The following is a 57,671-nucleotide window of genomic DNA, read 5'->3' as shown; positions in this document are numbered from 1 at the left end:
AGCGTGCAGAGATGGCCTCGATCGAGCTCGTCCACGGCGACATCACCGCGCAACGCGTCGACGCCATCGTGAATGCGGCGAACTCGTCGCTACTCGGTGGCGGTGGAGTCGATGGCGCGATCCACCGTCGAGGTGGCCCGGCGATCCTCGCCGAATGCCGGGAACTGCGAGAGAGCCGATACCCGCAAGGACTGCCCACCGGCGCAGCTGTGGCGACCACCGCGGGCGACCTCGACGCGCGATGGGTGATACACACCGTCGGACCGGTGTACTCGGCCTCAGCCGACCGCTCGGGACTCCTCGCGTCCTGTTACCGCGAATCCCTGTGTGTCGCAGCCGGGCTGGGCGCGCGGACCGTGGCTTTTCCCGCAATCTCGACAGGCATCTACGGCTGGCCAATGGACGACGGCGCCCGTATCGCGGTGACAACGGTCCGCGCCACGGACACCACCGTCAGTGCCGTGCGTTTCGTGCTGTTCGACGCTGCCGCGATGGCCGCCTTCGAGACGGCCATCGCGAACTGATCGAGGACTTACTCGCGAATCATCATGCGCGACAGTTTATCTCCGCTGACAGTGTAGGTAAACGTGGACGGCCCGTTGAAGCCGTCGCCGCCGACCGTTGCAATGACGACCGTGTCGGCGCCGGTCGTCGTCACCTCGGTGACCTCGAGAGTCACATTCTTACCGATGAACTCGTTGTCACTCCAGCCGGCAATCTCCGTCGGTCCCGTGAAGACGCGGCCCCAGTCGTCGACGGCACCGTCGGGCGTGAAGGCATCGAGAAAAGCCTGCAGGTCACCGGCATTCGTCGCGTCGATGGCGGTTGCGACAGGATCGGGCAGTGCAGTGGTCATGTGAACTCCTCAAGTCATTCGTGCCGGAAATCTGACCGTTGTACGACAGATCAGCGTGTGGTGTACCCGCCGTTGGCGAAGATGGTCTGACCGGTGATCCAATGTCCATCTGTCGCAAGGAAAGTCACGATGGGCGCGATGTCGTTGATGTCGGTCAGCCGGTTTCCCATCGCCTGCGACTTGTGGAACTCGACGCGCTCCGGGGTCTCCTGCGGGTAGAAGAACGGGGTGTCCATCGGCCCCGGCCCGATGGAGTTCACCGAGATACCACGATCGGCGAACTCCTTGGACGCCGCCCGCGTGAAGTGCTCGACCGGCGCTTTCCCGCCCGCGTACGTCGAGTAGCCGTCGGTGTACGCCGCGAGCAGTGAGGTCACGATGCTGATGACCGTGCCGTTGTCGTTCACCCGCTTGCCGGCCTCCTGCAAGAAGAAGTAGGCGGCTTTCGCGTTGATGTCGAACATCGAATCGTATTCGGCTTCGGTGGTTTCCGCGATCGGCTTGCGCAGCACCTTCCCCACGGTGTTGACCGCGATGTCGACACCGCCGAAGGCGCCGACCGCGGCGTCGAACAACGCGGTCACCGTCGCCGGTACCGTGAGGTCGCCCTGTACGACGACGGCCTTACCACCCTGTTCCTCCACGGCGGCCGCGGTCTTCTCGGCATCGGTCCGGCTCGAGTCGCTGTTGTAGTGGACCGCAACATTCGCACCGAGAGCGGCGAGTTGGCGCGAGACGAGACCACCGAGGTTCTTTGCCCCGGCCGCGACAACGGCGGTCTTCCCCTCGAGCTTGCGTGTGGTCGCTGACAGATCCTGTGTCTGAGTCATGTATTCGTCGTGTCCTTTTCGTATCGCTGCCTGCGTGTGTTGCCCGAGGCCCCAACGGTTTTCATTCACCGCCCCGTCTCGGAGGAACATCATCAACGCTAGAAAGCTCGACAATCAAGTTCAATCGAATCAATATGAACCTTTCTCAAGTAGGATTTGTATATGAAGGAAGCCGGTGACTCCCCCGCACTCGACACCCGCCGTCTGGAGCAGTTTGTCGCGGTCGCCCAGGCTGGCACGCTGGCGGCGGCCGCAGAGCAGATGTTCCTCACGCAGCAGGCGCTATCGACCGCGCTGCGGCAACTAGAACGCGAGGTCGGCGTGCCGCTCTTCGACCGCTCGGGCCGACGACTGGTGCTGACCAGCGCGGGCGAAGCACTCCTCGAAGGAGCGCTTCCACTCCTCGCAGGCGCGCGCGAACTCGCGCGTTCGGTTCAACGCCGGGCAGCGGGCACCGCCGACGCATTCACGATCGGGCACTCACCTGCGCTCTCGAATGACGAGGCGTTCACGCTCGTCGAACCGGCGCTGCGCAGGCACCCCGACGTCTCGGTGACGTTCGTCCAGACGTTTCCCCGACTCTTCGCCGAACGCCTGCTCTCCGGTGAACTCGACCTCGTACTCCGGCGCGGTGTGGAACCACCACCGCAACTGACGTCGTCGGTCGTCACCTATCACCCGTTACGGCTGGCCATCCCCGCCGGTCATCGCCTCGCCGAGCGTGATCCCATCCGGGTTCGCGACCTCGCCGACGTGCCGATCGTCGTCTGGGCACCCGAACGACGCTCGTTCTACACGGACTTCCTGGTCGCCCACCTGCGACGCGGCGGCGTGGAGCCGCGCCTGCGGGTGTGCCGTATCCAGGGCGCACCACCAGCCACCGCGGTACTCGTCGACGACGATGCCGTCGCTTTCGTCACCGACCCGGCAGGGACGACGCATGGCGGTCGGATCGTCGTGCGAGACTTCGACAATCCGCCGCTGACCCCGGTGCAAGCGCTCTGGTTGCCGCACACGGTCTCCGAGTTCCGCGACGCCCTGCTGAGCTCGATCCCGCAGCACGCTGCGGACGCTATTCCGCAGCCGCCTGAGGTGGCTCCCCCGTTTCCAACAGACGCTTGAACTCGTCCTCGTCAAGCACGGGCACACCGAGTTGCTCGGCCTTCGCGGCCTTGGATCCGGGCGAGTCGCCGACCACCACATAGTCGGTCTTCTTCGATACCGAACCAGACGCCTTGCCACCGCGCTCCAGGATCGCTTCTTTGGCCCCGTCGCGCGAGAAGTCCTGCAGCGAACCGGTCACGACGACGGTCTTGCCCTCGAGGGTGCGAACGATCGATTCGTCGCGCTCGTCCTCCATGGACACCCCTGCGGCACGCCACTTCTCGATGATCTCGCGATGCCAGTCGACGGTGAACCAGTCGTGAATGCTCTGTGCCAGCGTTCCGCCGACCCCCTCGACGTCGGCGAGCTGCTCCGGGGTTGCATCCTCGATCGCCTGTAGTGAGCCGAATTCGGTTGCGAGAGAACGAGCGGTTGGTGGACCGACATGTCGGATCGACAACCCGACCAGAACCCGCCACAGCGGTGCGTGCTTCGCGTTCTCGAGATTGGCGAGCAAGGCCCTCCCGTTCTGCGACAGCTGGCCGTCCTGGGTGGTGAACAGATCCGTCTTGCGAAGGTCGTCCTCGTCGAGAGAGAACAGGTCGCCCTCATTGGTGATGACTCCGGCGGCCAGCAGGGAGGACGCACCCTTGTAACCGAGAGCCTCGATGTCCAGTGCGCTGCGCCCCGCCAGGTGGAACAGCCGCTCGCGCAGCTGCGCCGGGCAGCTTTCGGCGTTGGGACAGCGGATGTCGGCATCACTGTCCTTCTCCGGACGCAGCGGTGTGCCGCACTCCGGACAGCGATCGGGCATGACGAATGCACGTTCGCTGCCGTCGCGCATCTCGACCACGGGGCCGAGCACCTCGGGAATGACGTCTCCCGCCTTACGAATCGTGACTGTGTCGCCGATCAGCACGCCTTTACGCCGTACCTCCGACTCGTTGTGCAGCGTTGCGCGCGACACCGTCGAACCAGCGACAAGTACCGGCTCCATGAACGCGAACGGTGTGACACGCCCGGTCCTGCCGACGCCGACCTTGATGTCGAGCAACTTTGTGGTCGCTTCTTCCGGAGGGTACTTGTAGGCGATAGCCCAGCGCGGCGCCCTCGAGGTGGAACCCAGGCGGCGTTGCTTGGCGAAATCGTCGACTTTGACGACGATCCCGTCGATTTCGTGCTCGACGTCGTGGCGGTGTTCTCCCCAGTAGGCGATGCGGTCGAGAATGGCGTCGGCACCAGTCACCTTGGTGGTGTGGGTGGATACCGGCAGACCCCATGCCCCGATCGCGAGATAGGCGTCGTGTAGCGACGCGGGCTTCCATCCCTCGGTGTAGCCGAGTCCATGGCAGATCATCCGCAGGCGGCGCTGTTTGGTGATCTGCGGATTCTTCTGCCGCAACGACCCGGCCGCCGAGTTGCGCGGGTTGGCGAACGGGGCCTTGCCGTCCTCGACGAGCGCGGCGTTGAGGGCCTCGAAATCCTCGACCCGGAAGAACACCTCGCCGCGGACCTCGAGCACGCGCGGGATCGGATAGTCGTCGGTGGACGTCAGGCGCCCCGGCACGTCTTCGATGGTGCGCGCGTTGAGAGTGACATCCTCACCGGTCCGCCCGTCACCGCGCGTCACCGCATGGTCGAGGAGTCCGTCGATGTAGACGAGCGCGAGCGCCACACCATCGATCTTGAGTTCGCACAGGTACTCGGTGCCCACCCCGACCTCTTCCTCGACGCGCGACACCCATGTCCGCATCTCGTCGGCGTCGAAGACGTTGTCGAGCGAGAGCATTCGTTCGAGGTGGTCGACGGGGGTGAAGGCTGTCGAGAAGCCGCCGCCGACGAGTTTCGTCGGCGAATCGGGCGTGGCGAGTTCGGGGTGGTCGTCCTCGAGTTCTTGCAACTGACGCAGCAGGCGGTCGAACTCTCCGTCGGAGATGATCGGCGCGTCTTTGACGTAGTAGCGGAACTGGTGGTCGCGGATCTCCTCGGCGAGCTTCGACCACTGCTCACGCACGTCAGCGCTGGGATCGGTGGTGGGGTCCGCAGTGCTGGGATCCGTGCTGGGATCGGCAGTGCTGGGGTCCGTGGATCCGACGTCTTGTGCCACTCTCAAAGCCTAGCGAAGCCCACCGACACGCCCGCCCGGTCGGTGCCGGTGCCCTATCGTCACCCATATGCCGCACCCGATCGTTTTCGACGACGCCGACCCGGTCCTCATCCGGGTACGTTCGATCGCGCTCGCACTCCCCGACACCAGCGAGGTCGTCGCCCACGGGCGTCCGACATTCCGCTGCGGAAAGATGTTCGGTAACTACGGGGGCAGCGTCAAGGGCGGTGAGCGCCACGATCAGTCACTGTTGTTCATCCCCGACGCGTCCGAGCGGGAGGCTCTGCTCGACGATCCCCGCTTCTTCCTCCCCGCCTATCTCGGCCCCTACGGCTGGGTCGGCATACTTCTCCACGACTGGTCCGACTGGGACGAGGTGACCGAACTCCTCGACGCCAGTTACCGCCAGGTGGCGCCGAAACGGTCGCTCGCGAAGCTGCGGTCGATCGGCGACGCCCCCGCCGACGGCTGAGCGCGACCGCTGATCCGGAACTCTCGGACAAACTGGACTTCCGTTGGGTAGCACTCCTTTTCGCATGGCGAAAGGTCTAGCGTGAGGTCATGCGCGCACCGTCGACCGCTCGTCGCGAACCGCTGACCGCCGATCAACGCAACTCCTTCGCGGCCGCCTATCTCGGCTGGGCGATGGACGCCTTCGACTACTTCCTCGTCGTGCTGATCTACGCCGACATCGCCAAGGATTTCGACGTACCGCTGACGCGGATGGCGCTGATCACCACGATGACCCTGATCATGCGTCCGGTCGGCGCCTTCCTGTTCGGGTATTGGGCAGACAAACGCGGTCGGCGCATACCGCTGATGACCAATGTCGCGTTCTACAGCCTCATCGGATTCCTGTGCGCATTCGCGCCCAACTTCTGGGTGCTCATGGTGCTGCGCATGCTCTACGGGATCGGGATGGGCGGCGAGTGGGGCCTCGGCGCAGCACTGGCCATGGAGAAGATCCCCGAATCGCGCCGCGGATTCTTCTCCGGTTTCCTGCAGAGCGGTTACTCGATGGGATACCTCTGCGCTGCTCTGGCATTCCTTCTGTTGAACACCTGGTGGGGGCTGAACTGGCGCTGGATGTTCGCGCTCTCCATCATCCCGGCACTCATCACCCTGCTCATCAGGGCACGGGTCAAGGAGTCGGCGGCGTGGGAGGCATCGCGCGAGCGGATCAAGCTCACGCAGACCACCGCGCGGCAGATCTGGTCGAATCCGGCGATCTGGCGTCGCTTCATCTACCTGATCGCCCTGATGACGGCCTTCAACTGGATGAGCCACGGCACTCAGGACGTCTACCCGACCTTCCTCAAGGCGACCGACGACGACGGCGCCGGACTTGCGGCGAGTGAGGCAACCTGGATCGCGGTGATCTACAACGTCGGGGCGATCATCGGAGGATTGATCGCCGGCGCGCTGTCGGAGCGGTACGGCCGCAAGGTCATCATCATCGCGTGCGCGCTCCTGGCGTTGCCGATCGTGCCGCTGTTCGCGTATTCGACGACGGCGGGCAGCCTGGCTCTCGGGTCTTTCCTCATGCAGATGATGGTGCAGGGCGCGTGGGGTGTCATCCCCGCACATCTGACCGAACTCTCACCCGACGAGATACGTGGTTTCTATCCGGGGGTGACCTATCAGCTCGGGAACTGTCTTGCCGCGTTCAATCTCCCGATCCAGGAGACGCTCGCCGCATCGCACGGCTATCCCTTCGCACTGACCGTCACCATCGTCCCGGTGCTGATCGTGGTGATCGTGTTGACCGCGCTCGGTTCCGAACGGAAAGGCGTCACCTTCGGCAGCGGTCAGGCGAGCGCGGTTGCGCAGCGCCCGGCCTGATCGCCGTCAGAGCGCTTCGGGATCCTCGGCGAGCAGTTCGCCCGCGCGTGCACACACGCCGAGCGCTGTGCGCGCCCACGTCGGCGTCGCACCGGCAAGTGCGCACGTCGGCGTGACGATCACGTTCTCGGACAATACTTTTCGAGCCAACCCGATCCGATCCGTCAGCGCGGCCAATGCGGTGGCGACCGTCTCCGCCCGGGCTCGCCGATCCTCCCGTTGCGCCGAGACCACTCCTGCGACGAGGACATCGCCGCGCTCGATCAGATCGCCGATCCCGTCGAGCGCCGCGGTGTCGAGTGCATCCGGACCATCCGCGACCGCTCGGTCGAGCACGACCGAATGGGCTACTCCGCGCAACCTTGCGATGAGATCCCAGCGCGGCGCTCCGCAGTTGTGCACGATGGCAGGCCTACCGACCTGCTCGACGATGCTCCCCAGCGCGTTCGCGACCTCGGGCAGGGGGATCGCACGGATCGGGTCGAGCCGCGTCAGCGGGGTCACGGTGCCGTCGAGGACGGCACCGATCAGCGGTTCGTCGAGTTGCACGGTCACGTCCGCACCAAGACGTCGGCTCACCTCGGAAACGTGCTGGCTGAGGCCTTCGGCGGTCGACGCGACGACATCGCGCCACGCCCCGGTGTCGCGTAACACCTTGTGCCCGTTCGGTAGCTCTACCGATGCCGAGAAGGTGAACGGCCCGCACACCGCGACCTTGACCGGACGTCCGGTGCCGATGAAACCTGCTGCGTCCCAGAGTTCCTCGATGGCATCGAGGTCGAATCTCAGGTAGTCCGACGCCGCACGCGTGACTCCGGACGGGCGCGCCGACAGCCGGTAACCCCACGGCCCGGCGTCGATGGGCAGGTCGACGAGAAGTGTGCCCATCCGCCCGACCATGTCGGCACCGATACCGCGGGCGGGCAACTCCGCGAGGTGCGTGAAATCGAGCTCTCCGTTCACGACGGCGGCGGCTTCACGGGCGTCGGTTCCCGGCATGGAGCCGACGCCGGTACCGGTGCCGGTCGGCAGCGAGGTCATCGTCTCACCGGCGATCAGTGTGAGCCGGACGGTGCGCCCGCCGCGACCTCATCGCCACGGCGCACATGCGAGGTTCCCACGATGCGTCCCGAGCCGACGACGAGGTCACCCCGCTCGGCATCGGGTAGATAGAGCACCGCAGCCTGCCCACGGGCGACGCCGGTCAGCGGTTCGCGTAGTTCGATGTCGATACCGGGCTGACCGTCGCGCGTCGTCGGGGTCGCAACCGCCTGCGCGAGTCCCCCGTGTGCGCGCACCTGCACGACACACTCGAGCGGACCGCTCGGCTGCTGCCCGGACGTCCACACCGCCTTGGTGGCGCTGATCGAGGAGACCTGCAGATTCTCCGCAGAGCCGACGGTCACGGTGCCCGACTCGGGGTCGATGTCTGTGACGTAGCGAGGGCGACCGTCGGCCGCGGGTGCGTCGATGCCGAGTCCCTTGCGCTGTCCGATGGTGAAGCCGTGGACGCCCTCGTGGTCGGCGAGGCGCTCCCCCGAGTCGGCGTCGACCACTGCTCCGGGACGCACCCCGATACGCGCGCCGAGGAAGGCTCGGGTATCGCCGGTGGGGATGAAGCAGATGTCGTGCGAGTCGGGTTTCGCGGCGACGGACAGGCCGCGACGCGCGGCCTCCTCGCGGATCTGGGGCTTGGAGGTGTCACCGACCGGGAACATCGCACGCGACAGTTGCTCGCGGGTGAGCACCGCAAGCACATACGACTGATCCTTGTCGTCATCGACGGCGCGGCGCAGTTCGCCGTCGGCGAGACGCGCATAGTGGCCCGTGGCGAGCGCGTCGAATCCCAGCGCAAGTGCCTTCTCTGCAAGCGCCGAGAACTTGATCTTCTCGTTACAGGTCAGGCACGGGTTCGGCGTCTGTCCGGCCGCGTACGCCTCGACGAACTCGTCGATGACGTCGTCCTTGAACTTGTCCGCGAAATCCCAGATGTAGAACGGTATACCGAGCACGTCGGCGGCGCGTCGCGCGTCGTCGGCGTCCTCCCGTGAGCAACACCCACGCGATCCGGTGCGCAAAGCCCCCGGAGCCGTCGAGAGTGCAAGATGCACCCCGACCACCTCATGGCCTGCATCGACGGCGCGCGCCGCTGCGACCGCGGAATCGACACCGCCACTCATGGCTGCCAGTACGCGCATCAGTTCCCCCTCCCTGCAGGAGCGGAGACCAGACCGGCGACGCGAGCACGATCGACGACCTCGCCGATGATCTCCGCGACCGCATCGATGTCGGCCTCGGTGGTGGAATGGGCGAGCGAGAAGCGCAGCGATCCCCGAGCGTCGGCCATACTCACCCCCATCGCCAGCAACACGTGGCTGGCCTGCGCGACTCCGGCGGTACACGCCGAGCCCGTCGAACACTCCACACCGTTGGCGTCGAGCAACATCAGGAGCGAATCGCCTTCGCAGCCTGCGAAGGAAACGTGCACGTTGCCGGGTAGCCGGCGATGATCGCGCGGCCCGTTGGCGCCGGCACCGTCGATGGACAGCAAGACGTCGAACAGTCGATCGCGCATCGCCGCGACGTGCGGCATGGTCACGTCGAGTGTGTCGACCGAGGCGCGCAGCGCGGCGGCCATCCCGACGATCCCGGGCACGTCCTGGGTCCCCGAGCGCAGATCCCGCTCGTGACCGCCGCCGTGAAGGAGCGGGACACAGTCGACGTCACGTCCGAGAAGCAGCGCACCGCACCCGTACGGTCCGCCGAACTTGTGTCCCGCGATACTCATCGCGGAGAGCCCGCTGCCGGTGAAGTCGACCGGTACGTGACCGGCGGCCTGCACCGCGTCAGAGTGGACCGGAACATCGAACTCGGCGCCGAGTGCCGCGATCTCGTCGATCGGCTGGATCGTTCCGACTTCGTTGTTGGCCCACATGACCGAGATCAGCGCGGTCTGCGCGGCGTGCTGCTCGAGTTCTGCGCGAATGTGCGCCACGGAGACCGTCCCGTCGGCGTCGACCGGGATCACCACGAGTTCCGCACCGTCGTGGTCGGCGAGCCACTGCGCGGCATCGAGCACCGCGTGATGCTCCACAGCCGACACCAGGACTCGTCGACGCTCGGCGTCGTCTCGTCGCCGCGCTCGGTAAATGCCCTTGACGGCCAGGTTGTCGGCCTCGGTTCCGCCGCTGGTGAAGATCACCTCCGACGGACGCGCTCCGAGTGCCGCGGCGACGGTCTCGCGGGCTTCCTCGAGGTGGCGCCGGGCGCGGCGACCCGAGCCGTGTAGCGACGACGCATTACCCGGCTGCAGATAGCAGGCGGTCATCGCCTCGAGAGCCTCCGGCAGCAGAGCTGTCGTCGCGGCGTTGTCGAGGTAGATCGGGGCGCGGGATGACATGGACATACGCACCCCAGGATAAACGCGTGAGCACCCGCGACCAATTCCGTGACGAAGCAATTCGACGCTCAACCGAGCTGCGCTCGCTCCCGGGCCGGTGTCAGCGGACCACCTGACCGACCGCGAGCGCCCCGCAGGGGTCGTGCTGGCGGGCCAGCGCTGCCAGCCAGGCCGTCGTCTCCTCGTCGTAGCAGGAGCGAACGATCTGCGGATCGGCGCTGGCGGTGAAGTTGGGTAACCGCCCGCCCGTTGCCCACGCCGACATCTCGCCGACGAGCCGCGTCGCATGCTCGGGCACGATGTCGGCGATCGGGTCGACCAGGGCACCGACGATGTGCAGGTTGACGGCGGCATCGCGGTGACAGACCGCGCTGTCGGGTCCGCGCTGCTCGGCGAACGCACCTCCGAGTAGCCGGAGTTCGACGACGAGCAGCGGCGAGGCGGCGTCGGGCCCCACGTGGCGGAGCAATGTGGTCACCGCCTCGTCGGTCAGGTCCGACAGCAAGATGCCGTCCTCGTGCGTCGGCAGCGGGTCGGTCGGGTCGGCGTGGATCATGCCGACGGCGGTGTACGGCATCGTGTCCACCATGTCCAGGATGGGCGTCGCGACAGCGCGCATCGGCGCGAACGTGGTCGCTGCGGTGTCGACGTCGGCGACGCTGGCATAGCGCACGGCCACGGTCAGTTTTCCGGCAAGCATCGGCGGGATCCCCGGCATGTCGGGCAGTCGGAGGAAAGCGACCGACGTCGACGCCTCACGCGGGAGCTCCTGGCACCAGCGCTTCCATTGCGCAAGAACAGCCGGTGCGTCCGCACCGTCGAAATAGACTGCACCACCGTAGAACTGGGCGATCGGCAGCAACTCCACCTCCACCTCGGTGATGATGCCCAGCGTCGCTTTTCCTCCGCGCAGACCCCAGAACAGGTCTGGGTCCACGTCCGCGGTGACCCGTCGGAGGTGTCCGTCTCCGGTGACCACCTCGACAGCACGCACATAATCCGACGACACCCCGACCGTGCGGACGAGGGGTCCGATACCACCGCCGGAAAGAAATCCGGCAACCCCTACACCAGGTGCAGAACCACACAGTGGCGCAAGCCCGAACGGGGCGGCGGCGTCGATGACCCGCTGCCACCGGATGCCCGCGCCGATCCGTGCAGTGTGGGTGTCGGGATCGATATCACAGGTGTCGAGGCCCGCGGTTCGAACCAGCAGCGACGTGCCGTCGACCGGCGTCGCCCCGTGCCCGGTCGCGTGAACCGCGACGGTCATGGCGTTCTCTGCCGCGAAGGACACCGCAGCGGCCACGTCGTGAGCGTCGGCGGCGTCGACGACCGCCCACGGGCGCCTCGACACCGCGGGATTGAAACCAACGGTCGCGTATCCCTCCTCGCTCGGGCGGAGAACGTCTCCGCGGATTCTGGCGCGCAGATCGGCGATGTCGGCCTGGTCGATGGGGGTCTGGGTCATCACGAAGCTCCTCGAGGTGTGCGAACTGGTGGCGGCTCGGGCCGGTTTTGCGTCCGGTCTGTGTCGTGCCGTCGGGCCGTGTTCTCACCTTGTCCGCACACCCTTGTGATGATCTTGCTGTCTTCTTGGAGCCGACGCCACTGCGGTGTCAGTCGATCGACTGGTGCTGGTCGGGGGTCAGCGGGTGCGCGCCGCGGTGGCAGCCGACGCCAGTGCCGTCATGTTCGCCACGGTGGCCAAGGCCGCGATGTCGGCGAGTTCACGGTCGCGTCGCGGTCCCGCGGGCGCGCGCGACGCCGCGGCCATCCGGCACCGCAACACCCCCGGAAGACTCCGCGCCGACTCCGACAGCTCGCGCGCGCGATCGAGGGCTTCGATGGCCGCATCATCTTGGCCGAGAAGGAAATACAGTTCGGCCAGTGCGAGATCGACCGGTCCGATGCAGCCGACCTGACCTACGGTCGCTATGCAGTGCTCGAACGGTTCGAGGTAGTCGATGAACTGTTGTGCGCGATCGGTCAATTCGAGTTCGGTGACGACCCCCGCGAGGATGACCGCCTGCGCGAGAGACGTCCACATCATCGGCTCGCGATCGGCCAGCCACGCGTCGACCATCGTGACGGAGAGTTCGACGTCACCGTGAACGCCTGCGACGGTCGCGACGCCCGAAGCCAACAGCGTCGCAACCGAACTACCGGATGCACCGGATGCCATCGCGCGCACCCACTGCAGCCTGTCGTCACGGTCGATGCCGAGGACGTCGTCGACGAAGTCGTCGAACATCCCTTCCTGTGTGGCCATCGCCATCATCGCGAGCGCACCACTGCCCGCGACGTAGAGTTGCGTCTGCTGATGGACGGCGAATGCAGTCTCGAAATGTTCTCGCGCCCGGTCGAATTCACCGTGCCACACGGCGACAGCGGCCTCCATCCAGCGTAGCTGTGCGCGTAGGATCGGCAGACGCATCCGCTCACTGCCCACGATGCCGCGACGGAGGTGACGATGCGTCGCGTCGAGGTCGCCGAGCGTCATCGTCGCCATCGTCAGCACCGAGTCGACGATCACCTCGTCGAAAGCCGATGACGTGTGCGCGATGTCGCGGATGGCGTTGCCCAGAGCGACGGATTCGGCTGCCCGCTCGGCAACACCGGAGTAGGTGATCAGTCGTGCGAGCATGACGTCGGCGAGCACCTCTGGGTCTCCGAGTCGCTGCGCGCACGCCTCCGCGCGGGCGAGCAGCATCGCGGGAACCGCAGCGTCGCGGTTGTAGCAGGAACCGACAGCCAACGCGCCCAACACCCGAGCACTACTGGGGGCGTCGCCGTCGGTGAACTCACTCACCGTCTCCAAGATCTCCTGCAGGGGGCCGTACTCGACACCGGGAGGGACCCAGGGCCACCCGCCTCCGGAACGGATCAGCGTTGCGGCGAGACGTCCTGCGGTCTGCTCACTCCCCGACCGCAGGACATCGGTCAGGCGCTCTGCGACGGTCTCGAGCACGGTGGCGACGTTGCCCGCACGCAGGTGCGCATCGAGGAGGTCGACGAGCAGTTCGTCGCGCACGGCCACGTCGATCGCATCAGAACCCAGCGACTCGTAGGTGCGCAGCCCGGCGTCGAGCCAGTAGGCGGCATTGACCGAATCCCACCGTGCTGTCGCGTCCTCGGCGACTCGACGACACGCTGCGATCACCTCGGGGACTTCGGCCAACGGCAGGGCGCGCAGGAGATGAGCAGCGCGTCGTACCGAGGAATCGGCAGTTGTTGCCGTTGCCAGGATTTCGGCTGTACGCAGATGAATCCGACACCGGCGCAACGTCTTGATACCCTCCATCGCCTCCTCTCGAAGGAGCGCGTGGGCGAAGACCGTACGGCCGTCGGCTCCCCCGGTCACCACGATGTGTTCGTCCACGGCGTCGTCGATGCAGTCGGCGATCTCGTCGACGTCGCGCCCCATCACCGAAGCCAGCAGCGCGACGTCGATCTCGTCGGAAATGACCGCCGCATGCCCGAGAACCTCGCGGGTAGCGGGGTCGAGCGAGGCGAGTCGGCGATCGAGCACAGACCGCACCGCAGCCGGAATGACCTCCCTGCGCTGCTCATCCGGAAGTCGCGCGTACTCGGCGACGAACAACGGGTTACCGCCGGTGCGCTCGAACAGCCCGTCGAGCTCGGTTGGCGTCAGGTCGCCGTCGGAGGTCTGCCGTGCCAGCGTCGTCGTCTCCTGACGTGTCAGTGCGGGAACGTCGACGACACGACCGCCGGCACGCACCAGTGCGCCGCGCAGACGAGCGATCCGCGAGTCGGTCTCCTCTTCGCGGATCGTGATGATCACTCGCACGGGCACACGCTGTAGCGATGAGGTCAGGTACACCAACAAATCGATCGACATCGGATCAGCCCATTGCGCATCGTCGACGATGATCGTGACCGGTCCTGCGGCAGCGCGTGTTTCGATGAGTTCCTGCAGGCGCTCGTATACCGCGAAACGCGCCGCGTCGGCGTCGACTCCCGGCGGCACCGACAATACGGCCTCGGCATCGGCCTCCAGGCCACGACACAGCTGGCGCATCGGCCACCATGCAGGAACACCCTGCGCGTCCGGGCATCTGACCCAGACGACGTCGTCGCCGATGCGTGTGGCGACACGCGCGGCCTCTTCGGCCAGTCTCGTCTTGCCGATTCCGGCGACTCCGGACAACGCGAGCCAGCGTACCGCCGGCCCCGCGGCATCGTCGAAAAGTCCACTCAGAGTTCGCATCTGCGCCTCACGTCCGACGAGGGCGCCGGACGTCGGTTGCGGGGCGTCGACAGGAGGTTGATCGACGTCGAGATCGGGAACCGGAACCCGAGCGGGCGAGAGTATCGGACCGGCCCCCGACCAGTGCGGGGAGCGCGGCCACGCCGCGATCACCGGGTCGTGCCGGAGTATGGCCCCCTGCAACTCGCGTAGTTCGTTACCCGGGTCCAGGCCGAGTTCGTCGTCTAATCGTCGGGTGTGCTCGGTGTAGGTCGCGAGGGCATCGGCACCACGACCGGCACGGTAGAGCGCCACCATGTGCAACCACGCTGCGCGATCACGCAGCGGGTCGAGCGCGCGCAGCGCTGCTGCCTCCGTCGCCGCCTGCGCGGTGTCGCCGTGGGCGAGCAGCGTCGTGATGTACGCCTCTGTCACAGCGATGCGGGTCTCGGTTGCCGCAACGGAATCCGGGCCCACCCACTTCTCGTCCGCCATGTCGGCCAACAGCGCTCCGCGCCACAGCCCGCGGGCACGCTCGCAGGCGTCCAGTGCGTCTTGCCACCGAGCCGCGTCGACGTGGTCACGGATCTCCCGCGACAGCGCGGAATACTCGACGAGGTCGACGGCGTCGTCGGCGACATTCAGCCGGTATCCGGGGCTGACCCGCTCGATGGGCGAGGACTCGCCGGACTCCCCGCGCAGTGCACGACGCAGATTGGAGATGTAGGCCTGCAGGCTGGTCATCGCGGCGGGCGGTGGATGCGGACCCCACACCGAATCGATCAACCGGTCGACCGACACCACCGCACCGCGTGCGAGCACGAGGGCAGCGAGTACGGCCCGCTGTTTGGGCGACCCGAGGTCGACGACCTCACCATCACGCCTGACCTCGAGCGGACCGAGTACCCGATACTCCCGCATCACTTCCTCACTGGTGTGGCCCGGTATGCCGGAAATCCGACGATCCTGAGTCTACGACCGGCACAGGGACTCCGCGTTGTGTCTGCACCGCATGGTCGCTGACGATCTGGGGTCCGCCTTCACAACCAAAGACAGTCGCCGTGCTGGTCGGGTCGGCGCTGGCGCGAGCGCGACGCATCGCGATGACAACGACGACCGCCCCGGCCAGTGCGATGGCTACACTGATCCACAGCGCACGATGCAGCGAGTCGACATAGGGACCGGCATCACCGCCGTGCAGAACCGATGCCGCCGGGAACACTGCGCCAAGCGCGGCCACACCGAGCGCGATCCCCGACTGACGGAAGACGTCGTTGACCCCGGCGGCCAGACCGGCGTCGTCGTATTCGGCCTCGGCCAGCACGACGCCGCTCATCACCGGGTTGAACACGCCTGCACCGATGCATGAGACGAGGAAACCGGGCACCATGACCCAGCCACTGCTGTGCTCGCCCGCGATGGTCATCCAGGCCAATCCCGCGGCCACCGCCACAAGTGCGGCCGACAGCAGCACCCACGCGGGTACCCGGCCGACCACCTTGTCTGTCAGACCTGCGACCACGAGCATGATCATCGTTCCCGGCAGATAGACCAGGCCCGCGGCGATGGGCGACATACCGAGTACACCCTGCAGGTAGATGGTCACGTACACGAACACCGCGAACATCGACGCACTGATCGCGAACGTCGCGACCTGCGCACCGGCGAATGCAGGGTTGGCGAACATCTGAAGTGGCAGCATCGGTTGTGCGACAACACTTTCCACAGCTATGAACACGCCGAATGCGACGACCGCGACACCAAAGGCGGTCAGGGTGGCCGGGTCCGACCAGCCGCTCGCATTGGCCTCGAAGAATCCGTAGGTCAACGCGCCGAGAGCAACGACCGCACTGAACTGACCCCAGATGTCACCTCGCCGCGGACTACTGCTCGCCGATTCCTCGATCCAGCGGGTCGCGTAGAGCATCGCGACTCCCAGCGGGATGTTGATGACGAAGATGGCCCGCCAGGAGATCTGGTCGGTCAGCACGCCGCCGAGCAGCGGTCCGAGGGCGAACGAGGCACCGATGGTCGCACCGTAGGCGGCCAGCGCTCTGGTCCTGTGATCTCGACCCGGGAATGCGTGCGCCAGCAGCGCCAGCGAGGATGCGAACAGCAACGCAGCACCCAATCCCTGCACCACCCGAGCGGCATTCAATGTGGCGATGTCCGGGGCGACGGTGCACAGCACCGAGGCTGCGGTGAACCCGAGGGCGCCGACGACGAAGACGCGTCGTCGACCGATGCGATCGGCCCAGGCGCCCGCACTCAGCACGACGGTCGCCAGCGCGAGTGTGTATCCGTCGATCACCCACTTCAGCGAACTCATGCTCGCGCCGAACTCGCGTGCCATGGACGGCAGCGCCGTATTGACCACTGCGATGTCGAGCATGAGCATCGCGGTGGCCACACAGACCACCGCGAGCGTGATGCGTTGGACCGCACTGAATGGTCCCGCGCCGTCGGTGACCGGCACTGTCGGGATCGCCGGTGGATGCGTCGGTGTCGGCCGCTCGCTCGGTGTCGGCCGCTCGCTCGGAGTCGGCCGCTCGCTCGTTGTCGGCCGCGTATGGGGTGCGGGGTCGGTATGCGCCATGGGCGTCTGCCTTCGTGTCGTTCCTTCAGGGACGACGACAGAGTGCGGTGACACGCTTGGCGATCGCTTGCCAACGGCTTGCCGATGGCATCCAGGCAGATCGTGCGGCCGGGACGGTTCAGCGCCGCGAAGGGCTCAGTTCAGCGCCGCAGAGGGCTCAGGAATCCCGGTCGAGGTAGAAGTAGAAGTGGCGTCCGCCGATGAGTCCGCCGGTGCCATTCATGATGCCCATGACGGTGGTGTCGTCGACGCGCTTGAAGTGGTCGATCACCGGCTGACCGTCGTACACCATCGATGCGGTGACCTCGCCGCGGAACTCGATGGCCCACAACGACGCCTCACCCTTGCCGACCTCGGTGTTGGAATAGAGGTCGCCCGCGTCGTTGCGACAGACCAGCGGCTGCACCTCGTTGGTCGAGATGAAGTTCTTGCCATACCAACCGATCTTGGTGAGCAATCCGTTCATCGCGTGACCGGTCACGAACTCGCCGCCGCGCCAGCGCCCGAGCATCTCGGTGGGTCGGATCGTGTCCAGGTCCGCCCACACCGCGTCGAGATCTGCGTCGGCGACGGGTGTGCGGGCGGTGCGCAGTTCGGCAAAGCGCGCTCGGGCGGTCTCACGAACTGTGTCGACATCGCTCTCTATCGGTGCCTGCGAACTCGCGGTCATCAAAGCCTCCCCGACGGTCGTGCGCACCACTGCGGCCGGTGCGCGTTTTCTCACCGTATCCGATCGATCCGCAGGGTGTGTCGGCGCTCACCCCGCATCGACGGCGCCGGCTCACCCATGCCGCCGCTTCGTGTGAGATGCGGGCTCACCGATGAGGGTGGCAGACCGAGCCCCCGACGAGGCCGGCACATCGGTCGGCGAGCTCCCGACGATCCGAGCCGGGGAGCTGAGACTCATGCACCCGGATGTGCACCCCGAGTCCGCGAGTGCGCAGCACCCGGCGCAGAGTATCGGCGGGAGAATCGTCGCCGATGAATCCCGCCGCGGCGGTGACCGTTCCGGCGACGGTGAACTCCATGTGCAGGGGGATGACGGGCACACCCGCGTCGATGGCGGCTTGGAAGAAGGCCGGCCGGAACTCACCGCCGGCGCGGCCGCACCAGGTGGTTCCCTCGGGGAAAACCGCGACCGAGTTGTCGGCCTGCAGTTCGGTGACAGCCCTGTGCACCGTGGCGGGCAGGGCGCGCAACGAACCCCGGTCGATCGATATGATTCCGAGTCGCCGCGCGAGAGTCGACACCACCGGCATCGCCATCACATCGCACTTCGCCACGAACCGGGCCGGGTTGACCACCGCCACCGCGAGGATGTCGAGGTACGAGATGTGGTTGGCAACCACGAGTCCGCGGGTGTTCGCGGCGAATGGCCGACGATCGTCGACGATCACCCGAACTCCCATGGACCACAACATGGTTCGGGCACTGGTGCGGATGTAGGCACGACGAAGGAGTCGGGGAAGAAGCGCGACAAGCGAGCCTGTCAGGAGAAAGAACGTGGTCGACGCCGCGAGCAACATGATGCGAGTGGCGACGATGAGCATGTTCGCCGGCGCATACGGGTTGTCGGCGTGGCACTCATCGCCGCATGGACTGACCGGGTACCACGGGTGACGCACGCCGTCGGCGGTCGAAGCGCTGTCCGCAGCACTCGAACGCCGAGACTCGGCGGGCGGTACGGCCCGCGCGGCCGCCGGTCGCGACGACGGGGCGCTCGGGAACGGGGCAACGGGGATGATCGTGGCGGCCGTCATCGGGTCCTCACTCTCGGGTGGATACTGCGAGTCGCGCGCCGGTTGCGCGAAGTCTGTCGAGGTAGCGGACGTTGGCATGATCGCGATCGAGAATCGTGACGAAGTCTCCGACGTCGAAACTCTCGTCGATCGCGGGCTCTCCGCACACTGTTGCACCCAGGCGGAGGTAGGCACGAAGAAGCGGTGGAAGCGCGAGCGTCGACGGCGGGGCGATCTCCTCGAGGGCGCTTCCGTCGACGAGCGTCTCGCACAGCGGGACCGCCCGCCATGGCGCGCGGTGGCGGGCGAGCACATGGTCGCGGACGCCGCGCAGCGTCGAACCCCGCCAGGCGCCGGCCGGCCCGCTCAGCGGGACCGAGACGCAACCCATCACGTAGCGGTAGTCCGCGTCGTCGACATAACGGAGCAGCGCTGCCCACAGCAATGCAGTGATCGCGCCATGCCGGTGGCCGGGGGCAACACATGCGCGGCCCATCTCGACGAGCGAATCGCCGATGGCGTCGAGCTCGCCGAGGTCGAACTCGCTCGCCGAGTACCAGCCGCCCGCGGCGATCGCGCGTGGCGGGGCGAGCAGGCGAGCACAGCCCAGTACGCCGTACTCGTCATCGACGGCGACAAGATGCTCGGCGAACTCATCGACATGGTCGGCGTCGCGGCGGGTGGCGTGGTCACCGATCTGATCAGAAAAGCCCGGTTCCGCGGCGAAGACCTCGTAGCGGAGTCGCTGCACCGCGTCGATCAGCTCCGACGATTCGGTGAGAAGGATCCGCAGCCGACCGGCGTCGACGAGTGTGCGGGTCTCGCCTCGCCTCAACTTCGAGGCGGAGCCGAGGGTCAACTCCGAGGCGGAGCCGAGGGTCACCGCGACGGAATCCAGTACGTCTGTCATGCCCCAGATGAAAGCCAGTCGCAACGACCGGCCTGCTACGTCCGCGTGACGTGTCGGGAGGCGCTCGGTGAACAGAAAGCAGCGATCCCCGGCCACTGGGGCCAGGGATCGCCGAGGTGGTGTCGAGTGGCTCGATCAGCGTGCTAGTCGCGGAGCGACCGTGTGCTGCCGATCGAACTCATCGAGATCACTTGCGCTTCTTGACCTCTTCGGTCAGCTGCGGTGCGACGTTGAACAGGTCGCCGACGACTCCGTAATCGGAGATCTCGAAGATCGGCGCTTCCTCGTCCTTGTTGACGGCGACGATGGTCTTCGAGGTCTGCATACCCGCGCGGTGCTGGATGGCACCGGAGATGCCCAGCGCGACGTAGAGCTGCGGCGACACGGTCTTGCCGGTCTGACCGACCTGGAACTGGCCCGGGTAGTAGCCCGAGTCGACTGCGGCACGCGAAGCGCCCACCGCTGCACCGAGCGAGTCGGCGAGCTCCTCGACGACCGAGAACTTGTCGGCGCTACCGACACCGCGACCACCGGAGACGACGATCGATGCCTCGGTGAGCTCCGGGCGGTCGCCACCGACGTTCGGCTCGACCTTGGTGATCTTCACGCCGCCTTCCTGGGCCGGGACCTCGACGTCGACGCGCTCACCCGCGCCTGCCTGCGGGGCGGCCTCGACGCCGCCGGGGCGCACCGAGAAGATCGGCGTGTCGCCCTTGGCCTGCGCATCGACGGTGAACGCGCCACCGAAGATGGAGTGGACGCCCACGGCGCCCTCCTTGACGTCGACGACGTCGGCGAGCACGCCCGACCCGAGGCGAACCGCGAGACGTCCCGCGATCTCTTTGCCGTCGGCGTTGGCCGCGACGAGGATGCCCGCGGGCGATGCCTGCTCGGCAACCGACGACAACACGTCGACCTTGGGGCTGATCAGGTAGTTCGCGGCGTCGTCCGACTCGGCGACGTAGATCTTCTCGGCGCCTGCGGCCTTGAGGTCGTCGATGATGCCGTCGGCACCACCCGGTGCGCCGACCACGACGGCCGACGGCGTGCCGAGTGCACGGGCGGCGGTGATCAGTTCGTTGGTCACCTTCTTCAGGGCGCCCTCGGCGTCCTGCTCGACCAGAACGAGTACTTCTGCCATTGTTTTTGCTCCTGGATGTCTGGTGGCCTGCGGCGAGCTACGTGGCTGCGCGGGCCGGTGAGGTGGTCTGGTTACGCAGCGGCGCCTAGATGATCTTCTGGCTGACCAGGTACTCGGCAACCTTCACGCCGCCGTCGCCCTCGTCGGTGACACGCTCACCCGCGGTCTTCGGAGGCTTCGGGGTCGAGCTGGTGACGGTGGTACCGGCGTTCTCCAGACCCACGTCCGACGGCTCGACGTCGATCTCGGCGAGGCCAACGACCTGAACTTCCTTCTTCTTGGCGGCCATGATGCCCTTGAAGGACGGGAAGCGCGGCTCGTTGATCTTCTCGTTCACGCTGACGATTGCGGGAAGCTCTGCCTCGATGTGGTAGATGCCGTCGTCGGTCTCGCGCTCACCCTTGAGCGACTCGCCCTCGACGGTCAGCTTGCGCAGGTGCGTGAGGTGCGGCAGTTCGAGGTACTCGGCGATCATCGCGGGGATGGCACCCACGCGACCGTCGGTGGCCTCGTTACCAGCGATGACCAGCTCGACGCCCTCGACGGTGCCGAGCGCGCGCGCAAGCACGTAGGCGGTCTGCACCGCGTCGGAGCCGTGGAGCGCATCGTCCTGGATGTGGATGGCCTTGTCGGCACCCATCGACAGCGCCTTACGGATCGCTTCGGTCGCACGCTCAGGACCTGCGGTGAGGATCGTAACCTCGCCCCCGTTGGCCTCCTTGATCTGCAGCGCTTCCTCGACAGCGCGCTCGTTGATCTCGTCGAGCACGGCGTCTGCGGCCTCACGATCGAGCGTGAAGTCGGTCTCGGAGAGCTTTCGCTCGGACCACGTGTCCGGAACCTGCTTGATCAGAACGACAATGTTTGTCATGGGTCTTCGTCGACCTCCTGCGTCGGGTTCGGCAACTTACCGGCGGGTAAGGCCATCGGTCTCCACCCACTTTAGCGTCTCCTATTTTGCCGCAGAACATCGCCTACCTCACACTATGGCTGCGATCGGACGGACGCGGCCGCACGGCGGAACCGCCGGCGGACCGCGGCGGGTCCCCGAGACGGCGCCGGGTACTAGTCTCGTGGGGATGATCGACGCACAGGGCTCGACAACAGACCGTCGGCCGCCGGTGAGCAGCGCGCCCGAGGCCACGCGACCCGCAGCGGGGACGGACGCATTGGACACCGACACCCGGCTCGCACTGACCGGCGAGCGGACGGTCCCGGGTATCCCGGCAGAGAACTACTGGTTCCGTCGCCACGAGGTCGCCTACCGCTTCATCAGCGAGTCATGCCGCGGGAAGCAGGTACTCGAGGCCGGCTCCGGCGAAGGTTATGGCGGCGCAATGCTCGCCGCCGCGGGGGCAATCGTCACCTGCGTCGACTACGACGCGTCGGCCGTCGAGCACACGCGCAGGCGCTATCCGGAAGTGACGGTCCTCCGGGGCAACCTGGTGGATCTCCCGCTCCCTGACCAGTCGGTCGACGTTGTCGTCAACTTCCAGGTCATCGAGCATCTGTGGGACCAGGCGGCGTTCATCGCCGAATGCCATCGGGTGCTTCGTCCCGGCGGACGCCTCCTGATCTCGACGCCCAACCGCATCACCTTCTCACCCGGCCGCGACACTCCGTTGAATCCGTTCCACACCCGTGAGCTCGACGCGGCCGAGCTCACCGGTCTACTGATCGAGGGCGGACTGGAATCGGTTGTGATGCACGGCGTTTACCACGGAGACGGCCTCACGGCACTGGACTCCAAATGGGGCGGATCGTTGATCGACGCGCAGATAGAACGCGCACTGGCCGGAGAGGACTGGCCAGGCGACCTCGTCACCGACGTCGCCGCGATCTCTGTCGATGACTTCGTCATTCTCGACGCATCGGCCGACGGCGTCGACATCGACGCGTCGCTGGACCTGTTCGCCGTCGCGGTCCGACCCTGAGGCCGGGAACACCGATGATTCCCGCCCCACCCCGAGCCTCGACGTGCCCTCCAGGATCTTCGTTGCCGGTCCCCGGCCAGTTCACGCTGGTACTGCATTCCCACCTGCCATGGCTGGCCAATCACGGACGCTGGCCCGTCGGCGAGGAATGGCTATACCAATCGTGGGCGGCATCGTATCTGCCGGTCTACGCCATGCTCGGCCGGCTGGCCGCCGATGGCTTCACCAACCAGCTCTCGCTGGGTATCACCCCCGTGCTGGCCGCCCAACTCGACGATCCACATTGCCTGCGCTCCATGCACGAGTGGCTCGCGGACTGGCAGCTGCGGGCGGTCGCAGCTGCCGATACCGACGACACGATTCGCCGCGACCTGGCCGGATACGAATTCCGTTCCGCGGCAAGCGCCCTGACCGATTTCGAGAATTTCTGGCAGCACGGGGCGAGTCCTCTGATCAGAGGACTCGCCGACAGCGGCGTCCTGGAGATTCTCGGTGGTCCGTTGGCCCACCCGTTCGCGCCGTTGCTCGATCCGCGACTGCGTCGATTCTCGCTCGACGAAGGGCTCACCGACGCACGGTCGAGATGGGGCACCACACCGCAGGGGATCTGGGCTCCCGAGTGCGCATTCACCCCGGGGATGGAGTCCGAGTACGCGACGGCAGGTGTGCGGCACTTCATGGTCGACGGCCCGGCTCTGCACGGCGACACGTCTCTGGCACGGCCCGTCGGAGACTCCGACGTCCTCGCGTTCGGGCGGGATCTGACCGTGAGCTACCAGGTGTGGTCACCGAAGTCGGGATATCCGGGCCACCCCGCCTATCGCGACTTTCACACCTACGACCATGCGTCTGGGTTCAAGATGTCACGGGTGACCGCCAAAACCGTTGCAGCGCACAACAAGAAGCCCTACGAGCCCGACCGCGTCGACGCAGTGATCGCTCGCCACGTCGACGATTTCGTCGAGCACGTCCGCGCGCGCCTTGTCTCGGAATCGGAGCGGATCGGCCGACCGGCACTCGTCGTGGCGGCCTTCGACACCGAATTGTTCGGCCATTGGTGGCACGAGGGACCGCGGTGGCTCGAAGGGGTGCTCCGGCGCCTTCCCGAAGCCGGTGTCCGCGTCGGAACCATGGCGTCGGCGACCGCCAACGGTCTTGTGGGACAACCGGTGTCGCTGACCGACAGCTCGTGGGGATCGGGCAAGGACTGGCGGGTCTGGAACGGCCCCCAGGTCCAGCACCTGGTCGATCTCAACGCCGAGGTCGTCGAGACCGCCCTCGACACCGTCGACAAACTACTCGATGCCGGGTCCGCACGTGATCGGGTCGCCGACCAGATCATCAGGGAAACGCTGTTGACTGTGTCGTCGGACTGGCCCTTCATGGTGTCCAAGGACACCGCGGCCGAGTATGCAGTGCGCCGAGCCCATACCCACGCACACGCCACCCGGGAGATCTCCGACGCTACGTTGCGCGGCCGCACCGAGCAGGCGACCCGACTGGCCGCGAACTGGAATCTCGCCGACGGCCTGTTCCCTGACCTCGACGCCCGGCGACTGCGCGGGAGTGTGCGCGCATGAGGACTCTTCTTGTGTCGTGGGAGTATCCGCCAGTGGTGGTCGGCGGCCTCGGCAGGCATGTCCACCACCTCGCCACCGAACTCGCCGCCACCGGGCACGATGTCACGGTACTGACCCGCAGGCCGTCGGGCACCGACGCGCTGACGCACCCGACGACCGACACGGTCACCGAAGGCGTCCGGGTCATCGCTGTCGCCGAGGATCCGCCCGAGTTCGAGTTCGGTCAGGACATGATGGCGTGGACACTCGCCATGGGGCACGCGTTCGTCCGCGCCGGACTACGCATTCTCGCCTCGGACTCCGAGACCCGCTGGACCCCGGACGTGGTGCACGCCCACGACTGGCTCGTCGCGCACCCGGCAATCACGCTCGCCGAACTGTTCGATGTTCCGCTGGTCTCGACGATCCACGCCACCGAGGCGGGTAGGCACAGCGGCTGGGTCAGCGGACGGACCAACCGCCAGGTCCACTCGGTCGAGTGGTGGCTGGCCAACGAGTCCGACGCGTTGATCACGTGCTCGGCGTCGATGCGCGACGAGGTCACCAGACTCTTCGGACCCGGGTTGCCTGACGTGCAGGTCATCCACAACGGCATCGACGTCGACACGTGGCCGTATGCCGAACGGGCACCAGCACACGGACCCGCCGAGCTCTTGTTCGCCGGACGGCTCGAGTACGAGAAGGGCGTGCAGGATCTCCTCGCGGCACTCCCCCGCATTCGACGCACCCACCCGGGCACCACACTGACCATCGCGGGCGACGGCACGCAGTACGACTGGCTCGTCGACACCGCTCGGCGGCACCGGGTTTCGCGTGCCGTGCGGTTCCTCGGCGGCGTCGGCCACGACGAGCTCGTCGATCTCATGCACCGGTGCGACGCGATCGTGCTGCCGTCGCGGTATGAACCGTTCGGCATCGTCGCGCTCGAGGCCGCGGCAACCGGTGCGCCGCTTGTCGTCTCAACGGCGGGCGGGCTCGGCGAGGCGGTAGCGCCACCGGAGACCGGGCTGTCCTTCACCCCCGGTGACATTGCAGGACTGACCGCTGCCGTCCGATCGTGTCTGTCGGATCCGGTACAGACGGCAGCTCGTGCTCGGCGCGCCCGCCAACGAGTGACCGCGGAATTCTCGTGGCGGGAGGTGGCCGAGAGAACCAGTGGCGTCTACCTTGCCGCGAAACGTCGGGTCCGCCATCCGGTGGGGCGCCCATTCATCCCTGAAAGGCCACTTCCCGAACGCGATCCCGGCCAACCCTGACGCTGGAGCGCCACCGACGCTGCGCGCCACAGTCGAGTGCGACGATTCGATCAGGCGTCTGGTGCGTGCCGAAGCTGCGCCTTCTTGCGCTCGATGTCGGCGAGTGCCCGTTCGAGTTCTGCACGCTCGGCCGCGCTGGCGGCCCAGTCGTCCTTGCGGTTCTTGACCACGCGTGCGGGCGCGCCGACGGCAATCGCGTAGTCGGGGATCACGCCCTTGACCACGGCGTGCGATCCCAACACGCATCCGCGACCGACGATCGTGTTGCGCAACACCGAGACCTTGGCGGCCACCCAGGTGTCGGCGCCGATCCGCACCGGCCCCTTCACGATGCCCTGGTCCTTGATGGGCAGCGTGATGTCGTCGGTCTTGTGGTCGAAGTCGCAGAGGTAGCACCAGTCGGCGATCAGGACCGATCCGCCTATCTCGAGATCGAGGTAGGAGTTGACCACGTTGTTGCAGCCGAAGACCGTCTTGTCGCCGATACGCATGCTGCCCTCGTGGCAGCGGATCGAGTTGCCGTCGCCGATGTGCACCCAGCGTCCGATCTCCATTCGACTCAGCTCGGGCGTCGCATGGATCTCCACGTTGCGTCCGAGGAACAGCATGCCCCGCAACACGATGTGCGGATTGGCCATCCTGAACCGTGCCAGTCGGTAGTACCGGACGAGGTACCAGGGCGTGTACGCCTTGTTGCGCAGCACCCAGCGCAACGAGTCGAGGGTGAGGAATCGGGCCTGTCGCGGGTCGCGGCGTCGACCTGCTCGCCACCGGGAGCGATAGGAGGCGTTCCACATCGTCGTCATGACGACTCACCCTAATCGACGCCGCGGCCCGGATCGGCGGCGGAGCGTCGCACGATAGGCTCTACTGCTGGCGTCCCGGTGCAGTGCCGGAGACCGAAGACGACGGGAGCAGGATGGCTGTGGTTGGCCCCCGGATTCGGGCACCGCGACGAGTTCTGGCGCCGCTGATGCTCCTGCTCAGCGCTGTGGTGGCGATCAGTGCCTGTTCCGACGGGCACATCGATGTGCGATCGGTGGCAAGTCCCGGCTGGGCGAGCTACGGCGGTAACGGTGCGAACTCGAACTACACCTATCCGTCGATCCCCGATGATCTCGCACTGAGCTGGAGCCGACCAACCGGCGGGCCAGTGACCGCACCGCTCACGATCTCCAACCACTCCAACGTCAACGTCACCGCGAGCACGGCGAACGGATGCAACCTGCTCACCCTCGATCCCAATTCGGGGCGCATGAACTTCTGCAAGCGCATGCGCCCGGGCATCGAGGGGAACTCGACGCTGATCGATCAGTTCGACCAGCCCTATGCCGGCGAGGAGGCGACCTTCCTCGCCTTCAGTGCCGGCGGTGCGATCCGCTGGCGGATGCCGGTCATCGGGGTGCCCCTGTCCGCGAAGTTCGCCGCTCCTGGCGAGGTCCTGGTCGTGACCACCCAGGGCCAGATCCTGATGCTCAACACGCAGACGAGCGACTTCACAGCCCCCGAGGTGCGGCTTCGGCCCGAGGCCGACCCCGGCGACCCGCTCTGGGGATACGGCGACTGCGTGAGCAACGGCCCCCGGTGCGCTGTACCCGCGCCCCCCGCGGTGGACGAACAACACAGTCGCTTCTTCCTGAACTTCTGGCCGACCGGCGCGATCGCCTCACAGATCCGTGGCTTCTCGTACGCGAAGCAGGGCGACGGGCGAACGATCCGCGAGACCTGGCATGCCGATGTGCCCGGCGGTGTGATCGGCGCGCCGACGCTGTCGGCAGACGGCACCACCGTGTACACGTTCAGCCGTCTCGGCCAGATCGTCGCGCTCGACGCCGCGAACGGTAAGACCAAGTGGACCTACGACAACGGCGGCTATGGGTTCGCGTCGATGACCGTGTCACCCGATGGGTTGATCATCCCGACCGGAGTGCTCGGCGCACCGCTGACACTGCTGCGCGATCGCGGCGATCGCGCAGAGCAGGTGTGGCAGCGCAAGGATCTCGCCGCTGTCAGCCTGTCGACCCTGACTTCGTCCGCGACCGCCTGGACGGTCGTGCGCAGCGACGATCAGAAATCGCTGTCGCTGGTCGAGGTCGACACCGCCAACGGCAACACCAAACGCACTCTGGCGATGCCCGGCGCCACCGGCTTCGCAACAGGCGTCGCGGTCTCGGCCTCGGGGCAGATCGCGACGGCCACCAACATCGGCGAGGTGTTCTTCTTCGACTCGAAGAAGAACATCGACTAGCCGCACCGCCCACGCACTAGAGTGGGCGCGATGACGACAACCCCGCCCGGCTGGGCCGCAACGTCGATCTGGTGGCACGTGTATCCCCTCGGCGCTCTCGGCGCCGACACCACCGGGGCCGATCGGGACTGTCGTCGGCCGCTGTCGGCCCTGATCGACTGGCTCGATCACGCAGTCGCGTTGGGTGTCAACGGGATCGCTCTCGGACCGATCTTCACCTCGGCGACCCACGGCTACGACACCCTCGACTACTTCACGATCGACGAACGGCTGGGCGACAGAGGCGATTTCGACGCGCTCGTCGCAGCATGCCGATCTCGCGGCCTCCGACTGATGCTCGACGGGGTATTCAATCATGTGTCACGAGAGCACGATCGGGTTGCCGACACTGACGCCGCTCGGGGCGTGGCACGCCGCCACCGTGACGGGACAGTGGCAACCTTCGAGGGCCACGACGGTCTGGTCGAACTCGACCATCGGGCTCCCGAGGTCGCAGACCTCGTCGTCGACGTGATGTGCCACTGGCTCGATGCGGGCGTCGATGCGTGGCGACTCGACGCGGCCTACGCGGTTCCACCCGCCTTCTGGCGCGCCGTCCTACCCCGCGTGCGCCAACGATTCCCCGAGGTCTATGTACTCGCCGAGGTAATCCACGGCGACTACCCCGCATTCGTCGCCGACAGCGGCGTCGACTCGGTCACCCAGTACGAACTGTGGAAAGCGTTCTGGAGCAGCATCGTCGACGGCAACATGCACGAATTGCAGTGGGCGTTGACCCGTCACGAACAGATGCTGACGACGTTCGTGCCGTGGACGTTCGTCGGCAATCACGACGTGACCCGGATCGCCACGCGTCTTCTCGAGTGGTCAGTCGACCTGTCCATCGTCCTGCTGGCAACACTGCCGGGCACCCCGGCCATCTATTACGGCGACGAGTTGGGGTGGACCGGCACCAAGGAAGAACGCGTCGGCGGCGACGATGCCGTCCGGCCGGTGCTGCCCGAGACGCCGCCCGCCGATGACGTCCTTCCGCCTGTCTATCGACTTCACCAGCGGCTGTTGGGAATTCGACGCCGTCTTCCCGACATCGAGCGCGCACGCGTACAGACGCTCGTCGTCGACCAGGGACTACTGGTCTATCGCGTGCACACCGGACAACCGATCACGGTGGCGCTCAACGCCAACCGATCGTCGACCGACGTCACGGTCGAACTCGGGACCACCGGTCATCTCGACTCGGAGAGATCACATCGCGAGGGCGACATGATCCACCTCGATCCGGGTGGTTGGTACATCGCGGGCACCGAGTCCTGACCGGTCGAACCCTGTTGACCGATGTCACGCCAGATCACTTGCCCACGAAGACCTTTCGATATGCACTCGGTGCCATTCCCAGGTGTCGACGCAGGTGATGCCGCAGATTGTCGGCCGATCCGAGACCGGATCTCGCCGCGATGACGTCGACGGACAATTCACCGGCCTCGAGTAATTCACGAGCAAAGTCGAGACGTCGATCCCGCACCCAGACACCCGGCGACACGCCGGTCTCCTCCTGGAATCGGCGACTGAAGGTCCGCTGGCTCATGTGCGCGCGACACGCGAGCGCGCTGACCGAGAGGTTCTCATCGAGATGATGGATCGCCCACTCGCGGACCGCAGCAGTGGTCGGACCGCCGACGCCGGGGACCTGGCGTTCGATGAACTGCGCCTGGCCCCCTTCGCGCCATGGTGGCACCACGCAATGCTTGGCCACCGCGTTCGCCACCGCGGTGCCGTGGTCGTTGCGGATGATGTGCAGGCACAGGTCGATCCCGGCGGCCAGGCCTGCGGAGCTCAGAACGTCGCCGTCGTCGACGAAGAGGACTGATTCGTCGAGCGCCACGTGCGGATAGAGCCGCCGGAAGTCGTCGGCGTAGCGCCAGTGCGTCGTTGCCCTGCGGCCATCGAGATAGCCGGCTGCGGCCAGCACGAATGCCCCCGTACAGATCGACACGATGCGGGCTTGCGGCCGGATCAGTGCGAGCGCCTCACGCACGTCGTCGGGGATGGTCCCGTCCATACGGCTCGATGAGAGCTTGGTGCCCGGCACGATCACGGTGTCGGCGGTGGCCAGCGCCGAGACGTCGGCGCCCGGTGTGATCCGGTAGGCCGTCGTCGTCATCAACGGCGCCGATCGGAGTCCGACGGTCTCGACCTCGTAGAGCGAGCGACCGGCGTCGTCGACGGCCTGCCCGAAGAGCAGCGGCGGGATGGTCGCGTCGAACCCGACCACCGGCTCGAGCAACAGAACGGCGATCCGGTGTCTGGCAGATTCTTCCGACATATTGGCGATTATGCCACTGGCGCACCGGGCGAGTGCGCCCGATTCTTGACTGGTGACCGTGACACCAGAACGCGACCCGCTGAAAACGCCACTGCGTCAACGCCTGCGCGATCGTCGCCCGCACTGGGCGTGGCTTGTGGCGGGAGCGAGCTTCATCGCGATCCTCGGTGCAGCGGGATTCCGAGCCGTACCGAGCGTGATGATGGATCCCCTCCACATGGAATTCGGGTGGTCGCATGCCACGATCGGCGCCGCCATGTCGATCAACATGGTGCTGTTCGGGGTCACAGCACCGTTCGCCGCTGCTCTCATGGACCGGTTCGGCGTGCGTCCGATTTTGGCCGTCGCAATCGGATTGATCGCTGCAGGAACGGGCCTCGGTATCTTCATGACGTCGAGCTGGCAGTTGCTCGTACTCTGGGGTGTGCTCGTCGGCCTGGGCACGGGCTCGATCTCGATGGGCTTCGTCGCAACGGTGTCGACCCGGTGGTTCGTGGCCAGACGCGGCATCGTCACCGGCGTGCTCACGGCTGCGAGCGCCACGGGACAACTGATCTTTCTGCCGATCGTCGCTCAGATCACCGACGCCTACGGGTGGCGGTGGGCCTCGATCGTGGTCACGGCGGCCGCAGTGGCCGTGATCCCGGTCGTACTGCTGTTCATCAGGGACAGACCCGCTGATATGGCGACCACCGCCTACGGGGCGACTGCGGTTGATTCTCCCGACCCACTCCCAACCGGCAGCTTCGGCGCCGCTGCCGCGGGGCTGATCCGAGGAGTACGCACTCGCGCGTTCTGGCTTCTGGCAACGAGTTTCGCGATCTGCGGCATGACGACGAACGGACTGATCGGCACCCATTTCATTCCGGCGGCACACGACCACGGCATGCCGACGACCGTTGCGGCCTCGCTGCTGGCAACAATCGGGATCTTCGATGTCGCGGGCACGGTGTTCTCCGGGTGGCTCACCGACCGTGTGGACCCGCGGGTACTGCTGGTGATCTACTACCTCGGTCGCGGGGTGTCTCTCCTACTCCTACCGCTACTTCTGTCACCCCACGCGGAACCGAGCACGTGGGTGTTCATCATCTTCTACGGACTCGACTGGGTGGCAACGGTGCCGCCGACGATCGCGATCTGTCGCCACTACTTCGGCGCCGATACCCCGGTGGTCTTCGGCTGGGTGTTCGCGTCCCATCAGATCGGGGCCGCCATCGCGGCATTCGGCGCGGGCTACATCCGCGACGCGCAGGGCAGCTACGACAACGCCTTCCACATCGCGGCAGCGCTGTGCGTGATCGCCGCGCTGTGCTGCGGCGCGATCAGGTTATCCACCCCTGACACCGGGCTCGCACAGAAATCCGACCCCCTTGCGGCCGATGCGGGTGAGCACCAGAGCCAATGATCGAGACCCCTTGAGCCGCAAACGCTTGCGCAACACATCTGGGTCGACGTCGAGTCCGCGGACGAGAATCTCCAACGTGCCGCAGTCGTAGGCGCCGAGAATCTTCCGCAATGCCTTGTCCGACGTCGGGACCTCCTCGATCACCTCGAAGCCGCGCTCGGTTGCCGGTAGATGATCACCGGTGAGGTACGCGATCTGCGGATCGAGCTGGCGGAGTCCGTGACGCGCGGCGTACTGACGCACCAGGCCGGCACGGACGACCGCACCGTCGGGGTCGACGATCCACCTGCCCACCGGGCCATGTTGATCGACGTCGTCCGGTTCGTCGTCGGTGATCTCGAAACCGCCGACGGTACCGCCGGCTCCGGTACGCAGGACTGTTGCGCGCATTCGGTCGTCGACGCCCGGCCCGCTCCACAGACAGACTTCACGCACTCTGCCGTCCAGTGAGGTCACCTGGACCTCACCGCTGAAGCCGAAGCGAGTGCGCAACGTCCGATAGTCAAGTCCGGGCGCGCATTTGACGACTACCACGCGGTCCGCATAGGTCATCAGCACGTCCGGAAGCGGTGGCGTGAGTTGGTCGAGACGAAACACTCGGCCGGTGCCGGAGCGGCGCGCCGGGTCGGCGATCACGACATCGGCAGTCGACGTCGGGGTCAGCGCATCGGCGACGAGAAATGCCGTCGGAGTGGACAGTTCCCCGAGCACGCGTCGATTGCGTTGTGCCATCGTTAGTCTCACCAGGTCGACGTCGCTGCCGATCACTCCGCCGATGCCGACGTGGGACGCGAGTTCAACGACGTCACCGCCGACCGAACACGTGATGTCGTGGACCACAGCACCGGGATAGCGCGCGGCGATCTCCGATGCCCGGTGCGCGGCGACCGCACTCGGCGTCGCCTGCTGGACAGCGTCGTCGGTGAGCAACCACTGCTCGGCATCGCGTAGCTTCCGGACCGCTCGGCGTCGAGCACGCACCGTCTCGATCAGTGCGGCGTCGTGGCCGGGGTATCGACGTCGAACCTCTCCGACATCGGCGATCATCGACGACGACGTCAGCGTCATACCTGACACCACGTCGAGCGCCTTCTCCCCGTAGCGGCCACGCAGGAACGCGACATCCTCGAGCGTGAACTGATAACCCACAGTGGCAACTCCCCTGGCGCGTGCCGGTCCACAGACACCATGGCACACAGGCTGCGCACACAACGGCAGGCGTCTCGATATCGCGTCTGTCGGGAGGTTGCCGCCGCACCGCGCCGCGAAGCGATCACGTGCGCGGTCGCGGATGCGGGCTCGGCCGACCCCCGTTAGTTTAGTATTCTAAATCTATGAGTTACGACTTCGTATTCTGGGCCGGTGGCGACGCGCTCGATCCCCGCGGTGTCTACCCGCGGCTGATCGCCGATCAGCCCGTGACCGGAATCGACGCCGTGGATCGCGAACTGATCGTGGCGACCTTCGCTGATGCCCTGCCCGGCTGGCGTTGGGACGGGCAGATCCTCCAGCCCCCGAAGCCGAAGCCGACGGCGTACCGGCTTTCGACGTGTGGATCGGAGACCAACTGGTCCAGTACACCGGCTACGGCTGGGAGGACGAGCACGCGAACGCGATCATCGACGTGATGCACCGACTCGGTTACCGACTGTATGACCCACAGATCGACACGCGATTCGCGTAACCTGTCGCACGCGGTTGGGTGGTGCCCCCAGCGATCACACGGGCTTGTAGCCGCTTACTACGACGTTGTAGAAGTATTTCGGCGGCACGACCTTACGCAGCACATTCTCGTCGAGCCAGGTCATGCGCTTCCATCCGCCGAAGGCGAATCCAGCCCACCCCCAACCGAGCTTCTCCGACGGCACGGCAGCCTCGAAGGTACGTACCGGCCAGCCGAGCATCGCGGCGGCCAACTCCTCGGTCGCGGTCTCGACCCGGGCGGCCCCCGCCGAGCGCGCGATGTCGGCCAACTCGTCGGGATCGAAAGTGTGGATGTCGACGACGGCCTCGAGTGCTGCCGCGCGCGACGACTCGTCGAGTTCCTCCTGCGGTCGACGCCACGCCTTGAGCGGACCCAGCTTGGTGATGTTGGTGGTGGCCCACCAGGTGGCGCGACTCATCCAGCGCGCGTAGAAATCGCCGATCGTCGACGGCTCGCCGGCGAACACAAAACGGCCGCCCGGCTTGAGCACACGGAGCACTTCACTCAACGCCTGCTCGACGTCGGGGATGTGATGCAGCACGGCGTGACCGACGACGAGGTCGAAGGTGTTGTCGTCGTAGGGAATCCGTTCGGCATCGGCGACGCGGCCGTCGACGTCGAGTCCGAGATTCTCGGCGTTGCGCAGCGCCACCTTGACCATGCCCGGCGACAGATCGGTGACCGATCCTTTCTTCGCGACACCCGACTGCATCAGATTGAGCAGGAAGAATCCTGTGCCACAGCCGAGCTCCATCGCCCGCTGATAGGGCAGCGTCTCGTCGGCGGCCACGGCGTCGAACCTGCCGCGCGCGTAGTCGATGCACCGTTCGTCGAAGCTGATCGACCACTTCTCGTCGTAGGTCTCGGCCTCCCAGTCGTGGTAGAGCACCTGCGCGAGCTTGGTGTCGGCGAGCGCGGCCTTGACCTGCTCCTCCGTCGCGTGCGGATTGGGTGCCGGGTCGACGTGATCGGCTGCCGACTCGTTTTCCGTGGTGGTCATGGATCTCCTAATTTCACGCTGTGCTGTGTCGTCACGACAGCCTCGTCCTGTGTCGTCACGACAGCCTCGTCCTGTGTCGTCACGACAGCGGGGCCTTACCCGCCGGTAACGTCACGTTGCCGTTGAACCCTACCCGGCGTCAACGGGAGGTCCCCGATCACTTCCCAGTGAACTGAGCCTTGCCCGGGCCGTTCGCGATGAAGGAATCCATACCGATCTTGCGGTCCTCGGTGGCGAAGAGAGCCGCGAACTGCTGCTCCTCGATCTTCAATCCCGTCGCGAGGTCGACACCCAGGCCCTGGTCCACGGACTTCTTGGCTGCTGCAAGCGCCACGGTCGCCGCGTTGCGGAACTGTCCGGCCCACGCGAGCGCAGCGTTGTAGACCTCGTCGGGAGCGACGACCTCATCGACCAGACCGATCGCCAGCGCTTCCTCGGCCCCCACGAACCTGCCGGTGAAGATCATGTCCTTGGCCTTGGCCGGGCCGACGAGCCGCGCCAGCCGCTGGGTTCCGCCGCCTCCGGGAATCACGCCGAGCAGCGCCTCGGGCACGCCGAGCTTGGCGTTGTCGCCCGCGATGCGACGGTCGGCTCCGAGCGCCACCTCGAGCCCGCCACCGAGCGCGTAGCCGGTGATCGCAGCAACTGTCGGCTTGGGGATCTCGGAGATCGAACCGAGTGCGCGCTGCAGACGACCCGCCACCTTCGACATCTCGGCGAAGGTCATGTCGGTCATCTCCTTGATGTCCGCCCCCGCGGCCAGCACCTTGGGCCCGCCGTAGACGACGACTGCCTTGATGTCGGAGCGGTCGGTCGCCTCGCGTGCTGCGGCCTCCAGTTCTGTCTGGACCTGGCGGTTCAAGGCATTCATCGGGGGCCGGTTGAGCAGGATGGTTCCCACTCCCGGATGGGCGTCAGAGGTCTCGAGGGTCACGAACTCAGGCATGTGTCGAAGGCTACCGTCCGAGGATGACCGCGCGTGATGTGGGACACCGCACTCAACACCGACCTACAGTTGGTGCATGGCACCCTCGCCGCCCTCCGGCTCCTCGGCGGGTGAATCCGTCGAACTCACGGTCGGGACACGTACGATTCGCCTGTCAAGTCCTGATCGCACTTACTTCCCCGACCGTGGCGAGACCAAACTCGATCTCGCGGAGTACTACATGTCCGTCGGCGAGGGTATCGTCCGCGCGCTGCGTTATCGGCCGTGCATGCTGCACAGGTTTCCCAAGGGTGTCGATGGCAAGAAGGTGCACCAGAAGCGGGTGCCTGCGGGCGCCCCGGACTGGTTGCAGACCACCGAGATCTACTTCCCGCGGTACGGCCGCACCGCCGACGAATTGTGTGTGACCGAACTGGGCAGCGTCATCTGGGCGGTGCAGATGTCGACCGTCGAGTTCCACCCCTGGAACTCACGGTGCTCGGACCCCGAACTGCCCGACGAGTGGCGCATCGACCTCGACCCCATGCCCGAGTGCACCTTTGAGCGCGTGCAGCGGGTCGCGCACATCGCGCACGAGGTTCTCGACGAACTCGGCGTTCGCGGTTTCCCCAAGACATCCGGCGGGCGGGGCATGCACATCTATGTGCGAATCGAACCGGAGTGGAGCTTCACTCAATTGCGCCGCGCCGCACAGGCTTTCGCACGCGAAGTGGAGCGCCGCGCACCCACCGAGGCCACCACGACGTGGTGGCGTAAGGACCGCGACCCCGCCGCACTGTTCATCGATTACAACCAGAACACCCGCGACCACACCATGGCCGCGGCATACTCCGTGCGCGGCAATCCACGTGCAACGGTCTCGGCCCCCATCGGGTGGTCGGAGATCGACGACGTCTCGCCCGACGACTTCACCATCGCAACGATGCCCGCGCGATTCGCCGAGATCGGCGACCTCCATGCGGAGATCGACGACGTCGCCTACCGGATCGACACACTCCTCGAATGGGCAGACCGGGACGAGATCGACCAGTCTGACGCCACCCGCGACTCCGGCGACCCGGACGTCGTCGACCTCGACCGCTGAGGGAAGTTCTGGGTATCGCGCCGAGGTCGCTGCCTCAGAGTTTGATGTCGGGCACAGCGTGGTCGGAGAGGCTCGCGAAGTAGCGCTCCGACCCAGCAAAGCTCAATCCCCGCAGCCCCTGCTGCCCTGCACTGACGTCGGGTTCGATCGGCTCGATGGTCCGCGGCGCCGCCAGCAGGTCGTCGACGGCGTCGAAGCGTGCGACCTCCGTGAGCTGCGTCCACGTGGGCGGCAGCAGAAAGTGCTTGCCGTCCGACCATGCCGTGAGTGCATCGGCGGCACCCACCCAGCGCGCCACGTCGGCCTCCGATGTCGCGTCGTCGGCGATCTGCCCCTCCGGCATGGCCGCGAGGAAGAAGCGAGTGTCGTAGCGTCTCTTCTCGTTCTTCGGCGTGATCCAGTGAGCGAGAGGACGCAAAAGGTCGGCGCGCAGCGTGAGATCGTGGGCGCGGAGGAATTCGGCGAACGAGATCGTCTTGTCGACCAACTTTCGGCGCTCGTCGCGCAGGGTCGTCGGGTCGGCGAACGAGCCGTCCGATCGTGAGGCCAGCAGCACGCCACACTCCTCGAAGGTTTCACGCACCGCAGCGCAGACGAGGGCCTGAGCCAGTTCGTCGGTTGTTCCCAACTGCTGCGCCCACCACGTCGGGTCCGGTCCGCTCCATGCGAGATCGGCGTCGGCATCCCGTGTGTCGACGCCCCCGCCGGGAAAGACGGTCACGCCACCGGCGAAAGCCATTTGTTTGACGCGACGCTGGAGGAAGACCTCGATTCCACCGCTGCCGGTGTCACCGCCGTCGCGGACCAGCACCACCGTTGCGGCATCACGCAACGGCGCAACCGACTCCGCTCCGGTTGTCGCGCTATCCGTACCGGTCATGTCGACCTCCTGCTCTCGTGCCAACCCACCTCGCCGCCACAGCGGCGCGAACAGTGACATCCCGACCTGTGGTCCGCGTCACCGGATCGACACTATCGGTGCTACCCGGCGGCACGTCGGTGGGATCCGGCTCGCCGCGAACGACGCGCGAAGAACCGTGAACCGTCCCTGGTGAGGGTGATCTGTTGACGAAAGGTGTCGGAGAGGTTCTTGCTCGTCAGCACATCCCCGAGCAGACCTTGTGCGACGACACCGCCCTCCGACAGCAACATCGCGTGGGTGAAGCCCGGCGGGATCTCCTCCACGTGATGGGTGATCAGCACCGTGGCGGGCGCGTCGGGATCCTGCGCGAGGATCGACAAACGGTCGACGAGTTCCTCGCGGCCACCGAGGTCGAGGCCCGCGGCGGGCTCGTCGAGGAGTAGGAGTTCAGGGTCGGTCATCAGCGCGCGGGCAATCAGCACCCGCTTGCGCTCCCCCTCCGAGAGCGTGCCGAATCTCCGGTCGGCGAGATGCTCGGCGCCCATGGACTCCAGGGATTCAACGGCCTGTGCACGGTCGACGTCGTCGTAGTCCTCGCGCCACCGGCCGATCACCGAATAGCCCGCCGAGATCACGACGTCGCTGACGACCTCGTCGTCGGGAACGCGGTCGGCGAGACCCGGACTGCTCACGCCGATCCTTGTGGACAGTTCTCGAACCTCCACACGACCCAATTCCTCGTTGAGTAGGTAAGCGGTTCCCGACGTCGGGTGGAGTTCGGCCGCGGCCATCCGCAGCAACGACGTCTTACCCGCCCCGTTCGGCCCGATGATGACCCAGCGTTCGTCGAGCTCCACCTGCCAGTCGATGGGCCCGACGAGCGTCTTGCCGCCACGTACGAGGGTCACATCGCGAAAATCGATGAGCAGGTCCGGGTCCGAGGATGCAGTATCACTCACCCGTCCCATCGTGCCCTACTCGGCGACCTCCCGGATGCCGGACACAGACTTCGCACGCACCGGGACGCCGACGTGTTCGCTCGTACCGAAATGCGGTCATCCGGGGAATACCTTCGACGTCGCGCTCCTTGCCCTAAGTATGTCCGTTGATCTGTCCATACTCGACCTTGCCCAGGTCGGCCGCGACGAAACCGTCGCCCAATCCCTGGCTGCCTCAACAGAAATGGCCACCAGGGCCGAACAGTGGGGCTACCGCAGGATCTGGTACGCCGAGCACCACAACATGCGCTCGATCGCGTCGTCGGCGCCCGCCGTTCTCATTGCACACATCGCTGCCCACACCTCGACGATCCGGCTTGGCGCCGGCGGGGTGATGCTCCCCAATCACGCGCCGCTGACGATCGCCGAGCAGTACGGCACCCTGGCCGAACTCCATCCCGGCCGCATCGATCTCGGTCTCGGGCGCGCCCCCGGCACCGACCAGCAGACCTTCACGGCGCTACGTCGCGACATCGCATCGGCCGACCGGTTCCCGTCCGACGTCCTTGAGCTGCAGGGGTACCTACGCGGCGAGTCGCGCATACCCGGAATCCAGGCGACCCCGGGCGCCGGCACCGATGTGCCGCTGTACATTCTCGGTTCCTCGTTGTTCGGAGCGCAGCTCGCCGCCGCGCTGGGTTTGCCCTACGCGTTCGCGTCGCACTTCGCGCCGCAGGCCCTCACCGAGGCCGTTGCGCTCTACCGTGACCAGTTCCAGCCGTCGGAGTCGCTCGCCGAGCCGTACGTCATCGCAGGCGTCTGCGCGATCGCCGACGACGACCCCGATGTCGCAGCGGCGCAGCTCCGGCAGGCCAAGCGCCAACGGGTCACCGCTCTACTCGGACGTGGTGGCCGACAGTTCACCGACGACGAGGCCGACACGATCCTCGAAATGCCTCAGGGCAGACAGATCGATTCGATGCTGACCTACGCGGGCGTCGGTACCCCCGCCGAGGTGCGCGACTACCTCGACTGGTTTGCCGGCCACGCGAGTGCCGATGAGCTCATCGTGGCGTCGATTGCTCCCGACCGGGACGTGTGGCTGAGCACTCTTGGCCATCTCGCGCCCGCGCTGAGGCCGTCAGAAACGGCGGTCTGAGCACACTCCCTTTCTCCGCTCGGCGCAGCTTGGTCATACACACAAGAGTTTTGTGTATGATCAAGCTGGTGCGTGATCGTGATGACGAACACATCGTCGTATGCCACGTACCGGCCGTGGAGAGGAGCGCCGATGTCCGACCTCAAGGTGCGCAGAGTCAGGTTCGATCTCGCCGGGGATGACATCCCCTTCAACTGGCATCCCCAGCGTCCCGCTTTCGCGATGCAATGCAACGTCGTGTCGTTCTTCGCGCCCGGATTCGAGAAGCTGATCGTCGCGTCGACGCGAGAAGCGCTGCCGCTCATACGCGATCCGGAGATGGTCGACGAAGCAACCGACTACATCAAGCAGGAGGGGCAGCACACGGCTGCCCATCTCGCCCACCTGCGTGCTCTCATCCGACGGTGGCCGGGTCTCAAGGAGACGATGGACGAGGTCACCGCCTCCTACGATCGGCTGCTCGAAACCAAACCTCTGGCCTGGCGATTGGCTTACGCGGCCGTGGTCGAAGCAACGTTCACACCCTACTTCCGAGTGTTCCTCGACCACGACGACAAACTGTTCGAGCCCGGCGACGAGCGGGTGTCATCGTTGTTCATCTGGCATTTCGTCGAGGAGATGGAGCACCGCAGCTCCGCACTGAACGTGTACGACGCCGTTCACGACAGTTACCTCTACCGGCTCAGGACCATCGCCGGGGTGGTCAAGCACATGAACGAGGTGCTCAGAATCGTCGGCGAAGGGTTCCGGGCACACGTGCCCGTCGGCGAAGGCGGCGAGTTCGCAGAACTCATCCCTGCGGGCGTCACTCTCAGGTCGATCGCGGCGGTCAGACGCTTCAACCGCACACACGACGAGTACGACACCACCTACGCCGACGTCCCGCTACGAGACATGATCGAGATGGTCGTCGGACTCGTCCGGTCACAGGCGCCCAACCATGACCCCTTCTACGAGCGGCTGCCCGCCTTCGCGGCGCGCTGGTACCGGCGCTACGACGAGGACCCGCGCGCCGCGGCCCGCTGGTACTCCATCGGCGTGGGTGAGATCGCCAAGCGAGTCCCCCACGACAGCAGTGACGCCGAGCGCGTGACGTCGAAAGCGTGACGTCGAGAGCGTGATCCGCGCGTCTACGGTCGTGGCTCGAGGAGCGCGAAGTCAGCGAAGTCGAAGCCAGGTGCGACAACACAACTGACGAGCGACGCGTGGTCGCCGACGGCCCGTGCACGCTGCCAGTGCCCCGGCGGTACGAGTGCCTGTGGACGATGCCCCGACTCGATGTCGGGACCCACGGTGATCGTGTCGACCTCGCGAGGCTCGTCTTCGCCGCCTCCGAGGTCGAGTTCCAGCGGAGCGCCACGATGAAACAGCCAGACCTCGGCGCCGCGCACCGTGTGCCACGCCGACTGCTCACCGGGCAGCAGCAGGAAGTAGATCGCCGTCGCGGCTGCCCGGCCGTCGCCGTAGGCAGCAGGCAGCGCGGCTGCGGGGATCTCGACGTCGCTGCGCCACGTCTCGCGGTACCAGCCGCCCTCGGGGTGAGGCGTCAGGTCGAGCGACGCTGCCCAATCCGGGAGTCGGGACGCGTCGCTCATGTACCGACCACATCCGCGATCACGGTGACCGATCCGGGCGCTATCTCGGTGAAACCGGCGTCACGGACCGCGATGGCTCGCGCATGCACGTCGGCGACGAGCAGTTCACTCCACCGATCGCGATCGGCGAGACAGACCTGCAGGGGGCATCCCGCGTCGCGCCACCGGTGCGCCGACGCCTCGTCGAGAAGCTTGACGGCCAGCATCGACCCGTGGCCCACCTGCGCTGCGAGCTTGCCGACCGTCATCTCCAGCTCGGGGTTCACCCACAATCGCACGCCGGACCCGACGGGCGCCGATGGCAACGTACCGTCGACCTCCGTGCCACCGATCTGCAGGCGTGAGATCCGGCGGTCGACGTCGCCGACCCTGCCCGGGACAAATGCCCGCGCCTGCGCAGTTCCCTCGGTCGCCGTAACCCCTGAGACCTCTTGTGCCGCAAGCCAATGTGCGCCACGTGCTCGTCGGGCGATCTTGCGGATGCGCGCGTCACACCAGGCGGTCATCGGCTCTGCCCACGGACCGTCGCCGCCGGCTCGGTCGTCGAGGCACAGCAGCGCGACGGCTCGGGCGGCGGCGGTCAACAATTCGGTTCGCTCGGGCGGGTCGGATTTCTCGATCCGCAACACCATCTGCATGGCGAGCACGTCGGCGGGATCGGCCGGATCCTCGGCGCCGCCCACATACTCGACGAGACGGCGATACGAGTCCTCGAAGCGGACCTCACCACCATCGTCTCCGATGCCCGACCGGTCTGCCGGGGAGAATGACGCGTCGGGCTCTTCGGAGGTCATGGCAACGGAACGCGCCGCAGAACCCCGTCCGCGGCGTCGGCGGCTTCGATCTCGTCGCGGGTCACGCCGAGGATGAACAGCACCGCGTCGAGAAACGGACGGCTGAGCGCTGCGTCGGCCACCTCGCGGAGCGCGGGTTTGGCGTTGAAGGCGATCCCGAGCCCTGCGACCGAGAGCATGTCGATGTCGTTGGCGCCGTCGCCGACTGCGATGGTCTGCTCCATCGGCACGCCCACCTGGTCGGCGAACGCGCGCAGCGCTCGTGCTTTGCCGGGCCGATCGATGATCTCGCCGATCACGCGCCCGGTCAGCTTGCCGTCGACCACCTCGAGAGTGTTGGCCCGGACGAAATCGAGTTCGAGGTCGTGGGCGAGACCGTCGATCACCTGGCGGAATCCGCCCGAGACGACGCCGCATCGGTAACCCATGCGGTGCAGCGTGCGAATGGTGGTGCGTGCGCCGGGGGTGAGCTGCAGCGAGGCCGCGACGTCGTCGAGAACCCGTGCGTCGAGGCCTTCGAGCGCAGCAACGCGTTCACGAAGGGACTCGGCGAAGTCGAGCTCGCCGCGCATCGCCGCCTCGGTTACCGCGGCGACTTCGGCCTCGCGGCCGGCGTGCGCCGCGAGCATCTCGATGACCTCGCCCTGGATGAGCGTCGAGTCGACGTCGAAGACGACGAGACGCTTGGCGCGGCGCGCCAAGCCGCCTCGCTCGACAGCGATGTCGACACCGTGGCGGGCGGCAACGCTCGCCAATCCCTTCCGCAGGTCGGCGTCGGCAGCCACGCTGTTGCGCCCACCGACACTGACCATCAGTTCGAGTCCGGTCACCGGATAGTCGGCGACGCCCCGGATGGAGTCGATGTTGCCGCCCTGCCCTGCGAGTTCGGCGGCGACCGCGCGAAACGCCTTGGCCGTCACCGGACTTCCGAGCAACACCACAGCGTGCGTCGACGGTCGGTGTCCGGCAGGCGTTCCACCGACCTCGACGATGACGTCCATGCCGATCGATCCCATGGCCTGCTCGACGACGTCCTGCACTCCTTCGGGATCGGTGTCGGTGGACACCATGACCCCGAGGGTCAGGCGGTCGTTGATGACCACCTGTTCGACGTCGAGCAGGCTCACCTGCTGCGCCGCCAGCGCGCCCATCAGGACGGAGGTGACGCCAGGTTTGTCCGGACCGGTGACCGTGATGAGGACCGGTGTGGGTTTCACCATCGAAGCGATGTGAGGTGGGCGATCAGCGGTCGCGGTCCCCGGATGCCTCGTGGCTGCCGGTGGTCAGCGGCTCGCGTCGGATATCCTCGGCCACCCTGCTCTCGTGGCCGTGGCCGCCGCCGACGTGTGCTTCCGCACGCATGCGTTCGACCATGTGCGGATAGTGCAGCTCGAACGCCGGACGCTCCGACCGGATGCGGGGCAGCTCGGTGAAGTTGTGACGCGGCGGCGGGCAACTGGTCGCCCACTCGAGCGAGTTGCCGAAGCCCCACGGGTCGTCGACGGTCACGACCTCGCCGTAGCGGTAGCTCTTGAAGACGTTCCACAGGAACGGCAGCGTCGAGAGTCCGAGGATGAACGCGCCGACGGTCGAGATCTCGTTCAGGCGGGTGAACCCGTCGGACGGGAGGTAATCGGCGTAGCGACGCGGCATGCCCTCGTTACCCAGCCAGTGCTGCACCAGGAACGTGGTGTGGAAACCGATGAACGTCAGCCAGAAGTGCCACTTGCCGAGTCGCTCGTCGAGCATGCGTCCGGTCATCTTCGGGAACCAGAAGTAGATGCCGGCGTAGGTGGCGAACACGATGGTGCCGAAGAGCACGTAGTGGAAGTGCGCGACGACGAAGTAGCTGTCGGAGAGGTGGAAGTCGAGAGGCGGGCTGGCCAGCAGCACACCGGTGAGGCCACCGAAGAGGAAGGTCACGATGAAGCCGACGGAGAACAGCATCGGCGTCTCGAACGTGATGTTTCCCTTCCACATCGTGCCTATCCAGTTGAAGAACTTCACACCTGTCGGCACGGCGATGAGGAATGTCATGAACGAGAAGAAGGGCAGGAGCACCGCACCGGTCACGTACATGTGGTGGGCCCAGACGGCCACCGACAGCGCCGCGATCGCAAGCGTTGCATAGACCAGTCCGGAGTAACCGAAGATCGGCTTACGACTGAAGACCGGGAAGACCTCGGACACGATGCCGAAGAATGGCAGAGCGATGACGTACACCTCGGGGTGTCCGAAGAACCAGAACAGATGCTGCCAGAGGATCACGCCCCCGTTGGCGGGGTCGTAGAGGTGTGCACCGAACTGACGGTCGACCTCGAGGCCGAGCAGAGCAGCGGTCAGCAACGGGAAGATCAGCAGGATCAGGACGCTGGTCACCAGGATGTTCCAGGTGAAGATCGGCATGCGGAACATGGTCATGCCGGGAGCACGCAGACAGACGACGGTCGTGACCATGTTGACCGCGCCCAGGATGGTGCCCAGACCGGACACACCGAGACCCATGATCCACAGGTCCGCACCGACACCGGGCGAGTGCACGGCGTCGGTCAGCGGGGTGTAGGCGGTCCAGCCGAAGTCGGCGGCACCGCCGGGGGTGAGGAAGCCGCCGATCGCGACGGTCGACCCGAACACGAACAGCCAGAAGCCGAACGCATTCAGACGCGGGAACGCGACGTCGGGCGAACCGATCTGCAGCGGTAGGACGAAGTTGGCGAAGCCGATGACGATCGGTGTCGCGTACATCAGGAGCATCACGGTGCCGTGCATCGTGAAGAGCTGGTTGAACTGCTCCGTCGACAGGAACTGCATGCCCGGGTGAGCCAACTCGGCGCGCATGAGCAGCGCCATCAGGCCACCGATCAGGAAGAACGCGAAGCAGGCGGTGATGTACATCATGCCGATCAACTTGTGATCGGTTGTGGTGATCAGCTTGTAGATGAATGAACCCTTGGGCTGGTAGCGCGCAGGGTACGGGCGCGCAGGAGCCACATGGGTTGTGGGCTGGTCTACCGCGGTCACAGATCCTCCTCTAACCGACCGTGAGCTCGGGACGGCAACGAACGAAAAACTACCGCTGGCAATGAACACACCGAGCGCTGGTTACCAATCGTAGACCCTTGGACCCGGCTGGGCCGAGTGGGTCCTACGATCTGTCGTACAAATTCTGCGAGGTACCCGAAAACCTCACGTCAGGGGCCGTATTTCAGTCTCGACACGACGTGTCGTACGGCGTCTTGAGGCCCCTGCGCCGACGTCCGGTGGCCGTCGGCGGTCTGCCACCGGGGACACCCGTTCGGCGGTGCTAGGTTGATCTGCGTGTCAGGCGGGAAGCAGAGTCCACACGGCAGGGGTCGTACGCGCGGAGTTGGCGGGTACCTCGGCGCCATCGTCGTGGCGGGTGCGCTCGCGATCGGGATGTCGGGGTGCTCCGACGACAACACGGCGTTGACGACACCGGATGGAAAGACGATCAGCACGTCGACGACGCGCATCGCCGACGTCAACGTGGTCTCCCCCGATCGTGATTACAGCAAGACATGCCTTGCACCGACGCCGTCCGACGATCCGCAGGGCGACGTCAATCGAATCGTCGTCACCGACCCTGCGTTGCTCGACGCCATCTGTGCCCTCGGCGTCGGTTCCAAGGTCGTTGCCGTGACCAGCGGGCCGGGCAGCATTCCCGCCTACCTGGGTCCGCAGTTGACCGCTGTGCCGACAATCGGCGATTCGCCCGACGCCACAGCCGTCAGCGCCGCAGCACCCGACGTCATACTGACGACCCCCGAGACCGCGGCCGCGGCGAAGGCATTCGGAGCCGCGAGGGTGGCCACCGTCGAACCGGGTGACTGGCGCACGCAGTTCACCGCGGTCGCCGACGCGCTGGGACGGAAGTCCCAGGGCCCACGACTGCTCGACGAGTTCGACACCGAAGCCCGCAAGACAGGCACGCGCATGGACGCCGCGCACTCGCAGGTCTCGCTCGTCCGTTTCGGAAGCGACTCAGAAGTCCTCGCGGGTACCGACAGCTTCGCAGGCCAGATCCTGTCGACCGTGGGGGTTCAGCGTCCTGCAGCGCAGCGCACTCCCGGCACCACGGTCCTGACCGACAAGAATTTCAAAGACGCCGATGCCGACCTGATCTATGTGTCGTTCGAGGGTTCTGCGGGACTTGCTCACGGCAAAGAGGTTCTGCTCAGTGATCGCTGGCTGGACATGGGAGCACCCACCTGGAAGCGGGTCCTCATCGTCGATGACGACGTCTGGTACCGCACTTCGGGGCTGGCTGCCGCGTGGCTCGTGCTGAATGACATCAAGGGCTCACTGAACGGCAACTCGGGCAGCTACTGACTGCCCGATCTGCCCAGGCTGATCGCAAGGGTTACTGATGCCGCCCACATCGGCGACTCTCGGTCCATGACCGTCACCGACGACCAGTTCACGCATGACATCCAGCGCGAGATCGGGCAGAAGCCCGAATGGGCACCGGAATCGTTCGCCGACGTAGAGGATGACGTGCGACAGTCGCTCGCGCGCATCCGCAACAGCCCGTTCGTCACCAAGACGAGTTCGCTGCGCGGATTCGTGTTCGACGTCGCTACCGGACGACTCACCGAGGTGAGGTGACAGCCACCTGACATGGCGGCCGGTGAGCCCGGGGCAGAGACAGGGGTAGGGCCCGATCCGCTCACGGCCAACCCGGAGCAGACTCGACGCTCCCGTCGCCGATCGCAGCAACGAGCTGGGCGTGATCGCGTTCGGTCTGATCGGCGTAAGCCCGCGCGAACCCGACCACCGCTTCCTCGGGCTTGTCGGACTTGCCGAAGTACTCGTCGATGGCACGGGCGTCGCCACTGCGCGCATGGGCGCGGGCGAGAACGTGGCCGCATGCCGTGCCGAAGACCGCCAGTCGGGGTGCGATCGACTTGCCGTCGGGAATGACCTTCCCGTCGCGGAACTGCCGAACATAGAAGTCCCAGTCCCGAATCGACGACCAACCGAGGAAAGCATCCGATGCGCTCTGGATCAGCCGCTGGCCGTCGACGACACGCTGACCGTGATTGGGATACACGCTGGGCCCCAGGAACTTCTCGTACACCGATGGCGCCGCCTGCTTGATCTGGAAGAAGAGCGGGTCACCGGTCTGGTGCTCCTCGGTGAGCGCGAGGTAGACCCGCATACCCACACTGCCGACGCCGACGACCTGCTGCACCACGTCGACGAAATCGAACCGGCGTAGCAATGCGGCGATGTTCTCCTGGACCGACCCGTAATAGCTCACGAGAACGTCATTGAGGACGTCGTCGAAGTCGGACAGCGCATGCACCCGATACGGGGGGTCCTCGATGATCACGCGCCGGCCGTCGACGAGGTGCGTGAACTTCTTCGACGCTCCCCTGTTGCTCCGCTTCTCCGCGCGCTTGGTGATGTACTTGTCGAGCTGCGCACCCTCCTCGGGAGCGAGATAGCCGGCGAGATCATCGGCCGATACCGTCGCCGACCACACGTCGAGGATCGGCGATCGCGCATATGTGGCGATGGATTCCCGGTATCCGGTGAACCCGGCTCGCACCGCCTCGACTGCCGTCTGCTCGTCGACACCGTTGTCGCGCGCGAGGACGACGAGGCTCGTGAGGAAGCGCAGCAGATCCCATTCGAAGGGCCCCGGCAGTGTCTCGTCGAAGTCGCGGAGGTCGAAGGCGAGAGTCCGCTCGGGCGTATTCCACATGCCGAAGTTCAGTACGTGGGCGTCGCCGCACATCTGGACGTGGATACCGGTGTTGGGTCGCGAGGCGAGGTCGGCCGCCATCACCGCTGCGGCACCGCGGTAATAGGTCCAGGGCGACGCCGACATCCTCCCGTGCCGCATCGGAACGAGCCGCTGGTCGCGAATCGCGTTCTGCGACAGCACGGTCTCCAGCGCATCGTGTCCCCGCCGCGACGGATCCCAGTCGCCCAGCGATGTCCGCGGAACTCTCTTGCGCGCCGCCTTGCCCAGCGATCCCTCGGTGGTGTCGTATCTCGTGGGCCCCGCGGCCAGCGCCTCCGATTGTGTGGCCGGGCCCTCCGAGGTGGTCGGAATCGATGGAAAATGAGCAGACCCCGATCCGAACTGCGACGTAGTCATGCGACCAGTGTGGCGCGTGTGGCGCCACCGTGCGCGGCATCTGTCACTCCGGCCCGGTCGTGTCGGGACCGGTCGTTAATCTCGAGGGATGACAGCCGTGCGTGAAGTCCGCTCCGCACCGGGGTGGCACACGCTCTGGCGGCCCGGGGTCGGCATGGCCATCTGGCTCGACGCGGCCGCGTCGCTACCGGAGGGTGTCGCCCCGTTGTTGGCGGGCAAGCGTTTTCGCCGCGACATCGGCGTCATCGGAGGCGGCGGGCGGCGCGACTTCGTCGCTGCGATCACGCTCGGCACGTCGTCTGCCGTCGCCGTGCTCGACGCATCCCGATCGACAGCGGTCGCCGGCGACGTGCGGTGGTACCGGATGATGCTCGACGGCGTGCGCCGGTTCGTTGCGGCGGGATCGGTGGCACCCGTCATCACAGATCTCGCCGGTGAGACCCTCGTCCGCTGGACGCCGATCCCCACGACGGGGTGGCGGACATGGATGACGGTGGTCACTTCCGGCGCACCCGATGCCCTGACGCATAACGGCGGAGCCGAGTCGCTCGCCGACTTCGCGGGCGAGCTCGTCGACCACGAATGTCGCGCTCGCCTGGCCGATTCGGCGGTGCGTCTGGGTCCTGCACGACCGTCGACACCGGTGATCGCTGCTCTGATCGGCGACGCCGCCGCGCCCGAAGCCGCGCGCAGGCCCGCGGCGCACACCGCTTGGAGCCAGTGGGCGGGCAGTGCCCCGCAGGACGAATCGCTGCTGTTATTCCGACTCTTCGAACCTGATGACCTGCCCGAGTCCGACGACGCCTTCGGAGCCTGGACCGACGACCCTCCCCCCGAACCTCGCTGGCGACTCCAGGTGTGCCGCCGAGCGCCCGACGGTCACACCGAACCCGTTGTGCCGCATCGTCTCGACTCTCATGATCTCGACCAGGTGACCACCGAACTCGCTGCTGCGGTGCGTGCTTTCGGCGAACTCGCCAAGGCCGACCCCGACCGCACCACCCTCGATTTCCTGTTGTCGACAGACAGCGTCGAACGGCTACTCGAGTCCGGCACCGCCCTGCTCGCCGACGCCGGTTTCCCCGTGCTCCTGCCGCGCACGATCGCCGATGTGCGGCCATCCCTGGGCCTGCGCGCCGCTCCGGTACCGGGCGGTGGCGCACCCGCACGCATGGTCGGCCTGCGAGAGATGCGCGAGTTCGAGTGGCGCCTCGCTCTCGGCGACGGCCCTGACGCGATCACCCTGACCGACTCCGACCTCGATGAGTTATCGAGGCAAAAAGGCGATCTCGTGCGTGTGCGCGGCGTGTGGATGCGCGCGGAGGGTTCTGCACTGACGCGTGCCGCCACGTTCATCCGAACCCAGCGGGCCCTGCGCGGATCCGGCGAGCCGGCCGACATGGGCGAACTGTTCGGCCTGGTGACCGACACCGCAGGCACACTGCCCGTCCCCGTCACCTCCGTCCGCGGACTCGGCTGGCTCGACGACGTCGCCGACGGCTCACCACTGCGACCGACGCCCGTGGCCGCACCGTCGGGGCTGTTGGCCGAGTTGCGCCCCTATCAGCAACGCGGTCTCGAGTGGTTGGTCTACCTGAGCACCCTGGGCATCGGGGGCGTACTCGCCGACGACATGGGCCTCGGCAAGACCGTCCAGGTGATCGCGCTGCTGTGCACCGAGCGAGAGACCACACAGTCGACAAACCAGGTGACGACGTTGGTGGTGTGTCCGATGTCGTTGGTGGGCAACTGGTCTCGCGAGCTGCACCGTTTCGCACCACACCTTCGTGTCCATGTCCACCACGGTGCTGACCGGGCGCGCAGTGCCGCGTTCGCCTCCGCGGTCTCCGACGCCGACGTCGTGATCACCACCTTCGCGATCGCCACCCGCGACCGAGATCTACTGGCTGCCCGCTCGTGGCAGCGTCTCGTCGTCGATGAGGCCCAGCACGTGAAGAACGTCCGCACCGCGGCCGCCCGAGCGCTGCGCGCCATCCCCGCACACCATCGACTCGCATTGACCGGTACGCCCGTCGAGAACCGCCTCGAGGATCTTCGCGCGGTGATCGATCTCGTCAACCCCGGGCTGCTCGGCTCGGCGTCGACGTTCCGAGCCCGTTTCGCCGAGCCCATCGAACGAGATCGGGATCCCGACGCAGTCAGACGACTCAACCGCGCCACCAGGCCGTTCATTCTGCGCAGAGAGAAAACCGACCCGTCCATCATCAGCGACCTCCCCGAGAAGACCGAGATCACGGTGCGCGCCAATCTCACCGTCGAGCAGGCCGCGCTGTACCGGGCGATCATCGACGAACTCATGGTCGCGCTGCGCGACAAGCAGCGGCGTGCACTACGCAGACGCACTGTCCTCGCCGCGCTGACGCGACTCAAACAGGTGTGTAACCATCCCGCGCACTACCTCGCCGACGGCTCACCGATGATGCGGCGGGATCGACACCGCTCCGGCAAGATCGAGTTGCTCGGCGACATCGCGACCACGCTTGTCGCCGACGGCGACAAGGCGCTCGTATTCACTCAGTTCGCAGCTTTCGGCGAGATGGTGGCCGGGTGGCTGTCCGAACAGCTCGAGACCCCGATCCCGTTGCTGCACGGAGGGATCGGACGCAGCGAACGCGACCGTATGGTCGCCCGTTTTCAGGGCGACGCACAACACAGCACCGACACCGGCCCCCGGTCCCTCGACCACGCGGCACCGGATGGGCCCCCGATCCTCGTCGCCACCCTCAAGGCGGGCGGTACCGGGCTCAATCTCACCGCCGCCACACACGTGATCCACGTCGACCGCTGGTGGAATCCCGCCGTCGAGGACCAGGCCACCGATCGCGCCTACCGCATCGGACAGCATCAGCGGGTCCACGTCCGACGATTCGTCTGCGTTGGCACGTTGGAGGAACGCATCGACGACATGGTCGCCAAGAAGCGTGAACTGTCGCGCCTGACGGTCTCGGCCGGAGAGAACTGGATCGGCGACCTCGCCGACGACGAATTGTTCGACCTCTTCCGACTCCGCGATGAGGCGGTCAGCGAATGACCTCGGACGCGGAAGCGGTACGGGCAGCGAGGCTCGGACGATGAGTCGGGGCACCGTCCCGGTGCGGGGATATGCGGTCACCCGCTGGTCGCGCGCCTTCGTCGACGTGGTCGAGGGTCGCACCGACATCACCGACAGCAACGGCGGACCACGCACCGGCTCGGTCACCGAGTCGGCCGACAGCCGCCGAATCAGCAAGGCACGGCGATACTTTCGCGACCGCCACGTTCATCGCCTGTCGATCCGGCCCGGTCAGGTGACCGCCTCGGTGGAGGGCAGCCAACTCGAACCATTCGACGTGATCCTCTCGATGCGCACGGTCGACGTCGCCACCGTCGCCGCCCTGCTCCGAGATCGCGACGGTGTCGCAGAGGTGATGTCTGTGGCGCGGGGCGAGCAACCTCCGATCGTCGGCGAGTTGCTCGGCCCCACAGAGTCGGCCGACGTCGCCTCCGAGTGCACCTGCCCGGACGAGGCCGTCCGGTGCATTCATGTGCTCGCCGTCGCCTACGAAGTGGCCGCCGAGATCGACCGCTCCCCCGTCACCTTGTTCACGATCATGGGAACCGATCTGCCGTCGCTGCTCGACGCCCTCGGCGACGGCACACCAGCGCTCAGTGAGGCAGGCCCCGGCGACGCGGCCGGCGGCGACCACGACACATTCAGTAGCGTCGATTTCTTCGGAACACGCGCGCAACTCCCGCCGCTCCCGCGGCCACCGCGAACCAACCCGCTCATCGACCTCGACGGGACGGCGTTGCGGGCGGCATTGCGGGCGTCAGGTGTGGCGCCCGGCGACATCGCCGAGGCCGTCGACGAACTGGGCGACCTCTACGACCGACTCATTCAGGAGTGACCACCGGGTCAGAAGTCCCAGTCCTCGTCTTCTGTGTTGACGGCCTTGCCGATGACATACGAGCTGCCCGACCCGGAGAAGAAGTCATGGTTCTCGTCGGCGTTCGGTGACAGGGCCGACAGGATCGCCGGATTCACGTCGATGTCGTCGCGGGGGAACATGGCCTCGTAGCCGAGATTCATCAGAGCCTTGTTCGCGTTGTATCGCAGGAACTTCTTGACGTCCTCGGTGAGGCCGACCTCGTCGTAGAGGGCTTCGGTGTAGTCGGATTCGTTGTCGTACAGGTCGAACAGCAACTCGAAGGTGTAGTCCTTGAGTTCCTGTCGACGCTCGGGCGTTTGGGTCTCCAACCCGCGCTGGTACTTGTACCCGATGTAGTAGCCGTGTACGGCCTCATCGCGGATGATCAACCGGATGAGGTCCGCGGTGTTGGTCAGCTTCGCCCGACTCGACCAGTACATCGGAAGGTAGAAGCCGGAGTAGAAGAGGAACGATTCGAGCAGCGTCGAGGCCACCTTGCGCTTGAGCGGGTCGTCGCCACGGTAGTAGTCCATGACGATCTGCGCCTTGCGCTGCAGTTGCTCGTTCTCCTCCGACCACCTGAACGCCTCGTCGATCTCCTTGGTGGAACACAACGTGGAGAAGATCGAGCTGTAACTCTTGGCATGTACCGACTCCATGAACGCGATGTTGGTCAGTACCGCCTCCTCGTGCGGCGTCGTGGCGTCGGGGATCAACGACACGGCGCCGACGGTGCCCTGGATGGTGTCGAGCAGGGTGAGACCGGTGAACACACGCATCGTGAGTTGCTTCTCGTAGGCGGTCAATGTGTTCCATGACGGAATGTCGTTGGAGACGGGCACTTTCTCGGGCAGCCAGAAGTTGCCGGTCAGGCGGTCCCACACCTCCGCGTCCTTCTCGTCGGGCACTCGGTTCCAGTTGATGGCCGAGACCCGGCTCACCAACTTGATGGGTGCGCCGTCGGCGGGGCTGTGGCTTTCGGTGGAGGTCATGGGGTCTCCTCGGGAGAAGGTTGTGCCAGGGATTCGGAACTGAAGACGACTGTCACAGCATGCAGCTGACGCAGCCCTCCACCTCGGTGCCCTCGAGAGCGATCTGGCGCAGGCGGATGTAGTACAGCGTCTTGATTCCCTTGCGCCAGGCGTAGATCTGCGCCTTGTTGACGTCACGCGTGGTCGCGGTGTCCTTGAAGAACAAGGTGAGGCTCAGCCCCTGGTCGACGTGCTGGGTCGCCGCGGCGTAGGTGTCGATGATCTTCTCGTAGCCGATCTCGTACGCATCCTGGTAATAGTCCAGGTTGTCGTTGGTCATGTACGGCGCCGGGTAGTAGACGCGGCCGATCTTGCCTTCCTTGCGGATCTCGATCTTCGCCGCGACCGGGTGGATCGAGCTCGTCGAATGATTGATGTAGCTGATCGATCCCGTTGGAGGAACCGCTTGCAGGTTCTGGTTGTAGAGACCATCGCGCTGCACGGCAGCCTTCAGCTCACGCCAGTCGTCCTGCGTGGGGATGTCGATTTCGGCGTCAGCGAACAGTTCTCGTACCCGCTCGGTCGCGGGCTCCCACACCTGATCGGTGTACTTGTCGAAGAACTCGCCGCTGGCATACTTCGACTTCTCGAAGCCCGCGAACGACCGTCCGCGTTCACGTGCGATGGCGTTCGACGCCCGCAGCGCGTGGAACAGCACCGTATAGAAGTAGATATTGGTGAAATCGATGCCTTCGTCGCTGCCGTAGAAGATCCTTTCCCGCGCCAGATATCCGTGCAGGTTCATCTGGCCGAGACCGATCGCGTGAGAGTCGTTGTTGCCCTTCTCGATCGACGGCACCGACGAGATCGCGGTCTGGTCGCTCACTGCGGTGAGTCCACGGATCGCCGTGTCGATGGTTTGCCCGATATCGGGCGAGTCCATCGTCTTGGCGATGTTCAGCGAACCCAGATTGCACGAGATGTCTTTGCCGACACTGGAATACGAGAGATCATCGTTGTACGTCGACGGTGTCGAGACCTGCAGGATCTCCGAGCAGAGGTTCGAGTGCGTGATCTTCCCGTCGATCGGATTGGCCCGATTCACCGTGTCCTCGAACATGATGTAGGGATAGCCCGACTCGAACTGCAGCTCGGCAAGGGTCTGGAAGAACTCGCGCGCCTTGATCTTGGTCTTACGAATCCGACGGTCCTCGACCATCTCGTGATACTTGTCGGTCACGTTGATGTCGGCGAACGGCACCCCGTAGACGCGCTCGACATCGTACGGACTGAACAGATACATGTCGTCGTTGTTCTTGGCGAGCTGGAAGGTGATGTCGGGGATGACCACGCCGAGGCTCAACGTCTTGATGCGGATCTTCTCGTCGGCGTTCTCACGCTTGGTGTCGAGGAAGCGGTAGATGTCGGGATGATGGGCGTGCAGGTAGACCGCTCCGGCACCCTGACGCGCACCGAGCTGATTGGCGTAGGAGAACGAGTCCTCGAGGAGCTTCATGATCGGGATGACGCCCGAACTCTGGTTCTCGATCTTCTTGATGGGTGCGCCGTGCTCGCGGATGTTGCTCAGCAGAAGCGCAACACCGCCGCCGCGCTTGGACAGCTGCAACGCCGAATTGATCGCGCGCCCAATGGATTCCATGTTGTCTTCGATGCGCAGCAAGAAGCAGCTCACCGGCTCGCCCCGCTGCTTCTTGCCCGAGTTGAGGAAGGTGGGTGTCGCCGGCTGGAAGCGCCCCTCGATGATCTCGTCCACCAGCGCGCGCGCCAACGACGTGTCGCCGTCGGCGAGCGTCAGCGCGACCATGCACACGCGATCCTCGAAACGTTCGAGGTAGCGCTTGCCGTCGAAGGTCTTGAGCGTGTAGCTCGTGTAGTACTTGAACGCGCCGAGGAACGTCGGGAAGCGGAACTTCTTACCGTACGCATGCCCGAAGAGCAGTTTTACGAACTCGCGATCGTACTTCGCGAGTACCTCCGGCTCGTAGTAGTTCTCCTCGAGCAGGTAGTCGAGCTTCTCGTCGAGATCGTGGAAGAACACCGTGTTCTGGTTGACGTGCTGCAGGAAGTACTGATGCGCAGCCTCGCGGTCCTTCTCGAACTGGATGTTCCCGTCGACGTCGTACAGGTTGAGCATCGCGTTGAGCGCGTGATAGTCGAGCTCGCCCGGGTCGTGGCCCGCAGGCCCGTTGTGCACACCCGACACGCTCGCCGACGTTGTGCTGTCTGGGACGGTGGTTTCCGAGACGGATGCGGTAGGCGACACGGTGTAACTCCTCGGAGTGTGGGATGCGTGTGGAGGTGATGGAAAGGTTGCCGGATGGTCGAGACGATAGCGGGCGGTACCGACACTCAGGCTCGGACGTTGGCTGCCGTCTCGGGATCGACGAAGGCGTCGCTGCGCGAGAAGTCGGCCAGACCGCTGCGGACGCGGTCGACGTCGTCAGAAGTGCCCATGAGCTCGAATCGGTAGAGATACGGAACCGAGCACTTACGCGAGATGATGTCGCCGGCGAGACAGTACTCCTCGCCGAAGTTCGTATTCCCCGCGGCAATGACGCCACGGATCAGCGAACGATTGTGTGTGTTGTTCAGGAACTTGATGACCTGCTTCGGCACGAAACCGTTGCCTCCCGTCGACGACGGTTTGCCGCCGCCGTAGGTAGGACAGATCAGGACGTAGGGTTCGTCGACCTCGAATACCGCACCTCCGGACCGCTCGCCGTCGAGAACCGGGATACGCGCCGCGCGCATTCCCAGCTTCTCGACGAACCGATGAGTGTTCTCCGACACCGATGAGAAATAGACGATCAGCGGTGACTCGAGAGACGGAGACGTTCGAGACGGCTGTGACGTGAGAGATGGTGATTCAAGAGACGATGATTCAAAAGACGATGTTGTGAGAGACATTCGATCCGGCTTCCCCTTCGGATCGTGATGCGAAGGCTTCAGGCTGCGCGTGTTGCCAACGCTTTGATGCGGTCGAGACGGAAGCCCGACCAGTGCTCGTCGTCGGCGACGACGACGGGCGCCTGCAGGTACCCGAGAGCCATGACGTAGTCACGAGCGTCTGCATCCTGGGTGATGTCGACGACCTCGTACTCGATGCCCTGCTTGTCGAGAGCCTTGTAGGTGGCATTGCACTGCACGCAGGCCGGCTTGGTGTAGACGGTGATGGCCATCAGATTGCTCCTCGGTCGTGGTGACGTCGTACTGCCTCAAGTGATTCTCCAGAGTGAAGATAGTGATCTAGGTCACCGACCTCACCGCCGTCTCGGAGGGTTGCAAGCGATCCTCGTCGTCGGCCTTGCTGGTGTTCCAAACACTACACCTTGTGTCTGACATTTGGTTGCACCACTAGAACTTGTAATGACATCGATGAAAGTCGCAGGTCGCGGGCCTACGCGATCGTGAACTCCGGCGTGTCGCCTTGCGAAACGCGACGGCCGCCCGGCTCGGAACTCACACTTTTGTGATTCTTCCGACACAGGCGGCCGCAACAGACCCTCACCGATCACTACCTCATACCGATACCGCGACCTCGGATCCCAGTACGCGCACGGCGTCGACGGCACCGCCGATGACCTCGGCGGGAAGTCGGCCCGAGTCGTCGAGCTGGCTTCCGGACACTCCGAACTCCACCTCCTCGACGACCTGTCCACCCGCGATCTTCACCGACTTGCGGATGTCCTCACGCGACCACGTCCCTCCGAAACGGCCAAGCGCGACCCCGATGACACCGACCGGCTTGCCGGTCAGCGCGCCGGTTCCGTACGGGCGGGACAACCAGTCGATGGCGTTCTTCAACACCGCAGGGGCCGAGCCGTTGTACTCGGGCGTGACGATCAACACGGCATCAGCCGCGGCGACCCGCTCCCGAAGCGCGACGACCTCGGGATCGAGTACGCCGTCCGTCGAACCCGGCGCGTAGTCGACGTCTTCGTTGTAGAACGGCACACGGCCGATGTTCTCGACCACCGAGAATTCAACACCGGCGGGGGCATTACGAACCACGGATTCGGCGAGCTGCTTGTTGATCGATGCCGACCTCAGGCTGCCGACCAACACGGCGACGGTGACCTTGGCGTTCTGTGCTGTGATGTCGTGATCTGGCACGAGACTTCTCCTTTTCATGGCGCTACACTTGTTGGGTAAAACCGGACCGTGGTCCGATTTGTTCCACCGAGATTCGCTCCGCAGCGCGGATCCGTCAACCGTTAGGCTCATCACATGCGTAAAGAGGTCGAGGGAGGACCACGGTCACTGCAGTTGACCCAACCCGACAGCGTCGAACGCGCTGACGCGGCACGTAATCGGCGATTGCTGCTGGCCGCAGCGAAAAACCTGATCGACAATCACGGCGCCGCCGCGGTCACCATGGATGCGGTCGCGCGCGAGGCAGGCGTCGGTAAGGGCACCGTGTTCCGACGGTTCGGTAGCCGAACCGGGTTGATGTTCGCCCTCCTCGACCACTCCGAATCGGAGCTACAGCAGTCCTATCTCTCTGGCCCCGCGCCACTCGGACCGGGCGCCGACCCCCTCGAACGACTCCTCGCCTACGGCGCCGCGCGGTTGAAGATGAACGCGGCGCACCTCGACATCCTGCTCGAGGCAGACCTACCGGGCACCGAGTTCTGGAGCCATCCCGTGTCCCGCGCATCGAGTATGCATATCCAGATCCTGCTGCGGCAGTTGGGTTTCCCGGATCCAGTCGAGGTGACGGCGATCGCACTGCTCACGCCGCTCGGCGCCACCGCCGTCAAGCACCTGACCGAGGTCGTCGGTCTCGACCTCGAGACGATCATCACGCAATGGCGCACCATGGTGACCTCGATGGTCGACGGCCTGCCACGCAGCTGAGGATGCACCGTTCTGAGAAGTACGGCGCCGCATGACCATCCGCTCATAACTCAGGACGGTGCGGACGGCGGGTGTCGTCGGAGCATGGCGGCTTCGAGTGTTCCGGACTGAGGGTCGATCACGAGATTCCAAAGCCCGCCGTGGATTTGGACAAACCCGGAATGGCAGAGGCCATCGCGCGCGGTTGCAGCCAGATAATCGG

General features: G+C 65.9%; 49 protein-coding genes and 1 pseudogene. 19 read left to right on the top strand and 31 right to left on the bottom strand.

The genetic code is table 11. The annotated features are described in order from the left end of the window. Positions 1–11: 11 nt before the first annotated feature. A complete protein-coding gene (locus GOACH_RS11530) occupies positions 12–524 on the top strand; it encodes an O-acetyl-ADP-ribose deacetylase (RefSeq protein ID WP_005174739.1) in 513 nt (170 codons plus the stop codon). A gap of 8 nt (positions 525–532) precedes the next feature. Here the strand turns inward: GOACH_RS11530 and GOACH_RS11525 are convergent, their stop codons facing one another. Both GOACH_RS11525 and GOACH_RS11520 read right to left on the bottom strand, forming a co-directional pair. Continuing rightward, a complete protein-coding gene (locus GOACH_RS11525; RefSeq protein ID WP_005174738.1) occupies positions 533–856 on the bottom strand; it encodes a nuclear transport factor 2 family protein in 324 nt (107 codons plus the stop codon). 50 nt (positions 857–906) lie between these two features. Continuing rightward, positions 907–1,686: an SDR family oxidoreductase gene (locus GOACH_RS11520; RefSeq protein ID WP_005174737.1), complete on the bottom strand. Its 780-nt coding sequence runs from the start codon at positions 1,684–1,686 to the stop codon at positions 907–909. 162 nt (positions 1,687–1,848) lie between these two features. Here GOACH_RS11520 and GOACH_RS11515 point away from each other — a divergent pair, with 162 nt between their 5' ends. Then, complete coding sequence (locus tag GOACH_RS11515) at positions 1,849–2,808, top strand: LysR family transcriptional regulator (protein ID WP_005174736.1); 960 nt, start codon at positions 1,849–1,851, stop codon at positions 2,806–2,808. On the opposite strand, the gene ligA is transcribed toward GOACH_RS11515, so the two are convergent. Next, positions 2,759–4,897, bottom strand: a complete 2,139-nt coding sequence (ligA, locus tag GOACH_RS11510; protein ID WP_005174735.1) for an NAD-dependent DNA ligase LigA — start codon at positions 4,895–4,897, stop codon at positions 2,759–2,761. The two genes, GOACH_RS11515 and ligA, sit on opposite strands and share 50 nt — an antisense overlap. Before the next feature lie 67 nt (positions 4,898–4,964). Here ligA and GOACH_RS11505 point away from each other — a divergent pair, with 67 nt between their 5' ends. Together GOACH_RS11505 and GOACH_RS11500 are read left to right on the top strand one after the other, a co-directional pair. Continuing rightward, complete coding sequence (locus GOACH_RS11505; protein WP_005174734.1) at positions 4,965–5,369, top strand: MmcQ/YjbR family DNA-binding protein; 405 nt, start codon at positions 4,965–4,967, stop codon at positions 5,367–5,369. An 89-nt stretch (positions 5,370–5,458) separates the two neighbouring features. Next, positions 5,459–6,739 (top strand): MFS transporter, encoded by a 1,281-nt coding sequence (locus GOACH_RS11500; RefSeq protein ID WP_005174732.1) that lies wholly within the window; start codon positions 5,459–5,461, stop codon positions 6,737–6,739. A gap of 6 nt (positions 6,740–6,745) precedes the next feature. On the opposite strand, the gene GOACH_RS11495 is transcribed toward GOACH_RS11500, so the two are convergent. The 11 genes from GOACH_RS11495 to GOACH_RS11445 form a co-directional block, all read right to left on the bottom strand. Beyond that, positions 6,746–7,780, bottom strand: a complete 1,035-nt coding sequence (locus GOACH_RS11495) for a uroporphyrinogen decarboxylase/cobalamine-independent methonine synthase family protein (RefSeq protein ID WP_005174730.1) — start codon at positions 7,778–7,780, stop codon at positions 6,746–6,748. A gap of 14 nt (positions 7,781–7,794) precedes the next feature. Next, entirely contained in the window at positions 7,795–8,937 is a 1,143-nt protein-coding gene (mnmA, locus tag GOACH_RS11490; protein ID WP_005174728.1) for a tRNA 2-thiouridine(34) synthase MnmA, read from the bottom strand. Then, positions 8,937–10,139, bottom strand: coding sequence for a cysteine desulfurase family protein (locus tag GOACH_RS11485; protein ID WP_005174726.1), 1,203 nt, complete (start codon positions 10,137–10,139; stop codon positions 8,937–8,939). Before GOACH_RS11485 ends, mnmA begins: the two co-directional genes overlap by 1 nt. 100 nt (positions 10,140–10,239) lie before the next feature. After that, positions 10,240–11,610, bottom strand: a complete 1,371-nt coding sequence (locus GOACH_RS11480) for an FAD-binding oxidoreductase (protein ID WP_005174724.1) — start codon at positions 11,608–11,610, stop codon at positions 10,240–10,242. A gap of 177 nt (positions 11,611–11,787) precedes the next feature. Next, entirely contained in the window at positions 11,788–15,270 is a 3,483-nt protein-coding gene (locus GOACH_RS11475) for an ATP-binding protein (protein ID WP_005174722.1), read from the bottom strand. Between the two features lie 7 nt (positions 15,271–15,277). After that, positions 15,278–16,945: an MFS transporter gene (locus GOACH_RS11470; RefSeq protein WP_083859054.1), complete on the bottom strand. Its 1,668-nt coding sequence runs from the start codon at positions 16,943–16,945 to the stop codon at positions 15,278–15,280. Between the two features lie 157 nt (positions 16,946–17,102). Next, positions 17,103–17,615, bottom strand: coding sequence for a DUF4334 domain-containing protein (locus tag GOACH_RS11465; protein ID WP_005174720.1), 513 nt, complete (start codon positions 17,613–17,615; stop codon positions 17,103–17,105). Positions 17,616–17,760: 145 nt separating this feature from the next. Further along, on the bottom strand, positions 17,761–18,705 hold the full coding sequence (locus GOACH_RS11460; RefSeq protein ID WP_005174718.1) for a lysophospholipid acyltransferase family protein: 945 nt from the start codon (positions 18,703–18,705) through the stop codon (positions 17,761–17,763). Between the two features lie 7 nt (positions 18,706–18,712). Beyond that, entirely contained in the window at positions 18,713–19,669 is a 957-nt protein-coding gene (locus GOACH_RS11455; RefSeq protein ID WP_040518456.1) for a GNAT family N-acetyltransferase, read from the bottom strand. Positions 19,670–19,781: 112 nt separating this feature from the next. Continuing rightward, positions 19,782–20,735, bottom strand: coding sequence for an electron transfer flavoprotein subunit alpha/FixB family protein (locus tag GOACH_RS11450; protein ID WP_005174713.1), 954 nt, complete (start codon positions 20,733–20,735; stop codon positions 19,782–19,784). Between the two features lie 85 nt (positions 20,736–20,820). Beyond that, a complete protein-coding gene (locus GOACH_RS11445) occupies positions 20,821–21,606 on the bottom strand; it encodes an electron transfer flavoprotein subunit beta/FixA family protein (RefSeq protein ID WP_005174712.1) in 786 nt (261 codons plus the stop codon). 208 nt (positions 21,607–21,814) lie between these two features. On the opposite strand from GOACH_RS11445, the gene GOACH_RS11440 reads away from it, so the two are divergent. From GOACH_RS11440 to GOACH_RS11430, 3 genes are read left to right on the top strand one after another with little or no spacing between them, the layout of a single operon-like run. Continuing rightward, a complete protein-coding gene (locus GOACH_RS11440; protein WP_083859053.1) occupies positions 21,815–22,669 on the top strand; it encodes a class I SAM-dependent methyltransferase in 855 nt (284 codons plus the stop codon). A 14-nt stretch (positions 22,670–22,683) separates the two neighbouring features. Continuing rightward, the gene (locus GOACH_RS11435; protein ID WP_052003989.1) at positions 22,684–24,249 is read left to right on the top strand and encodes a 1,4-alpha-glucan branching protein domain-containing protein; all 1,566 of its coding nucleotides are present in this window, start codon (positions 22,684–22,686) and stop codon (positions 24,247–24,249) included. Next, positions 24,246–25,505 carry a glycosyltransferase family 4 protein gene (locus GOACH_RS11430; protein ID WP_040518439.1) on the top strand — a complete coding sequence of 420 codons (1,260 nt, stop codon included), beginning with the start codon at positions 24,246–24,248 and terminating at the stop codon, positions 25,503–25,505. Before GOACH_RS11435 ends, GOACH_RS11430 begins: the two co-directional genes overlap by 4 nt. A 50-nt stretch (positions 25,506–25,555) precedes the next feature. Here the strand turns inward: GOACH_RS11430 and GOACH_RS11425 are convergent, their stop codons facing one another. After that, positions 25,556–26,311 (bottom strand): acyltransferase, encoded by a 756-nt coding sequence (locus tag GOACH_RS11425; RefSeq protein WP_005174703.1) that lies wholly within the window; start codon positions 26,309–26,311, stop codon positions 25,556–25,558. A gap of 113 nt (positions 26,312–26,424) precedes the next feature. Between GOACH_RS11425 and GOACH_RS11420 the strand changes: the two genes are divergently transcribed. After that, positions 26,425–27,753 carry an outer membrane protein assembly factor BamB family protein gene (locus tag GOACH_RS11420; protein ID WP_040518435.1) on the top strand — a complete coding sequence of 443 codons (1,329 nt, stop codon included), beginning with the start codon at positions 26,425–26,427 and terminating at the stop codon, positions 27,751–27,753. 30 nt (positions 27,754–27,783) lie between these two features. Then, on the top strand, positions 27,784–29,067 hold the full coding sequence (locus tag GOACH_RS11415) for an alpha-amylase family glycosyl hydrolase (protein WP_005174699.1): 1,284 nt from the start codon (positions 27,784–27,786) through the stop codon (positions 29,065–29,067). A 34-nt stretch (positions 29,068–29,101) separates the two neighbouring features. Here the strand turns inward: GOACH_RS11415 and GOACH_RS11410 are convergent, their stop codons facing one another. Continuing rightward, positions 29,102–30,076, bottom strand: coding sequence for a GlxA family transcriptional regulator (locus tag GOACH_RS11410; RefSeq protein ID WP_005174697.1), 975 nt, complete (start codon positions 30,074–30,076; stop codon positions 29,102–29,104). Positions 30,077–30,128: 52 nt separating this feature from the next. Between GOACH_RS11410 and GOACH_RS11405 the strand changes: the two genes are divergently transcribed. Further along, on the top strand, positions 30,129–31,481 hold the full coding sequence (locus tag GOACH_RS11405) for an MFS transporter (RefSeq protein ID WP_005174696.1): 1,353 nt from the start codon (positions 30,129–30,131) through the stop codon (positions 31,479–31,481). Here the strand turns inward: GOACH_RS11405 and GOACH_RS11400 are convergent. After that, positions 31,404–32,630 carry a THUMP-like domain-containing protein gene (locus GOACH_RS11400; protein WP_005174694.1) on the bottom strand — a complete coding sequence of 409 codons (1,227 nt, stop codon included), beginning with the start codon at positions 32,628–32,630 and terminating at the stop codon, positions 31,404–31,406. The genes GOACH_RS11405 and GOACH_RS11400 overlap by 78 nt on opposite strands. Before the next feature lie 185 nt (positions 32,631–32,815). On the opposite strand from GOACH_RS11400, the gene GOACH_RS23730 reads away from it, so the two are divergent. Then, positions 32,816–33,109: a hypothetical protein gene (locus GOACH_RS23730; RefSeq protein ID WP_157227674.1), complete on the top strand. Its 294-nt coding sequence runs from the start codon at positions 32,816–32,818 to the stop codon at positions 33,107–33,109. Positions 33,110–33,199: 90 nt separating this feature from the next. Here the strand turns inward: GOACH_RS23730 and GOACH_RS11395 are convergent, their stop codons facing one another. Together GOACH_RS11395 and GOACH_RS11390 are read right to left on the bottom strand one after the other, a co-directional pair. Continuing rightward, positions 33,200–34,186 carry a class I SAM-dependent methyltransferase gene (locus tag GOACH_RS11395; RefSeq protein WP_005174690.1) on the bottom strand — a complete coding sequence of 329 codons (987 nt, stop codon included), beginning with the start codon at positions 34,184–34,186 and terminating at the stop codon, positions 33,200–33,202. Between the two features lie 157 nt (positions 34,187–34,343). After that, positions 34,344–35,132: an enoyl-CoA hydratase/isomerase family protein gene (locus GOACH_RS11390; RefSeq protein WP_005174689.1), complete on the bottom strand. Its 789-nt coding sequence runs from the start codon at positions 35,130–35,132 to the stop codon at positions 34,344–34,346. Between the two features lie 76 nt (positions 35,133–35,208). On the opposite strand from GOACH_RS11390, the gene ligD reads away from it, so the two are divergent. Beyond that, on the top strand, positions 35,209–36,216 hold the full coding sequence (gene ligD, locus GOACH_RS11385) for a non-homologous end-joining DNA ligase (RefSeq protein WP_005174687.1): 1,008 nt from the start codon (positions 35,209–35,211) through the stop codon (positions 36,214–36,216). A 34-nt stretch (positions 36,217–36,250) separates the two neighbouring features. Here the strand turns inward: ligD and GOACH_RS11380 are convergent, their stop codons facing one another. Together GOACH_RS11380 and GOACH_RS11375 are read right to left on the bottom strand one after the other, a co-directional pair. After that, positions 36,251–37,096: an NUDIX hydrolase gene (locus GOACH_RS11380; RefSeq protein ID WP_005174684.1), complete on the bottom strand. Its 846-nt coding sequence runs from the start codon at positions 37,094–37,096 to the stop codon at positions 36,251–36,253. Between the two features lie 101 nt (positions 37,097–37,197). Further along, positions 37,198–38,046, bottom strand: a complete 849-nt coding sequence (locus GOACH_RS11375; protein WP_005174682.1) for an ABC transporter ATP-binding protein — start codon at positions 38,044–38,046, stop codon at positions 37,198–37,200. Between the two features lie 130 nt (positions 38,047–38,176). Here GOACH_RS11375 and GOACH_RS11370 point away from each other — a divergent pair, with 130 nt between their 5' ends. Both GOACH_RS11370 and GOACH_RS11365 read left to right on the top strand, forming a co-directional pair. Beyond that, a complete protein-coding gene (locus GOACH_RS11370) occupies positions 38,177–39,175 on the top strand; it encodes an LLM class flavin-dependent oxidoreductase (RefSeq protein ID WP_005174680.1) in 999 nt (332 codons plus the stop codon). Positions 39,176–39,307: 132 nt separating this feature from the next. Further along, positions 39,308–40,282, top strand: a complete 975-nt coding sequence (locus tag GOACH_RS11365) for a metal-dependent hydrolase (RefSeq protein WP_005174678.1) — start codon at positions 39,308–39,310, stop codon at positions 40,280–40,282. 23 nt (positions 40,283–40,305) lie between these two features. Here GOACH_RS11365 and GOACH_RS11360 read toward each other — a convergent pair whose 3' ends face one another. From GOACH_RS11360 to ctaD, 4 genes are read right to left on the bottom strand one after another with little or no spacing between them, the layout of a single operon-like run. Beyond that, positions 40,306–40,770: a cupin domain-containing protein gene (locus GOACH_RS11360; RefSeq protein ID WP_005174676.1), complete on the bottom strand. Its 465-nt coding sequence runs from the start codon at positions 40,768–40,770 to the stop codon at positions 40,306–40,308. After that, the gene (locus GOACH_RS11355; protein ID WP_005174673.1) at positions 40,767–41,564 is read right to left on the bottom strand and encodes an aminoacyl-tRNA hydrolase; all 798 of its coding nucleotides are present in this window, start codon (positions 41,562–41,564) and stop codon (positions 40,767–40,769) included. The genes GOACH_RS11360 and GOACH_RS11355 overlap by 4 nt, the downstream gene beginning before the upstream one ends. Further along, entirely contained in the window at positions 41,561–42,784 is a 1,224-nt protein-coding gene (gene serB, locus GOACH_RS11350; RefSeq protein WP_005174671.1) for a phosphoserine phosphatase SerB, read from the bottom strand. The genes GOACH_RS11355 and serB overlap by 4 nt, the downstream gene beginning before the upstream one ends. 22 nt (positions 42,785–42,806) lie before the next feature. After that, positions 42,807–44,585 (bottom strand): aa3-type cytochrome oxidase subunit I, encoded by a 1,779-nt coding sequence (ctaD, locus tag GOACH_RS11345; RefSeq protein WP_005174669.1) that lies wholly within the window; start codon positions 44,583–44,585, stop codon positions 42,807–42,809. Between the two features lie 288 nt (positions 44,586–44,873). Here ctaD and GOACH_RS11340 point away from each other — a divergent pair, with 288 nt between their 5' ends. Together GOACH_RS11340 and GOACH_RS11335 are read left to right on the top strand one after the other, a co-directional pair. Then, positions 44,874–45,914 (top strand): ABC transporter substrate-binding protein, encoded by a 1,041-nt coding sequence (locus tag GOACH_RS11340; protein WP_005174668.1) that lies wholly within the window; start codon positions 44,874–44,876, stop codon positions 45,912–45,914. Positions 45,915–45,983: 69 nt separating this feature from the next. Continuing rightward, positions 45,984–46,190: pseudogene (locus GOACH_RS11335) on the top strand (carbonic anhydrase); the annotation flags it as partial. A 61-nt stretch (positions 46,191–46,251) separates the two neighbouring features. Here GOACH_RS11335 and GOACH_RS11330 read toward each other — a convergent pair. Next, entirely contained in the window at positions 46,252–47,691 is a 1,440-nt protein-coding gene (locus GOACH_RS11330) for a DUF2252 domain-containing protein (RefSeq protein WP_005174665.1), read from the bottom strand. 88 nt (positions 47,692–47,779) lie between these two features. Between GOACH_RS11330 and GOACH_RS11325 the strand changes: the two genes are divergently transcribed. Together GOACH_RS11325 and GOACH_RS11320 are read left to right on the top strand one after the other, a co-directional pair. After that, positions 47,780–50,743 carry a DEAD/DEAH box helicase gene (locus tag GOACH_RS11325; RefSeq protein WP_005174662.1) on the top strand — a complete coding sequence of 988 codons (2,964 nt, stop codon included), beginning with the start codon at positions 47,780–47,782 and terminating at the stop codon, positions 50,741–50,743. Positions 50,744–50,783: 40 nt separating this feature from the next. After that, complete coding sequence (locus GOACH_RS11320; protein WP_005174660.1) at positions 50,784–51,599, top strand: SWIM zinc finger family protein; 816 nt, start codon at positions 50,784–50,786, stop codon at positions 51,597–51,599. A gap of 8 nt (positions 51,600–51,607) precedes the next feature. Here the strand turns inward: GOACH_RS11320 and nrdF are convergent, their stop codons facing one another. The 5 genes from nrdF to GOACH_RS11295 all read right to left on the bottom strand — a co-directional run bounded on the left by nrdF (position 51,608) and on the right by GOACH_RS11295 (position 56,725). Next, positions 51,608–52,612, bottom strand: a complete 1,005-nt coding sequence (nrdF, locus tag GOACH_RS11315) for a class 1b ribonucleoside-diphosphate reductase subunit beta (protein ID WP_005174658.1) — start codon at positions 52,610–52,612, stop codon at positions 51,608–51,610. A 52-nt stretch (positions 52,613–52,664) separates the two neighbouring features. Next, the gene (nrdE, locus tag GOACH_RS11310) at positions 52,665–54,875 is read right to left on the bottom strand and encodes a class 1b ribonucleoside-diphosphate reductase subunit alpha (protein ID WP_005174652.1); all 2,211 of its coding nucleotides are present in this window, start codon (positions 54,873–54,875) and stop codon (positions 52,665–52,667) included. Between the two features lie 86 nt (positions 54,876–54,961). Next, positions 54,962–55,519, bottom strand: a complete 558-nt coding sequence (gene nrdI, locus GOACH_RS11305; RefSeq protein WP_373279086.1) for a class Ib ribonucleoside-diphosphate reductase assembly flavoprotein NrdI — start codon at positions 55,517–55,519, stop codon at positions 54,962–54,964. A gap of 38 nt (positions 55,520–55,557) precedes the next feature. Then, on the bottom strand, positions 55,558–55,791 hold the full coding sequence (nrdH, locus tag GOACH_RS11300) for a glutaredoxin-like protein NrdH (protein ID WP_005174646.1): 234 nt from the start codon (positions 55,789–55,791) through the stop codon (positions 55,558–55,560). A 340-nt stretch (positions 55,792–56,131) separates the two neighbouring features. Beyond that, positions 56,132–56,725 (bottom strand): NADPH-dependent FMN reductase, encoded by a 594-nt coding sequence (locus GOACH_RS11295; RefSeq protein ID WP_005174643.1) that lies wholly within the window; start codon positions 56,723–56,725, stop codon positions 56,132–56,134. A 114-nt stretch (positions 56,726–56,839) separates the two neighbouring features. Between GOACH_RS11295 and GOACH_RS11290 the strand changes: the two genes are divergently transcribed. Continuing rightward, a complete protein-coding gene (locus tag GOACH_RS11290) occupies positions 56,840–57,469 on the top strand; it encodes a TetR/AcrR family transcriptional regulator (protein WP_005174641.1) in 630 nt (209 codons plus the stop codon). The last annotated feature ends 202 nt before the right edge of the window (positions 57,470–57,671 follow it).

It is taken from the genome of Gordonia aichiensis NBRC 108223 (assembly GCF_000332975.1).
Classification (GTDB): domain Bacteria; phylum Actinomycetota; class Actinomycetes; order Mycobacteriales; family Mycobacteriaceae; genus Gordonia; species Gordonia aichiensis.
This window is presented reverse-complemented; position numbering and strand designations above follow the sequence as displayed.

Bases quoted from the DNA above. Each gene is read 5' to 3' on its own strand.
- GOACH_RS11530 (WP_005174739.1), top strand. From the start codon at position 12: ATGGCCTCGATCGAGCTCGTCCACGGCGACATCACCGCGCAACGCGTC.
- GOACH_RS11525 (WP_005174738.1), bottom strand. From the start codon at position 856: ATGACCACTGCACTGCCCGATCCTGTCGCAACCGCCATCGACGCGACG.
- GOACH_RS11520 (WP_005174737.1), bottom strand. From the start codon at position 1,686: ATGACTCAGACACAGGATCTGTCAGCGACCACACGCAAGCTCGAGGGG.
- GOACH_RS11515 (WP_005174736.1), top strand. From the start codon at position 1,849: ATGAAGGAAGCCGGTGACTCCCCCGCACTCGACACCCGCCGTCTGGAG.
- GOACH_RS11505 (WP_005174734.1), top strand. From the start codon at position 4,965: ATGCCGCACCCGATCGTTTTCGACGACGCCGACCCGGTCCTCATCCGG.
- GOACH_RS11500 (WP_005174732.1), top strand. From the start codon at position 5,459: ATGCGCGCACCGTCGACCGCTCGTCGCGAACCGCTGACCGCCGATCAA.
- GOACH_RS11495 (WP_005174730.1), bottom strand. From the start codon at position 7,780: ATGACCTCGCTGCCGACCGGCACCGGTACCGGCGTCGGCTCCATGCCG.
- mnmA (WP_005174728.1), bottom strand. From the start codon at position 8,937: ATGCGCGTACTGGCAGCCATGAGTGGCGGTGTCGATTCCGCGGTCGCA.
- GOACH_RS11485 (WP_005174726.1), bottom strand. From the start codon at position 10,139: ATGTCATCCCGCGCCCCGATCTACCTCGACAACGCCGCGACGACAGCT.
- GOACH_RS11480 (WP_005174724.1), bottom strand. From the start codon at position 11,610: ATGACCCAGACCCCCATCGACCAGGCCGACATCGCCGATCTGCGCGCC.
- GOACH_RS11475 (WP_005174722.1), bottom strand. From the start codon at position 15,270: ATGCGGGAGTATCGGGTACTCGGTCCGCTCGAGGTCAGGCGTGATGGT.
- GOACH_RS11470 (WP_083859054.1), bottom strand. From the start codon at position 16,945: ATGGCGCATACCGACCCCGCACCCCATACGCGGCCGACAACGAGCGAG.
- GOACH_RS11465 (WP_005174720.1), bottom strand. From the start codon at position 17,615: ATGACCGCGAGTTCGCAGGCACCGATAGAGAGCGATGTCGACACAGTT.
- GOACH_RS11460 (WP_005174718.1), bottom strand. From the start codon at position 18,705: ATGACGGCCGCCACGATCATCCCCGTTGCCCCGTTCCCGAGCGCCCCG.
- GOACH_RS11450 (WP_005174713.1), bottom strand. From the start codon at position 20,735: ATGGCAGAAGTACTCGTTCTGGTCGAGCAGGACGCCGAGGGCGCCCTG.
- GOACH_RS11445 (WP_005174712.1), bottom strand. From the start codon at position 21,606: ATGACAAACATTGTCGTTCTGATCAAGCAGGTTCCGGACACGTGGTCC.
- GOACH_RS11440 (WP_083859053.1), top strand. From the start codon at position 21,815: ATGATCGACGCACAGGGCTCGACAACAGACCGTCGGCCGCCGGTGAGC.
- GOACH_RS11435 (WP_052003989.1), top strand. From the start codon at position 22,684: ATGATTCCCGCCCCACCCCGAGCCTCGACGTGCCCTCCAGGATCTTCG.
- GOACH_RS11430 (WP_040518439.1), top strand. From the start codon at position 24,246: ATGAGGACTCTTCTTGTGTCGTGGGAGTATCCGCCAGTGGTGGTCGGC.
- GOACH_RS11425 (WP_005174703.1), bottom strand. From the start codon at position 26,311: ATGACGACGATGTGGAACGCCTCCTATCGCTCCCGGTGGCGAGCAGGT.
- GOACH_RS11420 (WP_040518435.1), top strand. From the start codon at position 26,425: ATGGCTGTGGTTGGCCCCCGGATTCGGGCACCGCGACGAGTTCTGGCG.
- GOACH_RS11415 (WP_005174699.1), top strand. From the start codon at position 27,784: ATGACGACAACCCCGCCCGGCTGGGCCGCAACGTCGATCTGGTGGCAC.
- GOACH_RS11410 (WP_005174697.1), bottom strand. From the start codon at position 30,076: ATGTCGGAAGAATCTGCCAGACACCGGATCGCCGTTCTGTTGCTCGAG.
- GOACH_RS23730 (WP_157227674.1), top strand. From the start codon at position 32,816: ATGAGTTACGACTTCGTATTCTGGGCCGGTGGCGACGCGCTCGATCCC.
- GOACH_RS11395 (WP_005174690.1), bottom strand. From the start codon at position 34,186: ATGACCACCACGGAAAACGAGTCGGCAGCCGATCACGTCGACCCGGCA.
- GOACH_RS11390 (WP_005174689.1), bottom strand. From the start codon at position 35,132: ATGCCTGAGTTCGTGACCCTCGAGACCTCTGACGCCCATCCGGGAGTG.
- ligD (WP_005174687.1), top strand. From the start codon at position 35,209: ATGGCACCCTCGCCGCCCTCCGGCTCCTCGGCGGGTGAATCCGTCGAA.
- GOACH_RS11380 (WP_005174684.1), bottom strand. From the start codon at position 37,096: ATGACCGGTACGGATAGCGCGACAACCGGAGCGGAGTCGGTTGCGCCG.
- GOACH_RS11375 (WP_005174682.1), bottom strand. From the start codon at position 38,046: ATGGGACGGGTGAGTGATACTGCATCCTCGGACCCGGACCTGCTCATC.
- GOACH_RS11370 (WP_005174680.1), top strand. From the start codon at position 38,177: ATGTCCGTTGATCTGTCCATACTCGACCTTGCCCAGGTCGGCCGCGAC.
- GOACH_RS11365 (WP_005174678.1), top strand. From the start codon at position 39,308: ATGTCCGACCTCAAGGTGCGCAGAGTCAGGTTCGATCTCGCCGGGGAT.
- GOACH_RS11360 (WP_005174676.1), bottom strand. From the start codon at position 40,770: ATGAGCGACGCGTCCCGACTCCCGGATTGGGCAGCGTCGCTCGACCTG.
- GOACH_RS11355 (WP_005174673.1), bottom strand. From the start codon at position 41,564: ATGACCTCCGAAGAGCCCGACGCGTCATTCTCCCCGGCAGACCGGTCG.
- serB (WP_005174671.1), bottom strand. From the start codon at position 42,784: ATGGTGAAACCCACACCGGTCCTCATCACGGTCACCGGTCCGGACAAA.
- GOACH_RS11330 (WP_005174665.1), bottom strand. From the start codon at position 47,691: ATGACTACGTCGCAGTTCGGATCGGGGTCTGCTCATTTTCCATCGATT.
- GOACH_RS11325 (WP_005174662.1), top strand. From the start codon at position 47,780: ATGACAGCCGTGCGTGAAGTCCGCTCCGCACCGGGGTGGCACACGCTC.
- GOACH_RS11320 (WP_005174660.1), top strand. From the start codon at position 50,784: ATGAGTCGGGGCACCGTCCCGGTGCGGGGATATGCGGTCACCCGCTGG.
- nrdF (WP_005174658.1), bottom strand. From the start codon at position 52,612: ATGACCTCCACCGAAAGCCACAGCCCCGCCGACGGCGCACCCATCAAG.
- nrdI (WP_373279086.1), bottom strand. From the start codon at position 55,519: ATGTCTCTCACAACATCGTCTTTTGAATCATCGTCTCTTGAATCACCA.
- nrdH (WP_005174646.1), bottom strand. From the start codon at position 55,791: ATGGCCATCACCGTCTACACCAAGCCGGCCTGCGTGCAGTGCAATGCC.
- GOACH_RS11290 (WP_005174641.1), top strand. From the start codon at position 56,840: ATGCGTAAAGAGGTCGAGGGAGGACCACGGTCACTGCAGTTGACCCAA.